Origin of the sequence: Pseudoxanthomonas sp. SL93, assembly GCF_026625825.1 — a bacterium.
Classification (GTDB): domain Bacteria; phylum Pseudomonadota; class Gammaproteobacteria; order Xanthomonadales; family Xanthomonadaceae; genus Pseudoxanthomonas_A.
Genome location: NZ_CP113065.1, coordinates 2,770,240 through 2,827,910 on the forward strand (window position 1 = coordinate 2,770,240; position 57,671 = coordinate 2,827,910).

Annotated in this window: 43 protein-coding genes and 1 tRNA gene (1 of these 44 running past the window's edge); 17 read left to right on the top strand and 27 right to left on the bottom strand. The window is 67.2% G+C overall.

Annotation, left to right across the window (positions count from 1 at the left end):
• Positions 1 to 10 precede the first annotated feature (10 nt).
• The 3 genes from tatA to tatC are packed head-to-tail and all read left to right on the top strand — an operon-like array spanning position 11 to position 1,544.
• The gene (gene tatA / locus OVA13_RS13110; RefSeq protein WP_062353690.1) at positions 11 to 232 is read left to right on the top strand and encodes a Sec-independent protein translocase subunit TatA; all 222 of its coding nucleotides are present in this window, start codon (positions 11 to 13) and stop codon (positions 230 to 232) included.
• Positions 233 to 256: 24 nt separating this feature from the next.
• Positions 257 to 805, top strand: coding sequence for a Sec-independent protein translocase protein TatB (gene tatB, locus OVA13_RS13115; protein WP_267790910.1), 549 nt, complete (start codon positions 257 to 259; stop codon positions 803 to 805).
• Positions 786 to 1,544, top strand: a complete 759-nt coding sequence (gene tatC, locus OVA13_RS13120; protein ID WP_267790911.1) for a twin-arginine translocase subunit TatC — start codon at positions 786 to 788, stop codon at positions 1,542 to 1,544. Before tatB ends, tatC begins: the two co-directional genes overlap by 20 nt.
• A gap of 88 nt (positions 1,545 to 1,632) precedes the next feature.
• On the opposite strand, the gene OVA13_RS13125 is transcribed toward tatC, so the two are convergent.
• Positions 1,633 to 2,520 (bottom strand): BPSS1780 family membrane protein, encoded by an 888-nt coding sequence (locus tag OVA13_RS13125; RefSeq protein ID WP_267790912.1) that lies wholly within the window; start codon positions 2,518 to 2,520, stop codon positions 1,633 to 1,635.
• Positions 2,521 to 2,551: 31 nt separating this feature from the next.
• Positions 2,552 to 3,277, bottom strand: a complete 726-nt coding sequence (locus OVA13_RS13130) for a glutamine amidotransferase (RefSeq protein WP_267790913.1) — start codon at positions 3,275 to 3,277, stop codon at positions 2,552 to 2,554.
• Positions 3,278 to 3,360: 83 nt separating this feature from the next.
• On the opposite strand from OVA13_RS13130, the gene glyQ reads away from it, so the two are divergent.
• The 7 genes from glyQ (at position 3,361) to OVA13_RS13165 (ending at position 15,858) form a co-directional block, all read left to right on the top strand.
• Entirely contained in the window at positions 3,361 to 4,290 is a 930-nt protein-coding gene (gene glyQ / locus OVA13_RS13135) for a glycine--tRNA ligase subunit alpha (protein WP_267790914.1), read from the top strand.
• Positions 4,291 to 4,435: 145 nt separating this feature from the next.
• Positions 4,436 to 6,532, top strand: coding sequence for a glycine--tRNA ligase subunit beta (glyS, locus tag OVA13_RS13140; protein ID WP_267790915.1), 2,097 nt, complete (start codon positions 4,436 to 4,438; stop codon positions 6,530 to 6,532).
• Positions 6,533 to 6,782: 250 nt separating this feature from the next.
• On the top strand, positions 6,783 to 8,567 hold the full coding sequence (locus tag OVA13_RS13145; RefSeq protein ID WP_267790916.1) for an autotransporter assembly complex protein TamA: 1,785 nt from the start codon (positions 6,783 to 6,785) through the stop codon (positions 8,565 to 8,567).
• The gene (locus tag OVA13_RS13150; RefSeq protein WP_267790917.1) at positions 8,564 to 12,391 is read left to right on the top strand and encodes a translocation/assembly module TamB domain-containing protein; all 3,828 of its coding nucleotides are present in this window, start codon (positions 8,564 to 8,566) and stop codon (positions 12,389 to 12,391) included. Before OVA13_RS13145 ends, OVA13_RS13150 begins: the two co-directional genes overlap by 4 nt.
• 2 nt (positions 12,392 to 12,393) lie before the next feature.
• Positions 12,394 to 13,464 carry a winged helix DNA-binding domain-containing protein gene (locus OVA13_RS13155; protein ID WP_267790918.1) on the top strand — a complete coding sequence of 357 codons (1,071 nt, stop codon included), beginning with the start codon at positions 12,394 to 12,396 and terminating at the stop codon, positions 13,462 to 13,464.
• 85 nt (positions 13,465 to 13,549) lie between these two features.
• Positions 13,550 to 15,691 carry a S46 family peptidase gene (locus tag OVA13_RS13160; RefSeq protein ID WP_267790919.1) on the top strand — a complete coding sequence of 714 codons (2,142 nt, stop codon included), beginning with the start codon at positions 13,550 to 13,552 and terminating at the stop codon, positions 15,689 to 15,691.
• Positions 15,688 to 15,858 (top strand): oxidoreductase-like domain-containing protein, encoded by a 171-nt coding sequence (locus OVA13_RS13165; RefSeq protein WP_267790920.1) that lies wholly within the window; start codon positions 15,688 to 15,690, stop codon positions 15,856 to 15,858. The genes OVA13_RS13160 and OVA13_RS13165 overlap by 4 nt, the downstream gene beginning before the upstream one ends.
• A gap of 127 nt (positions 15,859 to 15,985) precedes the next feature.
• On the opposite strand, the gene mnmG is transcribed toward OVA13_RS13165, so the two are convergent.
• Together mnmG and OVA13_RS13175 are read right to left on the bottom strand one after the other, a co-directional pair.
• Positions 15,986 to 17,875: a tRNA uridine-5-carboxymethylaminomethyl(34) synthesis enzyme MnmG gene (gene mnmG / locus OVA13_RS13170; protein ID WP_267790921.1), complete on the bottom strand. Its 1,890-nt coding sequence runs from the start codon at positions 17,873 to 17,875 to the stop codon at positions 15,986 to 15,988.
• A 465-nt stretch (positions 17,876 to 18,340) separates the two neighbouring features.
• Complete coding sequence (locus OVA13_RS13175) at positions 18,341 to 18,955, bottom strand: hypothetical protein (RefSeq protein WP_267790922.1); 615 nt, start codon at positions 18,953 to 18,955, stop codon at positions 18,341 to 18,343.
• 167 nt (positions 18,956 to 19,122) lie between these two features.
• On the opposite strand from OVA13_RS13175, the gene OVA13_RS13180 reads away from it, so the two are divergent.
• The 3 genes from OVA13_RS13180 to OVA13_RS13190 are packed head-to-tail and all read left to right on the top strand — an operon-like array spanning position 19,123 to position 21,160.
• Positions 19,123 to 20,082 (top strand): threonine ammonia-lyase, encoded by a 960-nt coding sequence (locus OVA13_RS13180; protein ID WP_267790923.1) that lies wholly within the window; start codon positions 19,123 to 19,125, stop codon positions 20,080 to 20,082.
• Positions 20,079 to 20,687 (top strand): YdcF family protein, encoded by a 609-nt coding sequence (locus OVA13_RS13185; RefSeq protein WP_267790924.1) that lies wholly within the window; start codon positions 20,079 to 20,081, stop codon positions 20,685 to 20,687. The genes OVA13_RS13180 and OVA13_RS13185 overlap by 4 nt, the downstream gene beginning before the upstream one ends.
• A 44-nt stretch (positions 20,688 to 20,731) precedes the next feature.
• Complete coding sequence (locus OVA13_RS13190; protein WP_267790925.1) at positions 20,732 to 21,160, top strand: ketosteroid isomerase-related protein; 429 nt, start codon at positions 20,732 to 20,734, stop codon at positions 21,158 to 21,160.
• An 88-nt stretch (positions 21,161 to 21,248) separates the two neighbouring features.
• Here OVA13_RS13190 and bioC read toward each other — a convergent pair whose 3' ends face one another.
• From bioC to bioB, 4 genes are all read right to left on the bottom strand, one after another.
• The gene (gene bioC / locus OVA13_RS13195; protein ID WP_267790926.1) at positions 21,249 to 22,148 is read right to left on the bottom strand and encodes a malonyl-ACP O-methyltransferase BioC; all 900 of its coding nucleotides are present in this window, start codon (positions 22,146 to 22,148) and stop codon (positions 21,249 to 21,251) included.
• A 126-nt stretch (positions 22,149 to 22,274) separates the two neighbouring features.
• Positions 22,275 to 23,048 (bottom strand): pimeloyl-ACP methyl ester esterase BioH, encoded by a 774-nt coding sequence (bioH, locus tag OVA13_RS13200; RefSeq protein ID WP_267790927.1) that lies wholly within the window; start codon positions 23,046 to 23,048, stop codon positions 22,275 to 22,277.
• A gap of 64 nt (positions 23,049 to 23,112) precedes the next feature.
• The gene (gene bioF, locus OVA13_RS13205) at positions 23,113 to 24,312 is read right to left on the bottom strand and encodes an 8-amino-7-oxononanoate synthase (protein WP_267790928.1); all 1,200 of its coding nucleotides are present in this window, start codon (positions 24,310 to 24,312) and stop codon (positions 23,113 to 23,115) included.
• 142 nt (positions 24,313 to 24,454) lie between these two features.
• Positions 24,455 to 25,531, bottom strand: coding sequence for a biotin synthase BioB (gene bioB / locus OVA13_RS13210; RefSeq protein WP_267790929.1), 1,077 nt, complete (start codon positions 25,529 to 25,531; stop codon positions 24,455 to 24,457).
• A gap of 61 nt (positions 25,532 to 25,592) precedes the next feature.
• Here bioB and OVA13_RS13215 point away from each other — a divergent pair, with 61 nt between their 5' ends.
• Complete coding sequence (locus OVA13_RS13215) at positions 25,593 to 26,297, top strand: ComF family protein (RefSeq protein WP_267790930.1); 705 nt, start codon at positions 25,593 to 25,595, stop codon at positions 26,295 to 26,297.
• Between the two features lie 15 nt (positions 26,298 to 26,312).
• On the opposite strand, the gene OVA13_RS13220 is transcribed toward OVA13_RS13215, so the two are convergent.
• Entirely contained in the window at positions 26,313 to 26,816 is a 504-nt protein-coding gene (locus OVA13_RS13220) for a Rid family hydrolase (protein ID WP_267790931.1), read from the bottom strand.
• Between the two features lie 76 nt (positions 26,817 to 26,892).
• Positions 26,893 to 27,792, bottom strand: a complete 900-nt coding sequence (ubiA, locus tag OVA13_RS13225; RefSeq protein ID WP_267790932.1) for a 4-hydroxybenzoate octaprenyltransferase — start codon at positions 27,790 to 27,792, stop codon at positions 26,893 to 26,895.
• A 100-nt stretch (positions 27,793 to 27,892) separates the two neighbouring features.
• Here ubiA and OVA13_RS13230 point away from each other — a divergent pair.
• Positions 27,893 to 27,969 (top strand) — tRNA-Arg (locus tag OVA13_RS13230).
• 156 nt (positions 27,970 to 28,125) lie between these two features.
• Here OVA13_RS13230 and OVA13_RS13235 read toward each other — a convergent pair.
• From OVA13_RS13235 to OVA13_RS13265, 7 genes are all read right to left on the bottom strand, one after another.
• Positions 28,126 to 28,908, bottom strand: a complete 783-nt coding sequence (locus OVA13_RS13235; RefSeq protein WP_267790933.1) for an aldose epimerase family protein — start codon at positions 28,906 to 28,908, stop codon at positions 28,126 to 28,128.
• A 58-nt stretch (positions 28,909 to 28,966) separates the two neighbouring features.
• The gene (locus OVA13_RS13240; protein WP_267790934.1) at positions 28,967 to 29,983 is read right to left on the bottom strand and encodes a glycoside hydrolase family 43 protein; all 1,017 of its coding nucleotides are present in this window, start codon (positions 29,981 to 29,983) and stop codon (positions 28,967 to 28,969) included.
• 34 nt (positions 29,984 to 30,017) lie between these two features.
• Positions 30,018 to 31,505, bottom strand: coding sequence for an MFS transporter (locus OVA13_RS13245; protein WP_267790935.1), 1,488 nt, complete (start codon positions 31,503 to 31,505; stop codon positions 30,018 to 30,020).
• Between the two features lie 66 nt (positions 31,506 to 31,571).
• Positions 31,572 to 34,277, bottom strand: a complete 2,706-nt coding sequence (locus OVA13_RS13250; protein WP_267790936.1) for a glycoside hydrolase family 3 protein — start codon at positions 34,275 to 34,277, stop codon at positions 31,572 to 31,574.
• Positions 34,274 to 36,040, bottom strand: a complete 1,767-nt coding sequence (locus tag OVA13_RS13255) for a glycoside hydrolase family 43 protein (protein WP_267790937.1) — start codon at positions 36,038 to 36,040, stop codon at positions 34,274 to 34,276. Before OVA13_RS13255 ends, OVA13_RS13250 begins: the two co-directional genes overlap by 4 nt.
• The gene (locus tag OVA13_RS13260; RefSeq protein WP_267793534.1) at positions 36,037 to 37,977 is read right to left on the bottom strand and encodes a sialate O-acetylesterase; all 1,941 of its coding nucleotides are present in this window, start codon (positions 37,975 to 37,977) and stop codon (positions 36,037 to 36,039) included. Before OVA13_RS13260 ends, OVA13_RS13255 begins: the two co-directional genes overlap by 4 nt.
• 38 nt (positions 37,978 to 38,015) lie before the next feature.
• Entirely contained in the window at positions 38,016 to 40,157 is a 2,142-nt protein-coding gene (locus OVA13_RS13265; protein ID WP_267793535.1) for an alpha-glucuronidase family glycosyl hydrolase, read from the bottom strand.
• A gap of 173 nt (positions 40,158 to 40,330) precedes the next feature.
• On the opposite strand from OVA13_RS13265, the gene OVA13_RS13270 reads away from it, so the two are divergent.
• Positions 40,331 to 41,398 carry a LacI family DNA-binding transcriptional regulator gene (locus OVA13_RS13270; protein ID WP_267790938.1) on the top strand — a complete coding sequence of 356 codons (1,068 nt, stop codon included), beginning with the start codon at positions 40,331 to 40,333 and terminating at the stop codon, positions 41,396 to 41,398.
• A gap of 75 nt (positions 41,399 to 41,473) precedes the next feature.
• Here the strand turns inward: OVA13_RS13270 and OVA13_RS13275 are convergent, their stop codons facing one another.
• The 8 genes from OVA13_RS13275 to OVA13_RS13310 all read right to left on the bottom strand — a co-directional run bounded on the left by OVA13_RS13275 (position 41,474) and on the right by OVA13_RS13310 (position 53,445).
• On the bottom strand, positions 41,474 to 42,904 hold the full coding sequence (locus OVA13_RS13275; protein WP_267790939.1) for a sugar porter family MFS transporter: 1,431 nt from the start codon (positions 42,902 to 42,904) through the stop codon (positions 41,474 to 41,476).
• Positions 42,905 to 42,987: 83 nt separating this feature from the next.
• A complete protein-coding gene (gene xylA / locus OVA13_RS13280) occupies positions 42,988 to 44,322 on the bottom strand; it encodes a xylose isomerase (RefSeq protein WP_267790940.1) in 1,335 nt (444 codons plus the stop codon).
• A gap of 39 nt (positions 44,323 to 44,361) precedes the next feature.
• On the bottom strand, positions 44,362 to 45,855 hold the full coding sequence (xylB, locus tag OVA13_RS13285) for a xylulokinase (protein WP_267790941.1): 1,494 nt from the start codon (positions 45,853 to 45,855) through the stop codon (positions 44,362 to 44,364).
• A gap of 217 nt (positions 45,856 to 46,072) precedes the next feature.
• On the bottom strand, positions 46,073 to 46,771 hold the full coding sequence (locus tag OVA13_RS13290) for a DUF6445 family protein (protein WP_267790942.1): 699 nt from the start codon (positions 46,769 to 46,771) through the stop codon (positions 46,073 to 46,075).
• Between the two features lie 24 nt (positions 46,772 to 46,795).
• Complete coding sequence (locus OVA13_RS13295; protein ID WP_267790943.1) at positions 46,796 to 48,325, bottom strand: tryptophan halogenase family protein; 1,530 nt, start codon at positions 48,323 to 48,325, stop codon at positions 46,796 to 46,798.
• Positions 48,326 to 48,346: 21 nt separating this feature from the next.
• Positions 48,347 to 49,348: a cupin-like domain-containing protein gene (locus OVA13_RS13300; protein WP_267790944.1), complete on the bottom strand. Its 1,002-nt coding sequence runs from the start codon at positions 49,346 to 49,348 to the stop codon at positions 48,347 to 48,349.
• 26 nt (positions 49,349 to 49,374) lie between these two features.
• Positions 49,375 to 50,133 carry a SapC family protein gene (locus OVA13_RS13305; RefSeq protein WP_267790945.1) on the bottom strand — a complete coding sequence of 253 codons (759 nt, stop codon included), beginning with the start codon at positions 50,131 to 50,133 and terminating at the stop codon, positions 49,375 to 49,377.
• 171 nt (positions 50,134 to 50,304) lie between these two features.
• Positions 50,305 to 53,445 (bottom strand): TonB-dependent receptor, encoded by a 3,141-nt coding sequence (locus tag OVA13_RS13310; protein WP_267790946.1) that lies wholly within the window; start codon positions 53,443 to 53,445, stop codon positions 50,305 to 50,307.
• Between the two features lie 637 nt (positions 53,446 to 54,082).
• Between OVA13_RS13310 and OVA13_RS13315 the strand changes: the two genes are divergently transcribed.
• Positions 54,083 to 55,156, top strand: a complete 1,074-nt coding sequence (locus OVA13_RS13315; protein ID WP_267790947.1) for a LacI family DNA-binding transcriptional regulator — start codon at positions 54,083 to 54,085, stop codon at positions 55,154 to 55,156.
• Between the two features lie 285 nt (positions 55,157 to 55,441).
• On the opposite strand, the gene OVA13_RS13320 is transcribed toward OVA13_RS13315, so the two are convergent.
• Together OVA13_RS13320 and OVA13_RS13325 are read right to left on the bottom strand one after the other, a co-directional pair.
• Positions 55,442 to 57,388: a prealbumin-like fold domain-containing protein gene (locus tag OVA13_RS13320; protein ID WP_267790948.1), complete on the bottom strand. Its 1,947-nt coding sequence runs from the start codon at positions 57,386 to 57,388 to the stop codon at positions 55,442 to 55,444.
• A gap of 1 nt (position 57,389) precedes the next feature.
• A protein-coding gene (locus OVA13_RS13325) for a TonB-dependent receptor (RefSeq protein ID WP_267790949.1) crosses the window boundary here: on the bottom strand, positions 57,390 to 57,671 show its 3' portion. 3,435 nt of this gene lie beyond the right edge of the window; only the last 282 of its 3,717 coding nucleotides appear in the window; the start codon falls outside the window, past its right edge — the gene reads right to left on this strand; it ends in the stop codon at positions 57,390 to 57,392.

Here is a 57,671-nt window from a genome sequence, read left to right on the forward strand (position 1 = left end):
CGAGTACACCATGGGCGGTTTGAGCATCTGGCATTGGATCATCGTACTGGTGGTGGTACTGCTGGTCTTTGGTACCAAGCGCCTGCGCAACGCCGGCCAGGACCTGGGCGAGGCGGTCAAGGGCTTCAAGAAAGGCATGAAGGACGACGACAAGCCGGCCGGCCAGTTGAACGACCAGTCCCGCACCGACGAATCCAGCGCCGCCAAAGAGCGCGACCGCGACGCCAACTGATTTCGCGGCAGCACGGCCGCCGCCATGTTCGACATCGGTTTCAGTGAACTGCTGGTCATCGCCATCGTGGCGCTGATCGTGCTGGGTCCCGAACGCCTGCCCAAGGCCACGCGCTTCGCCGGCCTGTGGGTACGCCGCGCGCGCGCGCAGTGGTACTCGGTGAAGGACGAACTGGAACGCGAGCTGGCCGCCGACGAGCTCAAGCGCAGCCTGAAGGATGCGCAGGACGCGCTGCGCGACACCGAACAACGCATCCGCGAAAGCGCCAGCGAGACCGAGCGCCAGTTCGACGAAATGCGCCAGGCCGTGCGCGACGATGCCAAGGCCCTGCGCGACGACGTGGCGTCGGCCGTGTCGCCCGAAGTGCCCGAAGTGCCCGAAGTGCCCGATGCGCCCGCGACCGAGCCTGCGCCCTCGCTGACGCAGCAGGATGCCGGCGATTCCCCGGCCGCCCACGCCGAAGCCGAGCCCGGATCCGAGCCTGACCCGCGTGCCGCCGCCCATCCGGCGATCGGCACGACGCCCGACCTGTTCAGTCCCAAGGAGGCCCGCGATGAATCGCGCAGCGCCTGAACAGGAAGCCGAAAGCAGCCTGATGGATCATCTGCTCGAGCTGCGCACGCGCCTTGTGCGTGGGCTGATGGGCGTGGGCGTGGTGCTGCTGGTCCTGCTGCCCTTCGTCAAGCAGCTCTACGACCGCCTGGCGATGCCGATGATTTCGCAGCTGCCGGCCGGGCAGGCCGCGCAGATGATCGCCAATGACCCGACGTCCGGTTTCTTCGCGCCGATCAAGCTGGCGTTCTTCACCGCGTTGTTCCTGTCCTCGCCCTGGCTGCTGTACCAGGCCTGGAGCTTTGTCGCGCCCGGCCTGTACAGGCACGAAAAGCGGCTGGCCGTGCCGCTGCTGGTGTCGTCCATCCTGCTGTTCTACGCCGGCTGCGCGTTTGCATACTTCCTGGTGCTGCCGGGCGTGTTCCATGCCTTGACCACGTTCACGCCCGACATCGTGACCATCGCCCCGGACCCGGCGAAGTACCTGGACTTCGTGATGGTCATCTTCCTGGCATTCGGTGTCAGCTTCGAACTGCCGGTGGCGCTGGTGATCATGGTGCTGCTGGGCTGGGTGACGCCGCAGCAGCTGCGCGAGGCGCGGGGTTACGCCGTGGTCGGCGTCTTCGTCGTCGCCGCGCTGATCACTCCGCCGGACGTGGTGTCGCAGCTGATGCTCGCCATCCCGATGTGCCTGCTGTACGAACTGGGCATCATCGCCGCCGGCTGGATGAAGCCGCGTCCGCGCCCCGAAAGCGGTTGAGCGAGCGCAGGGCCGAACGCTGCGCGCCGGAAGGGCGCACAACTTTTCTTGCAGGAATCGACGAGCGGCGCGATCCGGCCGCCGTCGCCTACACCTCGATCCGCGACGGCGACGACGCCGGCAGGCCCGGCGTGATCGCCGTTCCTTCACCGAGCATCTGCTGCCACGCGGTGTACGCGGCGCCGGCCAGCACCGGCATCACCACCGCCATCAGCGTGAACTGCCACAGCGCCATCGCGATGAGCGGGCCCAGCAGCAATTGCAGCAGCAGCGCCACCATGAACGAACCCATGCCGATGGCGAAGATCGCGATGCCGGCCAGCAGGTAGAACACCAGCATCGCCGGCCAGTTCTGGGCGCACGCCCGCAGGCTGTTGCGCATGGCATCCATCACCCGGGTGCCGGAGAACAGGATCTGCGGCGACGCGACGAACGTCATCCACTTGACCGCGACAAAGACGATCGTCACCAGCAGCAGCCACAGCAGCAGGCGTCCGGCCGGCAGGCCTTCCACCAGTGAAGGATCCGGTTGGCCGCCGGCTTCGGCGATGGCCTGCATCTTCTGGTAGACATCGGCCAAGTGCTGCAACTGTTCGGTGCCCACCAGCACGAACAGCAGCGCCCCCATCACCAGGGCGGCGGCGAACTGCGGCAGCAGGGTGATCACCAGCGCCAGCGCATGCCCGTCGCGCACCGGCTGCACCAGGTTCGACGGCACGGGCGTGCGACCTTGATCCACCTCGCGCACCGCCCACAGCATGCCGGCGAAGAACAGCGGCCCGGCAAGCACGAGCAGCAGCTGCATCGCGAGCATGGCGGCCGGCAGCATCACCGCCACCAGCATCACCGCCATCGAGACCAACCCCCACAGCACGGCAAGCGTGGCCAACGGCAACGGTGCGCGCTTCAACAGCGCGAATCCGCCCAGCAGCCATTCCGCGCCGGCACTGGCCGGCACCTTGTTGATCGTCGACATCGGGGTTCCTGGAGGTGGGTACTGCAAGGGATCAGCGCGCGTGCAACCCGCGCGCGTGGCGGACGAACCGCCGCAACAGTTTGCGGGCTTGCGGCGCCGCCGTCACGTTGCGCGCGATGGTGCTGGGGCATCGCCCCTCGGTGCGCAGGTGGTCGGCGCGGGCGTGCACGTAGCCGCGCATGTGGTGGGTGGCGAATTCGGGGTGGAACTGCACGCCCCAGGCCCGGTCGCGCCAGCGGAAGGCATGGCAGTCGTCCTGCTCGGATCGCGCCAGGACCGTGGCGCCTTCCGGCGGGCGGGCCACGGTCTGCACATGCGTCGCATGGGCGGTGAACTTCAGCGGCAGCGCCGAGAACAGCGGGTCTTCCTGCGCATGCGGGTGCAGATCGATGTGGACGGTGCCGGATTCGCGCCCGGCCGGGTTGTACGCCACCTCGCCGCCCAGCGCATGGGCGAGCAGCTGGTGCCCGTAGCAGATGCCCAGCAGCGGCAGGCCTTCGTGCGCCGCGTCGCGGAGCCATTCGGCGCTGCGTTCGCTCCAGTCGGCGCGGTCGGTGACCATGGCGGCGGAACCGCTGACGATGACCCCGGCAAAGCCGTCGCGGCGGGGCAGTGCGTCGCCGCGTTCGACGTTGGTCACCACGGTTTCGCGGGCTTCCAGCCCGGCCGCCACGCGGATCCAGTGCGGGAAACCGCCGTAACGCCGCATCGACGCCACCGGCTGGCCGGTTTCAACGATGAGGAACGGGGCTTTCACGGTGGCATCCACAGCGGCAAACGTCAGCAGGAAAAGGGCTTGCCCGTATACTAGCCCGCTTTTCCGCAGTGCACGATAAACCGATGACCGGACAGACAATTTCACCGGTAACTTTCCAGGGCCTGACGTTCCAGAGCCTGATCCAGACGCTGAACCAGTACTGGGCCGACCAGGGCTGCGTGCTGATCCAGCCGCTGGACCTGGAAGTGGGTGCGGGCACCTTCCACCCCGCCACTTTCCTGCGTGCGCTGGGGCCGGAGCCGTGGAATGCAGCCTACGTGCAGCCCAGCCGCCGTCCCACCGACGGCCGCTACGGCGAAAACCCCAACCGCCTGCAGCGCTACTACCAGTACCAGGTGGTGATGAAGCCCAACCCCGACAACATCCAGGAGTTGTACCTGGGGTCGCTGAAGGCCCTGGGCATCGATCCGCGCGTGCACGACCTGCGCTTCGTCGAGGACAACTGGGAGTCGCCCACGCTCGGCGCCTGGGGCCTGGGCTGGGAAGTCTGGTTGAACGGCATGGAAGTCACCCAGTTCACCTACTTCCAGCAGGCCGGCGGGCTGGAATGCCGTCCGGTGCTCGGCGAGATCACCTACGGGCTGGAACGCCTGTGCATGTACCTGCAGAACTGCGACAACGTCTATGACCTGGTCTGGACAGTCGGCCCGCAGGGCGTGGTGACCTACGGCGATGTCTACCACCAGAACGAAGTCGAGCAGAGCACCTACAACTTCGAGCACGCCAACGTGGAGGAACTCTTCCACCGCTTCGACGCCTGCGAAGCCGAAGCGCTGGCGCTGGTCGAAGCCGGCCTGCCCCTGCCCGCCTACGAGCAGGTCACCAAGGCCAGCCACAGCTTCAACCTGCTGGACGCACGCCGTGCCATCTCCGTCACCGAACGCCAGCGCTACATCCTGCGCGTGCGCAAGCTGGCGCAGGCGGTGGCCGAGGCGTACCACGCACAGCGCGAGAAACTGGGTTTTCCGGGTTTGAAGAAAGACACGGCTTAGAGCCCCTCTCCCGCCGGGAGAGGGGTTGGGGAGCGGGTACGGCGGAATCCGGATCGTTCATCCCCCTCGACTCCGCCGCACCCTCATCCGCCCTTCGGGCACCTTCTCCCGAGGGGAGAAGGGAACAACTCAAGGCTGCATGCACATGAGCGAACAAAAATCCCTGCTGATCGAACTCGGCACCGAAGAACTGCCGGTCAAGGCATTGCCCGGCCTGGCGCAGGCCTTCTTCGAAGGGGTGGTCGCGGCGCTGGAGAAGCGCGGCGTCGGCTTCGAGCGCGGCGATGCCAAGCCGCTGTATACGCCGCGCCGCCTGGCGGTGCTGCTGCCGGCCGTGGAGGTGGAGCAGCCGGAGCAGAAGTCCGAAGTACTGGGCCCGTACGTCAACATCGCGCTGGACGCGAACGGTGCGCCGACCAAGGCGCTGGAAGGCTTCGCCGCCAAGGCCGGCATCGACTGGACGGAGCTCGAGCGCACCACCGACGGCAAGGGCGAGCGCTTCGTCCACCGTGCGGTGAAGCCGGGCGCGAAGACCGCCGCGCTGCTGCCCGACATCGTGCGCGAGGCCATCGCCGGCATGCCGATTCCCAAGCCGATGCGCTGGGGCGATCACGACTATGCGTTCGCACGCCCGGTGCACTGGCTGGTGCTGCTGCTCGGCCAGGACGTGGTGGACGCCGACGTGCTGGGCGTGACGTCGGACCGCATGAGCCGTGGCCATCGCTTCGAACACGACAAGGCCGTGTGGATCGGCCAGCCGGACGACTACGTGGACGCCCTGCGGGGCGCGCGCGTGCTCGTCGACAGCGACGAACGCCGTGCGCGCATCCTGTCGGAAGTGCAGAAGGCGGCAGCCCGGGCCGGCGGCAGCGCGCGCGTCACCGACGACAACCTGGAACAGGTGGTCTGCCTGACCGAGTGGCCGGCCGCGGTGCTGTGCAGTTTCGAATCCGCGTTCCTCGCGGTGCCGCAGGAAGCGTTGATCGAAACGATGGAGATCAACCAGAAGTTCTTCCCGGTGCTCAGCGATGGCGGCAAGCTGACCGAGCATTTCATCGGCATCGCCAACATCGAATCGCAGAACGTCGAGGAAGTGCGCAAGGGCTACGAGCGCGTGATCCGTCCGCGTTTCAGCGATGCGAAGTTCTTCTTCGACGAGGACCTCAAGCAGGGCCTGGCCTCGATGGGCGATGGCCTGAAGACCGTCACCTACCAGGCCAAGCTGGGCACCGTCGCCGACAAGGTCGCGCGCGTGGCGGCACTGGCGGAAACCATCGCCTCGCAGGTGAGTGCTGATCCGTCGCAGGCGCGCCGCGCCGCGGAACTGGCGAAGAATGACCTGCAGTCGCGCATGGTCAACGAGTTCCCCGAGCTGCAGGGCATCGCCGGCCGCCACTACGCCATCGCGGCGGGTGAGCCGAAGGAGATCGCGCTGGCCATCGACGAGGCCTACCAGCCGCGCTTCGCCGGCGACGACATCGCGCTGTCGCCGCTGGGCAAGGTGCTGGCGATTGCCGAACGCCTGGACACGCTGGCGGGCGGGTTCGCCGCCGGGCTGAAGCCGACCGGCAACAAGGATCCGTTTGCGCTGCGGCGGAATGCGTTGGGGCTGGCGCGCACGGTGATCGAGAGCGGGTTCAATGTTTCGATCAAGGAACTGATCGCGAAGGCGGTGGACGCCATCGGCCCGCTGCCGACCGGCAAGGACGGCGCAACTGCCACGGCGGACGCGGGCGAACTCTACGACTTCATCCTCGACCGCCTGCGCGGCTACTACGCCGACAAGGGCGTGCCCGCCGCGCACTTCAACGCCGTCGCGGAACTGAAGCCGGCATCGCTGTACGACTTCGACACGCGCCTGGATGCCATCGGCACGTTCGCCACGCTGCCGGAAGCCGAGGCGCTGGCCGCGGCCAACAAGCGCATCGGCAACATCCTGAAGAAGGCCGACATCGCCATCCCGCATGCGATCGATCGCACGCTGCTGACCGATCCGGCGGAAAGCGCGCTGGCCGAGGCGGTGGAAGCGGTGCTCGGCGAAACCGACGAGGCGTTGCACCACCACGACTACGTCACCGTGCTGAACCACCTCGCCCGCCTGCGTCCGCAGGTGGATGCGTTCTTCGACGGTGTGATGGTGAATGCCGATGACCCGGCCATCCGTGCCAACCGCCTGGCCCTGCTCAAGCGCCTGTCGGACCGCTTCCGAGCGGTCGCAGCCATCGAGCACCTGTCGAACTGAGTCAGACCCGGGCGCGTTGCTGAACGTCATCCCGGCGCAAGCCGGGACCCGGTGACGTTCGCCAGGCGCACCCGGATGCGGACCGGAAGCATTGCTCGCCGCTTTCGCAGCGATGGTGCGTCGCGCATTGTCGACGTCGTGTTCGTCCCGCGCCTGGCGTGCCGTGACACGCCGACCGGAAGCCTGCGATGCCCATCTCGCACTAGCGCCCCATTCACTCCGCTTAACCCGCACCGGTTATCCTGCCCGCATGCGACGAATCCCCCGGCTCGCCACCGCCCTGCTCCTGCTTGCCGCTGCCGGCCCGGCCTGGGCGGCGGCCACCGTGGACAAGGTGCAGATCGTGGGTCTGAGTGACGTGTTGATGGTGGAAAACGTCAACGTGGCGCTGTCGCTCAACGATTCGCTGGGCAGGCGCCTGGGGGAATCGCGACTGGAGTACCTGCTCAATGAAGCCGTCGCCGAAACGCGCGAGGCACTGGAGCCCTTCGGCTACTACTCGCCCACCGTCACCGTCGAGGCGCCCCGCAGCGAGGATGCCGAGGACGAACGCCTGACCGTCACCTTGCGCATCGAGCTGGGCGAACCCGTGCGCGTGCGGAATGCCGACCTGTCCATCGAAGGCGAAGGCGGTGAAGACCGCTACCTGAAGGAAGACCTGGCCGCCTTCACGCCGAAGGTGGGCGAGGTGTTCGACCACACCACCTACGAAGCCAGCAAACTGAAGATCGTGCGGCGCCTGGCCGATCGTGGCTACTTCGACGCCGACTTCACCCATCGCCGCGTCGAGGTCACGCGCGCCGACCGCGCCGCGGACATCGCGCTGGGATGGGTCAGCGGCATCCGTTACGACATGGGGCCGACCACCTTCCACCAGGACAAGTTCGACCCGGGCCTGCTGGAGAAACTCGTCTACTGGGAAGAAGGCAGCTATTTCCACCAGGGCAAGCTGGACCGCCTGCGCGAGTCACTGGTGGGACTGGACTACTTCAGCAACATCGACATCCAGGCCAATCCGGACAAGGCGGTGGATGGCCGCGTGCCGGTGGACGTGAACCTGGCGCTGGCCAAGCGCGACATCTACACCGCCGGCGTCAGCTACGGCACCGAAAGCGGCCCCGGTATCCGCATGGGACTGGACCGGCGCTACGTCAACTCGCGTGGGCACAAGCTGTCCACCCAGCTGGACTACGCCACCAAGCGCAAGATCCTGTCGGCGCAGTACCGCATCCCGGCGTTCAAGTGGCTGGACGGCTGGTACACCATCGGCGTGCAGGCCAGCGACGAACAGACCGACTACATCGACCTGCGACACGTGGAATTCATCGGCAGTCGCAGCGGCCAGGTCAGCGACGACTGGACCGCCGTGGCCTCGCTGCATGCGTTGCGCGAGCGCTGGCGCTATTTCGAGACCGAGGAAGACGCCGAAGCCGGCATCGGCGCCTACCGCTATGCCACGTTCACCTATCCCTCGTTCAAGGTCGACTATCTGAATGCGCCCGTGGCATCCAACCGGCCGGACCGGCTGGCTGGTTCGCTGCTGCTGCGCGGCGGCGTGCAGGGCGTGGGCTCGGATGCCAACTTCGCGCAGTTCCACCTGCGTGCACGCTGGTCGCAGCAGTACAAGACCAACAGCGCACTGATCGTGCGCGGCGAATACGGCCACACGTTCACCGATGCGCTGGTGGACATGCCGCCTTCGCTGCGCTTCTTCGCCGGTGGCGACAACAGCATCCGCGGCTATGCATGGCGTGAAGTGGGCCCGCGCAACGGCGACTACGCCTTGGGCGCCAAGAACGTGCTGACGGCCAGCGTGGAGTACGAGTACTACCTCGGTGGCGGGCCGTGGGGCGGCGCGGTGTTCGTGGACACCGGCAGCGCGTTCGACGGCACGCGACCGGACCTGAGCACCGGCGTGGGCATCGGCCTGCGCTGGCGCTCCCCGGTGGGCCCCGTGCGGCTGGACATCGGCCATGGCCTGAACGATCCCGACTCGCAGTTCCAGATCTACCTCAACATCGGGACCAGCCTGTGAGCCGGCCACAAGACACGCTGTCGCCGGAAGAGCGCGAAGCCCGCATCGCCGAACTGCGCGCGCGCCGCAAGGCACGCCTGCGCACGCTCGCCATCCGCAGCACGATCGGCGCCGCGGCACTCACGGTACTGCTGTGCTTCGCGCTGTACTGGCTGCTGCAGACCGTCGCCGGCCGCGACGTGCTGCTGGCACAGGTGGTGGCCAGGCTGCCGGCTAACGCATCACTGACGTGGAAGGAAGTGGACGGTCCCGTAGCCGGGCCGCTGACATTGCGCGGCGTGGACTTCCGCTGGGAAAAGATCCACTTCACCGCACGCGAGGTGTACCTGGATCCGGACCTGCGGCCCCTGCTTGGCAAGCGCCTGCGCCTGGATGCACTGAAGATCACCGACGCCATGCTGGACATGCCGGAGAGCGACGAGCCCTTCGAGTTGCCCGAATGGCCGGGCTCGCTGCCGCAGATCGAGATGCCCCTGGCGATCCAGGCCGATCATCTGGAGATCGATGGCTTCACCATCCACCAGAGTGGCGAGCGGCTGATCGACATCACGCGCGCGCGCGGCGGGCTGGACATCGGCAACGGATACTTCCACGCCGAGCGGCTGGCCATCGACAGCGATCGCGGGCGGTTCCACGCGCATGGTGGTTATGCGCCGCGCAACGACTATCTCACCGACCTGGTCATCACCGGCGTCTTCCCCGCATCCCCCGGTCGCACGCCGGCACGCCTGGGACTGGTGGCCCGCGGCAACATCGCGCGCATGGACATCGCGGTGGCCGGTGCGGCGCCCGCGCCCATCCGCGCGACGCTCACGGTGCGGGGCGAAGAGAACCCGACCTGGAACCTGCTCGCCAACACCGAAGCCCTCGACCTCTCGCTGCTCGGCGTGGGCGAAGCCGGCACGCCGCTGTCGTTCGACCTGCGCGCAAAAGGCGCGGGCGGTGCCGCCGACCTGCAGGGCCGCGTGCAGCAGGGTGAGCTGGCGCTGGTGATCGATCCTTCGCGCGCGCGCATCGACGGGCGCGTGCTGACCGTGGAACCGCTGGCCGTGCGTTTCTTCGATGGCTACGCCACGCTGCGTGGCCGCGCGGATTTCACCGTGCCGGAGAATCCCGACTTCCGCTTCGCCGTGAACGCACGCAACCTGCGCTGGGGTGATGAAGCGGAGACGGCGATCGGTGCGCAGGGCGACTTCGGTTTCGCCGGCAAGCTCGAAGCCTGGGCGGCGATCGGCAAGGCCACGCTGACGCGCGATGGCGAAAGCGCGGTGGTGGAGTTCGATGGCCGTGGCAATGCCGAGCGCGTGCTGCTGGAGAAACTGCACGCCCGCATGCCCACCGGCACGCTGGAAGCCACCGGCCAGGTCGGCTGGGAGCCCGCGTTGCAATGGGATGTCACGACCACGCTCGCCGGCTTCGACCCCGGCTATTTCTTCGCCGGCTGGAAGGGCAACCTGTCAGGCCGGCTGGCGTCCAAAGGCATGCAGCGCGAGGACGGGCAATTCCAGGGCACGCTGGACGTACCGAAGCTCGCGGGCCGGCTGCGCGACCGCGCGCTGGATGCACGCGGACGTTTCTCGCTGGACGGAAAGCAGGGCGAAGGCGAGCTTGCGTTGGCCTTGGGCGAAAGCCGCGTGGACGCCCGGGGCAAGGTGGGCGACACGCTGGATATCGATGCCCGCCTGCAACCGTTGCGACTGAACGACCTGCTGCCCGATGCCAGTGGCACGCTGGCCGGCACGCTGAAACTCACCGGTGCGCGCACCGCGCCGAACGTGGATGCCGACCTCGGCGGCAGCAACCTCGCCTGGCAGGACTGGAGCGCGGAAAGCCTGAGCCTGCGCGGCCGCCTGCCCTGGCGCAACGGCAGTGGCGAGATCGCGTTGCGCGGTACCGCGGTCAATGTCGGCGTGGTGCTGGACAGCGTGCGCGTGGATGCACGGGGTGCGGTGGAAAACCTGCAGCTGGACGGCGACGCCCGCAACGCCATGGGTGCCATCGCCCTGTCCGGCAACGCGCAGAAGCGCGGCGCGCAGTGGCAGGGCACGATGGCGACGCTGCGCGTGGCGCCGTCCAAGGGCGAAGCGTGGACGCTGCAGCAACCGGCCCGATTCATGCAGAGCGGCAATGCGCTGACGCTGTCTTCGGCCTGCCTGGCCTCGCCGGTCGGCGGCTCGTTGTGCGCCACCGCCAACTGGCCGCGACAGGGACTGACGGTGCGGGGCGAAGCACTGACGCTGGCGCTGGTCCAGCCCTGGCTGCCGCCCAGCAACGGTCGCCCGCTGACGCTGCGCGGCGAGTTCACCCTGGATGCGACGCTGCGCCCCGCCGGCAACGCGTGGCAGGGTAGCGTGCACGTGGCATCGCTCGACGGTGGGCTGAAGATGGGCACCACCGCGCGCGGCGAGATCATCCGCTACGACAACTTCACCTTCGACGCGGAATTCAATCCGCAGCGCATCCAGGGCCGCCTGGGTACGGGGTTCAAGGGCGACGGTTATGTCGACGCCACCTTCAACACCGGCTGGGACGACTTCGCGCCGCTGAAGGGCGACCTGTACTTCCACAACTCGCGGCTGTTCTGGCTGGAGCTGTTCTCTCCCGACCTCGTGCGTCCGCGTGGCCAGCTGGCCGGCCACATCGGCCTGGCCGGCACGCGTGGGCGGCCACTGTTGAGCGGCGAAGCCACGCTCACCGAATTCACCGGCGAGCTGCCATCGCTGGGCATTTCGCTGGCGGAGGGCAGCGCGGACCTGGTGGCCCTGTCGGACGGCAGCGCGCGGATCGACGGCAGCATGAAGACCGTTTCCTCCACCGGCGGCACCGGCACCGGTGGCGTGCTGAACGTATCGGGCACGCTGGGCTGGAACAACGACACCACGCCGCTGCGGTTCCAGGTGCGCGGCAACAACGTGCTGGTCGCGGACACCACCGACCTGCGCGCCGTGGCGTCGCCGGACATCCAGGTGGGTTTCGCCGACAACACCATCCAGGTGCGCGGCGAAGTCGGCATTCCGTCGGCGACGATCGACGTGGAAAAGCTCGACGACGGCGTCTCCGCTTCCGAGGACGTGGTGGTGCTGGACCCCGCCGATCCCGAGCGCGCGCCCAGCTCGCGGCTGGACCTGGACCTGGCGCTCAAGGTTGGCGACCAGGTCAACCTGAAGGGCTACGGGCTGGAAGGCACGCTGGCCGGCACGCTGCACGTCCGCTCGCAGCCCGGCCGTGAAATGCTGGGAACCGGCCGGCTGGACGTGGACGGCCGCTACGAAGCCTACGGACAGAAGCTGCGCATCACCCGCGGCGAACTGACGTGGAGCAACAACGCGGTCTCCGATCCACGCATCAACATCCGCGCCGAACGCGAAGTCGTCAGCGCCAGCGTCACCGCCGGCATCGACGTCACCGGCCGCGCCAGCCAGCCGCGTGCACGCGTGTGGTCCAACCCGGCGATGTCCGAATCCGAGGCGCTGGCCTACCTGGTGCTTGGCCGTTCGCTGAACACCGCCAGCAGCGACGAGAGCCAGCAGATCAACGCGGCATCGTCCGCGTTGGGCGCCGGCGCCGGCCTGCTCGCCTCGCAGCTCGGTGCCAGGATCGGCCTGGACGATGCCGGTGTGCTGGAATCGCGCACGCTGGGCGGCTCGGTGTTCGGTGTTGGCAAGTACCTGTCGCCCAAGCTGTACGTCAGCTACGGTGTTTCGATGATCGGCTCCGGCTCCGTCGTCACGCTGAAATACCTGCTGCGCAAGGGCTTCGACATCGAAATCGAATCCAGCACGACCGAGACGCGCGGCTCGGTGAACTGGCGCAAGGAGAAATAGCGATGGCGCCGTCGCTGACGGCCCGGCGCCTGCAGGGGCACGGCATCACCAGGCCGGTGGCGGAAACACCGGCCGACGCGGTGCGACACATGGGTGCGATGCAGGCGCAGGACTATGCCGCCTCACTCTGGGCGATCGGCCTGCGCACCGCCGGCGCAACGCTGGCCACGGTGGAAGCCGCGATCGCACGGGGAGAAATCGTCCGCACCTGGCCGATGCGCGGGACCCTGCACTGGCTCGCGCGTGAGGACGTGCGATGGATGGTGGCGCTGATGGCGCCACGCGTGCAGGCCGCCAATGCGGCGCGCATCGCCCGCGACTACGGGCTGGATGACGACACCCTGGCGCGTTGCCGGCGCACGCTCGAAGCCACGCTCTCGCATGGCCGCCCCGTCACGCGCAGCGATTTGTACGCGCAGCTGGATGCGATCGGCGTGGACAGCGGCGGACAGCGCGGCCTGCACGTACTGGGCTGGATGGCGCAGGAAGGCCTGATCTGCCAGGGCCCGCGCGAAGGCCGGCAACCGACGTTCGTCTGGCTCGACGCATGGATTCCCGCGGCCGCCGCGCCAAGCCGCGATGAAGCCCTGCACCGTCTCGCCCTGCGTTACCTGCAGGGCCATGCACCGGCCACCGCGGCGGACCTGGCCTGGTGGTCCGGCCTGACCCAGAAGGACGCGAAGCAGGCGCTGGAGAGCGCATCGTCGTCACTGCAGCGCGAGACGCGCGACGGCGACGTGCTGTGGCATTCGTCCGCGCTGCCGGCGGCACGTGCGGTCCGCAGTGTCCATCTCCTGCCTGCGTTCGACGAATACCTCATCGGCTATCGCGACCGCAGCCCGGTGGTGGCGGACCAGCACCTGCGACGCGTGATCGGCATCAACGGACTGGTCAGTCCCACCGTGATCGTGGACGGACGCGTGGTGGGCACGTGGAAGCGCGATGCCACTGCCGGGGGCCACGTCCGCATCGCGCCGTTGCGGCCGCTGGCAGACAAGGAACAGGCCGGCATCGGCAAGGCCGCTGCGCGACTGGAACGCTTCCTGGGCGCGCCTGCACCGGTCGTGTTCTGACGGAAGCCACATCCTGCCTGCGCGGCATTTGCCGCATGCCGCATGGCCGGCTATCGTCGTCCGTCCTGTCACCGCGATACCTCCGATGCGCCGCCGAATCTCCGCCACCACGCTCGCCCTGGGCGTCGCCCTCGCCCTGCCCGCCCACGCCGACGAAGGCATGTGGATGCCGTCGCAACTGCCGCAGCTCGCCAAGCCGTTGCGCGAGGCCGGCTTCAAAGGCAAGCCACAGGCGCTGGCCGACGTCACCGCCGCACCGCTGAGCGCAGTGGTCCGTGCGGGCGGCGGCACCGGCGCGTTCGTGTCACCGGACGGGCTGATCCTGACCAACCACCACGTTGCCTATGGCGTGATCCAGTACAACAGCAAGCCGGAGCGGAACCTGATCGACGAAGGCTTCACGGCCGGCGATCGCAGCGCCGAACTGCCCGCCAACCCGGACTTCCGCGTGCTGGTGACGGTCGGCTACGACAAGGTCACCGACCGCGTGCTGAAGGACACCACCGGCAAGACCGGGCGCGCGTACTTCGACGCGGTCGACCGCGCCAGCAAGGCCATCGTCGCCGAATGCGAGCAGGAAGCGGGGGTTCGCTGCAGCGTGGCGAACATGTACTACGGCACCGACTTCTACCGCATCCGCCAGCTGGAGCTGCGCGACATCCGCCTGGTGTACGCACCGCCGCGCGCGATCGGCAACTACGGCGACGAGATCGACAATTTCATGTGGCCGCGCCACACCGGCGACTTCACCCTGCTGCGTGCCTACGTGGGCAAGGACGGCAAACCCGCCGCCTACAGCACCGACAACGTGCCCTATCGCGCGCCCGCGCATCTGTCGCTGGCGAAGGACGGGCCCAATGCCGGCGACTACGCGATGCTGGCCGGGTATCCGGGCACGACCTACCGGCATCGCACCGCCGCCGAGTTCGACGAGCAGATCAACTGGACGCTGCCTGCGCGCGTGGCCGTGTTCGACCAGCTGATCGACGTGATCGAAGCGGCAGGCAAGCAGGACGCCGATGCGAAGACCCGCTACGCCGCGCAACTGCAATCGCTGAAGAACAACCGCAAGCGCGCGGCCGGCGAGCTGGAAGGCCTGCGCCGCAGCGACGCCGTGCGCGTCCGCGCCGAGGACGAGCGCGGCATGCTGGCCTCGCCAGCAGCCGCAAAGGAAAGGGCGGACATCGATGCGCTCGCCGCGTCGATCGCCGGCGGTTCGGCCGTGCGTGAGCGCGAACTGCTGCTGAACCTGTTCGGTGCGCAGTCGCAGCTGATGCGCGCGGCGATCATGCTGGAACGCCTGCGGGTGGAGTCGGCCAAGCCGGATGCCGAGCGCGAGAGCGGCTACCAGGCGCGCGACCATGCGTTGATCGAAGGTTTCCTGAAACAGGTCCAGCGACGCTACGCGCCCGACGTGGAAAAGGCCCTGCTGACGGTCCTGCTGACGCGCTACCAGCAACTGCCGGATGCCCAGCGCCTGCCGGGCTTCGACGCCGCGTTCGGCCGCACGCCCACCGCGCTGACGCAGGCGCTGGACACGCTGTACGCGGGTACGAAACTGGGCGATGAAACCGAGCGCCTGTCACGGTTCGCCGCCGCCCGCGAAGGCAAGCCGGTGGCCGCCGATCCGTTGATCGACTTCGCCGCCACGCTGGTGCCCGTGCAGCTGGCCCTGGAGCAGGAGCGCAAGACCCGCGAAGGCGAGCAGCTTCGCCTGCGTCCGGCGTACATGCGTGCGCTGTTCGCCTGGCGCGAGCAGCAGGGGCGCGCACTGTATCCGGACGCCAACGGCACGCTGCGCGTCAGCTTCGGCCGGGTGGATGGCTTCTCGCCGCGCGACGGCGTGCAGTACACCCCGGTGACGACAGTGGCCGGCATCGTCCAGAAGAACACCGGCGAGGTGCCTTTCGACGCGCCGAAGCCGCTGCTTGATGCCATCGCCAAGGGCGACTTCACCGGTACGGAAGATCCCGCGCTGAAGACGCAGACGGTCAACTTCCTGACCAACCTGGACACCACCGGCGGCAATTCCGGCTCACCGGTGCTCAATGCGCGCGGCGAACTGATCGGCCTGAACTTCGACAGCAACTGGGAATCCGTCAGCGCCAGCTGGATGTTCGACCCGCGCTACAAGCGCGCGGTGCACGTGGACATGCGCTACCTGCGCTGGCTGATGGGCAAGGTCTATCCGGCGCCGCACCTGCTGGATGAGATGGGCGCGAAGTGACGCCGGACGACGACCCGCGCCCGGTCGAACCCGACCCGCCGCTGCCCAGTGACTGCTGCAACAGTGGCTGCCCGATCTGCGTGCACGACCTGTATGCGGAGCAGCTGCAGCACTACCGCGAGCTGCTGGCGGCATGGAAGGCGCGCCATCCCGAGAATCCACTGTAGGAGCGACGTCAGTCGCGACCGCAGACTCTCGGCGACAGTGCGCCATCGATCACCGATGGGCTCAGCTCGGGATCTCGGAACACGTGCGGTCGCGACTGACGTCGCTCCTGCACGGGCAACCCGATGCTTACGCCACCCGCGTACGCCGCGCCCGCTCCAGGTGCACTAGCAGCAGCGAGATGGCGGCAGGCGTCATGCCGGGAATGCGCTGCGCCTGCCCGATGGTTTCGGGCTGCACGCGCTCCAGCTTCTGCTGCACTTCGGCCGACAGGCCGCGCACGCCGGCGAAATCGAAGCCGGCCGGGATCAGCGTGGATTCGTTGCGCTGCTGGCGCTCGATCTCGTCGCGCTGCCGGTCGAGGTAGCCGGCGTACTTCACGCCGATCTCCACCTGCTCGGCCACCTGCGCATCGTCCACGCCGGGGCCGATCGACGGCACCGCCATCAGCGTCGCGTAGTCCAGTTCCGGGCGCTTGATCAGGTCGAGCACGTTGGTCTCGCGACTGACCTGCACGCCAAGCGTGTCGGCGACGTCGCGCCCCATGGCGTTGGCGGGCGTGGCCCACAGCGCGCGCAGGCGGTCGCTCTCGCGCGCGATGGCCTCGCGCTTGGCCTCGAAGCGCTGCCAGCGCGCGTCATCGACCAGACCCAGATTGCGACCGGTTTCGGTCAGGCGCAGGTCGGCATTGTCCTCGCGCAGCTGCAGCCGGTACTCGGCGCGACTGGTGAACATGCGGTACGGCTCCTTCGTGCCGTGCGTGATCAGGTCGTCGACCAGCACGCCCAGGTAGGCTTCATCGCGGCGCGGCGTCCAGGCCTCCTTCTGCTGCACGAAGCGCGCCGCATTGAGGCCAGCGAGCAGGCCTTGCGCGGCGGCTTCCTCGTACCCGGTGGTGCCGTTGATCTGGCCGGCGAAGAACAGGCCGGCGACCGCCTTCGTCTCCAGCGAGGCCTTCAGGCCGCGCGGATCGAAGAAGTCGTATTCGATGGCATAGCCCGGGCGCGTGATGTGCGCATGCTCCATGCCGCGGATGCTGCGCACCAGCGCCAGCTGCACATCGAACGGCAGCGAGGTGGAAATGCCGTTGGGGTAGATCTCGGTGACGTCCAGGCCTTCGGGCTCGACGAAGATCTGGTGGCTGGCCTTCTCGGCGAAGCGCACCACTTTGTCCTCGATGGACGGGCAGTAGCGCGGGCCGATGCCCTCGATCTGGCCGGAGTACATCGGCGAACGATGCAACGCGCCGCGGATGATCTCGTGGGTCTGCTCACTGGTGTGGGTGATCCAGCACGACACCTGGCGCGGGTGGTCGGCCACGTCACCCATGAACGACATCACCGGCAGCGGATCGTCGCCGGGTTGCTCTTCCATCACCGAATAATCAAGCGAGCGTCCGTCGATGCGCGGCGGCGTGCCGGTCTTCAACCGATCCACGACGAACGCGCCCTCGCGCAGGCGCTGGGCCAGCGCAGTCGCCGGCGGGTCGCCCGCCCGACCGGCGGCGTACTGGGTCTCGCCGACATGGATCTTGCCGGCCAGGAAAGTGCCCGCGGTCAGGACCACAGCCGCGGCATCGAACCGCAGGCCGGTCTGCGTGATCGCGCCACGCACGACGTTGTTCTCGATGACCAGGTCGTCGACGGCTTCCTGGAACAGGGTGAGGTTGGGCTGCGCTTCCACCGCGCGCCGGATCGCGCTGCGGTACAGCGCGCGGTCGGCCTGGCAGCGCGTCGCACGCACGGCAGGGCCCTTGCTCGCGTTGAGCGTGCGCCACTGGATGCCGGCGCGGTCGGCGGCCCACGCCATCACGCCGCCCAGCGCATCGATCTCCTTGACCAGATGGCCCTTGCCGATGCCGCCGATGGCCGGATTGCAGCTCATCGCGCCCACCGTTTCCACGTTGTGCGTCAGCAGCAGCGTGCGTGCGCCGGCGCGCGCGGAGGCGAGCGCAGCCTCGGTACCGGCATGGCCGCCGCCGATGATGATGACGTCGTAGTGATGGAAGCTGGAGTTCATGGGCCTGGGTGTGGTGACGGGCCTGGCGCCGGGGCGCTGGCCTGCAGGGTGGAGCGGACGCGCATGCGGCCGGGCAGGCCGGGCAACGCGGAAGCGCAAAGTTGGCACGCTTCCTGCTGTACTCCCGTGCACCCGTCGTGGCAAGCGACCAGGGGCGCCGGGCTGGAATTGGAACAGGGGCCAGCCATGCGCACGCCGGGGATGCCGGGGGCCGGTAGTCGGGGGACTGCCGGCCCCTTTTTTATTGCGCGCAGGATACCAGAGACAAGAAAAAGCCCGGCATTGCCGGGCTTTTTGCAGAGGCGCCGACGTCCGGCAGGGCCGGAACAGGGGGGATCCAGATTTCCCCACCGAACGTCGACATTGAACCTTTATAGCCAATCACGTCAGAAAGCGACGCAACCGGTCAAGTCGTGGTCCAAGCCTGCGACGACGGGGGCCGGAACGCAATAGCCCGCAGGTTGATCAGGGTTCCTGCTGACGGGCGGGCGAGCTCTCGCGGATGCTCGAGCGGGGTGCAGGGCGCTCTGCCCGCGGCGCGGGCCGTTCCATCGCCCGGGGGCGATCCACGTTGCGCGGCATGTCCGGTGCCCGGTTAACGCGCGGCATGTCGCCCTGTACCCGCGGCTGGCTGGGCGACGAGATCACCCGGCCCGGACGCTGCGGCACCATCGGCTGCGAGCCCGACTCGCGCCAGCGACCGGTCGGGTCGCGCCACGGCGGCGGACGGTCACCGCCACCGCTGGAAGGAGGCCGCGGATGATGGTTGCCATCGCCCGGGCGGGGCGGACGGGGATTGTGGTGATGCGGGCGGTAATACGGGTAATAGGAACCGTAATACCCGTAGTACGGGTAGCCATAGGGCCCGCGGTAGCTGTACGGGCCACCATACCGGTAGCTGCCATAAACCCCGACGCCGCCACCGTAGTAACCGCCATATCCGTAGGGGTCGTTGTACTCGACCGAAGGCCGGCCGGAGTAATACCCGCCGGGCGCCGTACTGCCGACGTAGTCGTAGCTGGCGCAGCCGCCCAGCAGGGCGCTGGCGACGACGACGGCGAATATGGATGTGCGCTTCATGGCTGGACCCCCGTTGCTTTGCCATTGCAGCATCGGCCCGGGGCATTGAATCCGTGCTTAACCCCACCGGCCATCGCAACGGCAAGTCAGCTGGGCGAAGGCTTCCGCCCACGCGTTCGACGCGCGAGGAGCGGCGGAAGGCGGAGTCGATGCGTTAACCTTTCGCCATGCCGACGCCCCTGCCTACCTTCCACGACGTCCTGGCCGCCGCCGCCCGCATCGCCCCCCACGCCCACGCGACCCCCGTGCTGCGCTCCCGGGTCCTGGACGAACTGGCGGGTTGCCACCTGCATTTCAAGGCCGAACCGCTGCAGCGTGCGGGCGCCTTCAAGTTCCGCGGTGCCTGCAACGCCGTCTGGGCGCTGGAGGCCGAGCAGGCTGGACGCGGCGTGGTGACCCATTCCTCCGGCAACCATGGCGCAGCGCTCGCGCTGGCCGCGAAGACGCGCGGGATTCCCTGCCATGTGGTCGTGCCGGAAGGCGCCAATGCCGCCAAGCTGGCCAACATCGCGCGCTACGGCGCCACCCTGCACCCCTGTGCGCCGACCATTGCCGCCCGCGAATCCCTGGCCGCCGAGGTACAGCAGCGTACCGGCGCCACCCTGATCCATCCCTACACCCACCATGACGTGATCGCCGGCCAGGGCACGGCAGCGCTGGAACTGTTGAACGCCAACGGGCCATTGAGCGCGCTGTTCACGCCGGTCGGCGGTGGCGGACTGATCTCCGGCACCGCCATCACCGCGGCCGCGGTCGCCCCCGGTTGTCGGGTCTTCGGTGCGGAGCCGGAAGGTGCCGCCGATACCGCACGCTCGCTGGCGGCCGGCGAGCGCCAGGTGGATTTCATCCCCGACACGATCTGCGACGGCCTGCGCGGCACGCTGGGCGAGCGGAATTTCCAGATCCTGCGTGCGCATCGCGTCGACGTCTTCACGGTCAGCGACGCCGACACGCTCAGCGCCATGCGCTGGCTGTGGCAGTGCCTGAAGCTGCTGGTGGAACCCTCCTCCGCCATCGCGCTGGCCGCGTTGCTGCAACAGCGCGCGCGTTTCGCGGGGCAGCATGTCGGCATCGTGCTGTCGGGTGGCAACGTGGACGTGGACGCACTGCCCTGGGGGAACGCATGAACGCGCGCCGCAACAGGAAGAAGCGCGGCGTGCTGGGCTGGACCTGGCGCCTGCTGGTGCTGCTGGTGATCTGGCTGGTGGGCGTGGCGGGCTACATCGCATGGACCGGCCAGCGCGACGACGCGCGGCCTTCCGACGCCATCATCGTGCTGGGCGCGGCCGCCTACGATGCGAAGCCCTCGCCCGTGTTCGAAGAACGCATCCGCCACGGCATCGATCTCTACAAGCGGGGGCTGGCACCGAAGATCATCTTCACCGGTGGCTATGGCGGGGTGGGTGCGCGGTTCTCCGAATCGCAGGTGGCGCGGCGTTATGCCCTGCGCAATGGCGTGCCCGACAAGGCGATCCTGATCGAATCGGTATCGCGCAACACGCATGACAACCTGCGGCAGGCGTCGCGGCTGATGCAGCAGCACGACCTGCACCGCGTGGTCATCGTCAGCGATCCGCTGCACATGGCGCGTGCGTTGCGCATCAGCCGCGAGCTGGGCATCCAGGCGGTAGGCTCTCCCACGCCCACCAGCCGCTTCCGCACGTTCGCCACGCGCTGGCGGTTCCTCGCGGCCGAGGTCTACTTCTTCCACCGCGACCGCCTGCCCCGCTGAGTGCGGGCGTATCATGGCCGTGGACGGCACCCAGGGGATCGACCATGAAGATTGACGGCTCACGCAGGCAGGACCGCGCCACCGAGCTGATCCTCACCTACTACGCCGCCTTCAACCGGGGCGACTGGCACGGCATGCTGGCCCTGCTGGCCGACGAGGTCGTGCACGACCTCAACCAGGGCGCGCGCGAAACCGGGCGCGATGCCTTCGCTGCGTTCCTCGCGCGCATGAACGCCAGTTACCGCGAGCAGCTGCGCGACATCGTGGTACTGGCATCGCCGGACGGCGCACGCGCCGCGGCGGAGTACGTCGTGCACGGCGAATACCATTCCACCGACGAAGGCCTGCCTGCCGCGAGCGGACAGAAATATGTGCTGCCCGGCGGTGCCTTCTTCGACCTCCGCGACGACCGCATCGCGCGCGTGACCAACTACTACAACCTGCAGGACTGGATACGCCAGGTCGGCGGCTGATCAGCGCCGGTAATGCGCGCTGACCTCATCCGGCTGCATGCGGTCCGGAAGCGTCACCCATGCGCCACGGGTCGCTTCACTCCCACGGTCATTCCTTGCGACGGATCGGGATGGCCGACAGCGGCACGGCCGCGATGTCCTCGCCCTGCCCGCGGATGGGTGCCCCGGGTGGCGGCGCCCAGGCGTGGGCATAGATGACCTCCCAGGTGCTGGGCAGCTTGCCGTCGGGACGACGCATGGGTTCGTAGGCGGCCGCCGCCGCGGCGAACCGCGAGCGGCCTGTCAGCGTGTGCCGCCTTCCCTGCAACGCATTGGTCGCGCCCATCGCGCGCAGTTCGCGCATCAGCGCCGGCAGGTCATCGTAGGTGAGCGTGAAGCGGTCGCGGTCCAGCACCGGATCGCGGAAGCCGGCCATCATCAGCGCATCGCCGAACTGCGCGATGGGCGGGAAAGGGCTGACATGCGGTGCCGCATCGGCGTGCGAGAAGGCCTCGCGCAATTCCTGCAAGGTCTCCGGACCGAACGTCGAACACAGCAGCAGCCCGCCCGGCTTCAACACGCGACGGAAGCCCGCGAACGCCGCAGGCAGGTCGTCCACCCACTGCAGGCTCAGGTTGCAGAACAGCACATCAGCGCTGGCCTCGGCCAGCGGCAGCGCGCGCAGGTCGGCGCAGACGCGGGAAAACGGACGCCACCAGCCCGCCTGCTTCTTCGCCTCGCGCAGCATCGGCAATGCCAGGTCCAGCGCCACCACCTGCGCCTTCGGCCAGCGCTTGTGCATGGCGGCGGCGGCATGCGCGGGGCCGCAGCCCACGTCCAGCACCAGCTTGGGATCATTGCGCGCGGTTTCACCCTGGCGCAGCGCCAGGTAGTCCAGCGATTCCATCAACCGCTTTTCCACTTCGTGCTGCAGCGCTGCGGCAGCGTCGTAGCCGGCGGCGGAGCGCGAGAATGCGCGGCGGATGTGGCGTTGATCGAACAGGGTCATGGCGGTGTGCGTTGTAGGAGCGACGTCAGTCGCGACGGCGGAGGTTCAGTGCGTAGCAGCGCGTGGGGAAGGACGCGGAACGATGCAAGACGGATTGACACAGGGTGACGTAAAGCAGCATCGCATCTAGCGTGAAGCCACACGCGGCAACTGCATGAACCGCTCCACTTCCGCCGCCACGATGTCGGCATGGCCCAGGAACGGTGCGTGGCCGCCGCCGGCGATCTCGATGAACCTGCCTTCCGGTGCGAGCGATGCGGCCTCGCGCATCGCAGCGGCGGGCACGAGCCGGTCGCGACGGCCGGCCAGCCAGAGGCTGGGAATCGACAACGACGGCAATGCCGCGCGCTGGTCCGATTCCTCCAGCAGGCGCAGCCCGTCCTGCAGCGCATGCGGCGCAGGTTCTCCGCGGGCGTACAGCGTGTCCTTCAACGTGCGCAGTTCGCTGCGCGCATGCTCGGACCCGATCGTGTCCAGCGCCAGGAAGCGCTCCAGCGTGCCGGCGTAGTCGTCGCGCAGGTCATCGCCGAACTGCAGGAACACCGCCGGATCCACCGCATGCGACCAGTCGTCCGCCCGCACGAAGCGTGGCGTCGCCGCCACCATCACCAGGCCGCGCACCTGCGGCGACATCCGCGCCGCCTGCAGCGCGAACAACCCGCCCAGCGACCATGCCAGCCAGGGCGCTGGCGGCGTGCGCGACAGGATGTCAGCGGCGGTGGCATCCAATGTCAGCGGCGTCGAGGCATCGCGGCTGTAGCCATGGCCCGGCAGGTCGACGAGGTGCAGCGTATAGCGGTCGGAGAGACGCGCCACCAGCGGAGCGAACACGCCACCGTGCAGCGCCCAGCCATGCAGCAGCACCAGCGGCGGACCACTGCCCGTGGATTCGATATGCATGCGCGTATTGTCGCCGATCGCACGCGGACCGGTGCATCGGGCGACGCGGAAAGCGCTGTTCCGGCTAGGCCACCGCGCCGTGGATGCGCTGCACGGCATCCCACGACCGCGCCAGCGTGCTGACCAGTCCGTCCACGTCCTGGGGCGAATGCAGCGCGGACAGGGTCACTCGCAGGCGCGCCTTTCCGTCCGGCACCGTCGGCGGGCGGATCGCGGGCACCAGGTAACCCGCGCTGTCCAGCGCGGCCGACAGCGCCAGGGCCGTGTTGTCGCCGCCACACAGCACCGGCTGGATCGGGGATTCGGAGGCCATCAGATGCAGGCCGGCACGCTGGGCTCCCAGTCGGAAGCGGTCGATGAGCATCTGCAGTTTCTCGCGACGCCAGTGGTCGCGGCGCGCATGCTTCACCGCCACGCGCGTGGCGCTCGCCAGCGCCGGCGGCATCGCGGTGGTGTAGATGTAGGGGCGTGCGGTTTCGGCCAGGTGCTGGATCAGGGTCTCTTCGCCCACCACCACCGCACCATAACCACCCAGCGCCTTGCCCAGGGTCACCAGTTGCAACGGCACGTCCGCCACGCCCATGCGCGCCTCGGCCACGCTGCCGCGACCTTCCGGGCCGCGCACGCCGATGCCATGTGCGTCGTCCACGTAGAACAGCGCCTGCTGCATGCGCGCGACCAGGCTCAGGGCGCGCAACGGTGCGGTGTCGCCATCCATGCTGAAGACGCCATCGGTGACCAGCATGGCCGCGCCATCGGTGGACTGCTTCAACTGGCGCAGCGCGCCTTCCGGATCCAGGTGCGGATAGCGGCGAAGCTTGGCGCCGGCCAGCCGCGTGGCATCCAGCAGGCTGGCGTGGTTCAGCCGGTCCTGCACGCAGACGTCGCCATCCTCCAGCAGGGCCTGTTGCACGGCCAGGTTGGCCAGGAAGCCGCTGCCGAACAGCAGCGCGCGCGGATAGCCGAGCCATTCGGCGATGTCGCGCTCCAGCGCGTCGTGCGCGGCGTGATGACCGGTGACCAGGTGCGAGGCACCGGCACCGGTGCCTTCGCGCGCCGCGGCGTCCTGCAGTGCGCTGACCACCTCGAACTGCTGGGCGAGGCCGAGATAGTCATTGCTGCTGAATTCCGTCAGCCAGCGGCCGTTGACCTCCACCTTGACCCCGTCGCGGCGGGCAACCGTGCGGCGTACACGCTGACGCCCCAGCGCGATGCGCTGCTGGCGCTGGGCGAGGATGCGGTCGTGCAGGTCGGGGCGGGTCATGTCGGCGAGGCCTGGCTGGAAAGGAGAGGTCGGAGCACCGCGGGCACGAGGACCGGGCGGCAACGGCGACGACAAGACGCCGGCCCGCGTTATCCGCGCCAGCGTCCCGTGTTTCCGTCCAACCCCCTGACTTCGACCCCGACTACGCCGCCTGCCCGCAGAACGGCGCGGGTGCGGTGATGTCGGCATGCACCGTACCGCTGCCCGGGGCGTCGGTTCTGTGATGGCCGTGGCTCTTTTCGACCTGTACGGCCATCGGGCGCAGGCCCAAGCGGGCGAACAGGGCCTGGTCGCGCTCGGTATCCGGGTTGCCGGTGGTCAGCAGCTTCTCGCCATGGAAGATGGAGTTGGCCCCGGCCAGGAAGCACAGCGCCTGCAGCTCGTCGCTCATGCCTTCGCGTCCCGCGGACAACCGCACCATCGATCGCGGCATGGTGATGCGCGCGACCGCGATGGTGCGGACGAATTCGAACGGATCCAGTTCGGCCGTGCCGTGCAGCGGCGTGCCCGCCACCTGCACCAGGCGGTTGATCGGCACCGAGTCCGGGTGCGCCGGCAGGTTGGCCAGCGCCTGCAGCAACCCGGCACGCTGTCCGCGCGACTCGCCCATGCCGACGATGCCGCCGCAGCAGGTCTTCATGCCGGCATCGCGCACATGGCCAAGCGTGTCCAGCCGATCCTGGTATTCGCGGGTGTGGATGATGTCGCCGTAGAACTCCGGCGCGGTATCCAGGTTGTGGTTGTAGTAGTCCAGGCCGGCGTCCTTCAGCGCCTGGGCGTGTTCCGACGACAGCATGCCCAGCGTGGCGCAGGTCTCCAGCCCCAGCGCCTTCACTTCGCGGATCATCTCGGCGACCTTGGGGATGTCGCGATCCTTCGGCGAACGCCACGCCGCGCCCATGCAGAAGCGCGATGCGCCGGCCGCCTTGGCCTGCTGTGCCTTGGCCAGCACGTCTCCGGTGCTCATCAGCTTCTGCGCCTGTACGCCGGTGTCGTAGCGCTGCGCCTGCGGGCAGTAGGCACAGTCTTCCGGGCAACCGCCGGTCTTCACCGACAGCAGCGTCGAGACCTGCACCTCGGCCGGATCGAAATGCTGGCGATGCACCGCGGCGGCGCGGTGCAGGAGCTCCGGGAACGGCAGGTCGAACAGGGCCAGCAGCTCGTCGCGCTGCCAGTCATGGCGCAGCGGCGAGGTGTCATTGGAAAAGTGAGCGGACATGGTGGCCTCGCCGGAATAGAGTCGCGGAAGTCTGGAAACCACGGGCACGACTGTCAACCACATGGACGTTCCTCAAGTTGACAAGATCTGGCGGGGGCTGGGACGCCTGCTGCTGGCTCCACGCTGCCTCATTTGTCGCGAACGTGGCAGCAATGGCAGCGATCTGTGCTCAAGCTGCCGGCAACGCCTGCCCTGGAACACCTCAGCCTGCTTCCGTTGCGGGCTACCCCTGCCCCACCCTGCCGAGTGTGGCGAGTGCCTCGTGCGCCCGCCGCCCGTGGCCAGCACGACCGCCGTGTTCGTGTATGGATTTCCACTGGATCGCCTGGTGCCGCGCTTCAAGTTCCACCATGACCTGGCTGCGGGCCGGCTGATGGCGGAACTGATGGCCGGCCCGCTGGCGTCGGCGCCCCGTCCGGACGCGGTGGTGCCGGTGCCGCTGCATGCGCACCGCCTGCGCCGGCGCGGCTACGACCAGGCGCTCGAACTCGCGCGCCCGCTGGCCCGCTCGCTCGGCCTGCCGCTGCGCGCGGACCTGCTGGAGCGGATCCGCGCCACCGCGCCGCAGTCGGAACTGGACGCGGATGCCCGTCACCGCAACCTGGCGCGGGCGTTCGCGGTAACCGCAAGCGCCCCGCTTCCGGCGCACGTCGCCCTGGTGGACGACGTGATGACCACGGGCGCCACCCTGCATGCCGCCGCGAAGGCACTGCGCAAGGCGGGGGTGGCGCGAGTGGACGCCTGGGTCTGCGCGCGCGTGCCCTGAGCGGAACCCCGCCGCTTACTTGCGCGGCTTGGGCAGCGGGATGGACAGCCTGGGCGCCTTGCCGGATCCGATCACCGCCACCGCACGGAGTTCGACCACCGCACCGGGCGCCAGCAAGGCCGTCGTGCCCACGGCCGTCCACGCGGGGTAGTGCGCGGGAAAGAATTCGTGGTGGATGGGGGCGAAGCGGGCGAATTCGGCCTGGAAACTGGTCGGGTCGGTCGGCCCCACATGGAAACTGGTCAGTTCCACCACATCCGCATAGGAGGCACCCGCCTGCTCCAGTTCCTTGCCCAGCGCCACGAACATGCGGCGCACTTTCTCTTCGTAGGTACCGGGGCCGGCAGCGGGTATTCCCGAGACGGTGACGGTGTCGCCGACCTTAACCACCGGGGAGTAGTGCCATTGGTGGTACGCGGCCTCATGGCCGGGCGCGGCCAGGTGCTCGCGGGTCGGCGAAGGGGTCTGGGCTGCCGCGGGGGCGGCGATCAACAGCAACAGGAAAACCAGGCGTGGCATGTGGGCGGGCTCCAGGGTAGACCCCGCCATGGTCGCGGCAATGCGATGCCGCGCCATGCGCCATCCGTCATGCGCCTCAACGGCCCAGCGCGAGATCCGCCACGATCGCCGCGAATACCACCGCGCCCACCCAGTTGTTGTGCAGGAACGCACGAAAGCACGCCTGGCGTTCGCGGTGGCGCGCCATGACGAATTCCCAGGCGATCAGCGCGGCGGCGACGCCCAGGCCAGCCAGGTAGTAGAGCCCCAGGCCGGCGTGCCGACCGACCAGGTACAACGCGACCAGCACCAGGACGTACAGCACGCCCTGGATGACCAGGTCCAGGTCGCCGAAGAGGATGGCGGTGGACTTCGAGCCTGCACGGATGTCGTCCTCACGGTCGACCATCGCATACCAGGTGTCGTAGGCCGTGGCCCAGAGGATGTTGGCGCCGTACAGCACCCACGCCACGGTGGGCACTTCGCCCTGTATCGCCGCGAACGCCATCGGGATGCCCCAGCCAAAGGCCAGGCCCAGATACACCTGCGGCAGGTACGTATACCGCTTGAGATAGGGATAGCTGGCCGCCAGGAAGAGACCGACCACGCTCAATCCCACCGTCAGCCGGTTCAGCGTCAGCACCAGGCAGAAGGCGACGATCATCAGCACCGCGAACACCAGCAACGCTTCGCGTCCGCCCACCGCGCCCGTCGCCAGCGGGCGGTCCCGGGTACGCTCGACCTGCGGATCCAGCCAGCGGTCGGCGTAGTCGTTGATCACGCACCCTGCCGACCGCGTAAGCCACACGCCTGCCGTAAAGACGAACAGCTTCCATCCGGGCGGCCTGCCGTCGGCCGCCAGCCACAAGGCCCACCACGTGGGCCACAACAACAGCAGCACGCCGATGGGGCGATCCCCGCGCACCAGTTTCCAGTACTGCCGCAGGCGCTCGCGCCAGGGCGGTAACGGGGAGGATTCAAAGCGTTCCTGACTCATGTGGAAAGGGTAGCAGGCCCATCCGGCAACGCCTGCGATCATCCTCGCATTGCAGGGAATGGGCTTGGCCCTGCATTTGCGGCTAGAATGCCCGCTCTGCGCGCCCGTAGCTCAGCCGGATAGAGTAGTGGCTTCCGAAGCCATTGGTCGGGGGTTCGAATCCCTCCGGGCGCGCCACTCCCTGTGACGAATAACGCCGGCACGGTGGGGCGGGATGGCTGTCCGCCCGCCGACGTTCCCGCGACGCCACCGTCCTTCAGGAAAGGGCATCGCCTCGTTCCCGCACCCGCGTCGATTTCCCGTCAATGCCGCGCTCGCGGATCGGTCGTGCCGTCATGCCCCGTCCTGTTGCCAATGGAGCACGAAGCTGCGCTCCAGCACGTCGCCGGCAGGCAGCACGTCGTCGTACAGATTGAAGGCATCGGGTGGCCCGCTCTGGGGTTCCACGCAGGTGGCGTGGGCCATGCCGTCGAAGACCACCCAGTGCGTGCAGTCCGAAGCCAACTGCAGGCGTTGCCCGCCCCGGTGCAGGGTGACGTCCCCTTCCTTGTGGAAGCAATCATCCCAGGGACCCGGAAGCGCCGGCCCCGTGGGCAGCGTCGCGACGCCTTCGGCATCGCGGGGATACATGGAGACCGGCGTGAACTCCAGTCGCTCCGGCTTGCGGAACCACGGGTGCCAGCCGATGACCACGGGCATCGGCTGGTCTCCCGCTTCGACGGACAGCGTCATCCGCAGGCGGTCAGGTTCAACCTGGATCGACTGCCTGGCGGTTCCGCCATACGGCCAGCGGCTGTCGCGCGGCAGCGCCAGCGTCATCAGCGCACCGGTGGGCGTGTGTTCGACCACGCCCCACGGAAGTGCGAATCCGACGCCATGGATGGCATGCGCGCCCATGTTCGCTTCCAGCATCTGCGCGACGCCGCCGGAATGGAAACGTGCGTGCCGGACGCGACCCGCCCACGGCACCATCGGATAGCAACCCCACGCGATCATCGCCGGCCAACCGTCATCCGGCCCGATCAGCTGCTCGATGCCGCGGTAACGGATCTGCGCGATGCGACCGCCTGCCTCCGGCGCGAGATCAACGGAAAGGTCGCCGGTCCCGAGGTGCAACAGGCGACCTGGTGGAAACGGCGTATCCGCCGTCGCGAGCGACACTTTCGCGAGGCCTTCAGCCGCCATAGGGATCGATCGTCTGTATACGACCCTGCGCGTCGTGGTGCAGTTCGACCATCTTCACCGAGCGCAGGTGGGTGACGCCGCCCGACAGCACGGCATCGTGGTAGAACAGGTACCACCTGTCGCCAAAGGCGCAGATGGAGTGGTGCGTGGTCCAACCCACCACCGGCTTCAGAATGACGCCCTGGTAGACGAACGGGCCATAGGGACTGTCGCCCGTGGCATAGCAGAGAAGATGGGTGTTGCCGGTTGACCACGACAGGTAATAGCGTCCCTCGTACTTGTGCACCCATGGCCCTTCGAAGTAGCGGCGCGCATGATCGCCGGCGAGCAGCGACTGACCGTGCTCGTCGAGGATGCGGACCTCGGCGCTGGGTTCGGCAAGCGCTTTCATGTCGTCGCTGAGGCGCGCCACGCGTGGCCCCAGTGCTGGCTGGTTGGGCGCCGGCTCTTCATTCCGCGGGTCGTGGATGTTGTCGCGGTAGCGCTGCAGTTGTCCGCCCCAGATGCCGCCGAAATAGAGGTAATGCTGACCGTCGTCATCGGCGAAGGCGGCCGGGTCGATCGAGTAGCACCCCGGGATGGGTTCCGGTTCGGCGATGAAAGGACCGGCGGGATGGTCACTGGTCGCCACGCCGATCCGGAAGAGGCCGTCGGCACGCTTGGCGGGGAAATACAGGTAATAGCGTCCATCCTTGCTGGCCGCGTCCGGTGCCCACATCTGCCGCTCCGCCCACGGCACATCGCGCACATGCAAGGCCACGCCGCAATCGATGGCCTCGGACTCGGGCGAGTCCATGCAGAGCACGTGGTAGTCCTCCATGCCGAAGTGGCCGCCTTCGTCATCGAAGGGGGCGCCTGCGTCGATGTCATGGGAGGGATAGATGTAGATCTTGCCGTCGAACACATGGGCGGACGGGTCCGCCGTGTAGATATGCGTCACCAGCGGCGCGGACACCGCCCGGTTGGCGAGTTCGTCAAGATCGACGGTGGTCGGTTCGTGGGTCATGGTTATGTCTGTCATCGGGAATGGAATGCCGGCATCAGGGCGTGACGCCCACCTGGCCCGCCCTGCGCTCGGCCAGTTCGCGCTCGATGCGCGCTTCAAGCTGCTTGTTGATTTCGTAAGCCAGCAGCAGCGCGACGGCCACCAGGAACGGCAGTGAGGCGAACACGCTGACGGTCAGGCGGATGCCGTCCACCGTCTGCGGCGATTGCAGCGCCGCGCCCGGCTGGTAGCCGTAATGCGCGAGCAGCCCGGCGACCAGCGCGCCGCCGATGCTCAACCCGATCTTCAGGCCGCACAGCATGGCGGAGAAGATGATGGCGGTGGCGCGCCGGTTGTTCTTCCACTCCGAGTAATCGGCCACGTCGGCGATCATCGCCCACAGCAGCGGAATGGTGATGCCGTAGCAGAACCCGTGCAGCATGAAGGACACGAACACGGCAGGAATCGCCGTCGGCGGGTAGACGTAGAACACCAGCAGGAACAGCGTGGACACGAACAGCGCACCGCCGAACACATCGCGCTTGCCGAAGCGGTCGGCCAGCGGCCGCGACAGCCCGATGCCCAGGATCATGCAGATGATGCCGCTGGCGTTGAACAGGCTGAACGCCGAGGTGGCCGCATCCTTGGGCCACTGGAATTCGGTCAGGCCCGCACGGGTCAGCGTGGCGTTGAGCCCGCCGATGAAGCCGTTGAACCCGATGTCCTGCAGGAACGCCGCCAGCGCCGGACCGCTGAGGTAATACTGGAAGTAATAGACATACGTACCCCCCTTCAGCGCCAGGTTGATGAACACCAGGATGGTGAGCGCCAGCATGACCTGCCACGGCCGGTTGCGCACCAGGTCCGCCAGGTCCTGCATCACGCCGGACGATTGCGCGGCGATGGGAACGACGCGCTCGCGCGTGGTGAAGAAGGTGATCAGGAAGAACACGGTGCCGACGACCGCGAACAGGGTCATCACGCTCTCGAACCCCTTCACCTTGTCACCGTCGCCCAGGATCAGCACCAGCGGCAGCAGCAGTACCTGGATGACGAACTGAGCCACCATCACCGCCACGAAACGATACGCCGACAGGCTGTTGCGCTGGGCCATGTTGCCGGTCAGCACGCCACTCAGCGCGGAATACGGCAGGTTGTTGGCCGCGTACACCAGTACCAGCAGGCTGTAGGTCGTCAGCGCATAGATGATCTTCCCGCGCTCGCCGAGATCCGGCGTGCTGAAGGCGAGCAGTGCCAGGATGCCGAACGGGACCGCCGTCCACAGGATCCACGGACGGAACTTGCCCCAGCGGGTGCGGGTGCGGTCGGCCGCGATGCCGATGATCGGCGTGAACACGAACGCCCCCAGCAGGCCCACCACGAAGATGATGGTGGCCGCGGTGGCCGGGGGCAGCTGGTAGACGTCGGTGTAGAAGAACGCCAGGTAGGTGATGAGCGTCTGGAAGATCAGGTTCGCCGCCAGATCACCCAGGCTGTACCCGAGTTTCTCCCGGACCGACAACGGTTGTTCAAGCGTGGACATGCAGTTCTTCCAGGAATGCGCGATGGCGTGCGCGTGCGGCTGCGCGGGCACGATGGGAAAGGAATGTCATCGGCCGGCCGCCTGCACGTCGAACTGATCGCTGACGCGCAGGTCGGCGCTGGACGCGCCCACCCGCACCTCGTAACGCCCCGGTGCCACGGCGTAGGCCTTGCGGGCTTCGTCATAGCGCCGCAGAGCGGCATCGGCCGCGAGCACGAACGACACCGTGCGCCGCTCGCCCGGCTTCAGGTGGATGCGCTGGAAACCGCGCAGTTCCTGCTGCGCCCCGCCCGGCGTGTTCTGCAATGGACGCACGTACAGCTGCACGACCTCCTCGCCGGCACGGGTGCCGGTGTTGGCCACCTGTACCTGCACGGTCATGCTCCCATCGGGCGCCACGACACGCTTGTCCAGCTGCAGGTCGCTGTAGTCGAACCGCGTGTAGGACAGGCCATGGCCGAACGGGTACAGCGGCGTGCCGCGGAAGTAGCGGTACGTCCGGCCCTCCATCGCATAGTCGTCGAACGCCGGCATGGTTTCGTCCGCCTTGTAGAACGTAACCGGCAGGCGGCCAGCGGGGTTCGTGTCGCCGAACAGCGCGTCCGCCACGGCGGTTCCGCCACGCTGCCCGGGATACCAGCTCATCAGGATCGCGGGCAGGTTCGCCTGCGGCCAGTCCACGGCGAGCGCGGAGCCGCCGGTCAGCACCAGCACCACCGGCTTGCCGGTGGCATGCAGCGCTTCCAGCAATGCGCGCTGCGGCGACGGCAGGCGCATGTCGGTACGGTCGCCCCCGGCGAACCCGGGATAGTTGACCGTCATTTCCTCGCCTTCCACGTCGCCGGTCAGACCACCGACGAACACCACCACGTCCGCCTTGCGTGCCACGTCCAGCGCTTCCTCGAACGGCGGCTTCGCACCTGGCATGCGCCAGGCCAGGCGCACGCCCGCATCGCGCTCGGCGTCGTAATACTCCAGGCGCAGGTCGTAGGCTCGGCCCGCCTGCAGGTCCAGTTCCACGCCGTCGCTGCGCAGGCGGTCGCTGTTCGTCCAGCGGTCGAGCACGCGCTTGCCGTCCACGTACAGGCGGTAGCCGTCGTCCGCGGCCGCTTCGATCCGGTAGCGGCCGGATACCGGCGGCAACAGCTGGCCACTCCAGCGGATGCTGAACCCATCGTTCGGAATGCCCTGCCCCGGCGCCGCCTCGCCGCGCGCCAGCAGGTTGTCGGTCGGCGAACCGCGATCCCAACGGAAGCCGATCTGCGCATCGGTGCGCACCAGAGCCGGCGTGCCGGAGAGATCCGGCGTGCGGAAGTATTCGCCGCGCAGGCCGCGCTCCGGGGAGCCGGCCGACGGCCGCAGGAAGGCGGCTTCGATCAGCGGGGTGGCCGCCGGATCGTCGCGCCCTTCCACCAGGTCCACGCCGCGCGCGTACGTCACCTCGATGCCCTTCGCGGCGTCACGGATGCCCTGCAGCACGGTCACGGGTGCGGCCGGCGTACCGTAGTAGTTGCCGAGCAGCGCCATGGTGTCGTCGGCGGTCGGGCCGATCACCGCGATGCGCTTGAGGGTGCGTGGCAACGGCAGGGTGCCGTCGTTCTTCAGCAGCACCAGTGACGCCTGTGCCGCTTTCAGCGCCAGCGCATCATTCGCCGGGGCCTGGTTGGTCGAGTAAGGAATGCGCGCCCAGCGCACGCGTTCCGGCGGGTCGAACATGCCCAGCCGCATCCGCGCCGCGAACAGCCGCGTTACCGCATCGTCGATCTCGGCTTCGCTGATCAGTCCCTGGCGCACCGCGGCGGGCAGCGTGGCGTATTCCTCGCCGCACTCCAGTTCGGTGCCGTTCTTGACCGCCAGCGCCGCGGCCTCCTCGCGGGTGGCGACGATCTTGTGGTTCTTCCAGATGTCCACGATCGCCCAGCAGTCGGATACCACGTATCCCTTGAATCCCCAGTCGCGACGCAGGATGTCGCGCAGCAGGAAGCGGCTGGCGCTGGCCGATTCGCCGTAGACGCGGTTGTAGGCGCCCATCACCGCGTCCACGTCGCCTTCCTTCACCAGTGTCTCGAAGGCAGGCAGGTAGGTGTCGTACAGATCGCGCTGGCTCGGGCGCGCATCGAAGTGATGGCGGTCGGCCTCGGGACCACTGTGCACGGCGAAGTGCTTGGCGGTGGCATCCAGCTTGCGATAGGTCGGGTCGTCGCCCTGCAGGCCGCGTACGAACGCCACCCCCATGCGCGCGGTCAGGTACGGATCCTCGCCGTAGGTTTCCTGGCCGCGACCCCAGCGCGGGTCGCGGAAGATGTTGATGTTCGGCGACCAGAAGGTGAGTCCCTGATAGCGGCCATGCGAGCCGTCGCGCACGAACTGGTGATGCTTGGCGCGTGCCTCGTCGCTGATGGTGGTGGCGACTTCGCCCATCAGCGGCACGTCGAACGTCGCGGCCAGGCCGATGGCCTGCGGGAACACCGTCGCCTGGCCCGCGCGCGCCACGCCGTGCAGCGCTTCGTTCCACCAGTCGTAGGCAGGCACGCCCAGGCGATCGATGGCAGGCGCGGCGTTCTGCATCTGCGCCGCTTTTTCTTCCAGCGTCATCTGCCCGACCAGCGCGGCCGCGCGTGCCTCGAAGCTCTTCGACGTATCGAGCCAGGGCTTTGCATCCGCTGCCCATCCGGGCCGCGCCACCAGCGCGAAGACACACAGCGCCAGCGCACGCAGGCCGGGGCGGGCACGCCGGTAGGCAGGAAGGGGACGGCTCACGGTCTTCATCATTCGCTCCTCAAGGGACGTTCATCGCGTGCATAAGGGCCCAGCAGCGTGCCGACGAAACCGCCGGCGCGATCGGTGCTCAACACGGTGCCATCGACATCGCGCGCCAGCGATTGCCAGCCCCGGCCATCGCCGGTGTCGAACGCGAAGCCGTAGGCACCTTCATCGCCTTCGATCTTCAGCCGCAGCGTGTCGCTGCCCTCGACCTCGCGCGTGGCGAGTGCGCGCGTGGTGCCGCCACCGTCGCGGCCTTCAAGGAAGATGGCCACGCGCCCATCGGCCGCGGGCCGCACGCCGAGGAAATACCAGTACGCCTCGCTCTGGAAGGCGGCCAGGCCCGCGGCGATACCGTGCGCGGGCCGCGTCATCGCCGTGCTGGCCTCGAAGCGCAGGTGCTGCTGGCGGCGGCCGAGGAACGCCGGGTTGCGCAGCGTCTCCAGGCCTTCCGGCAGCGGATGCACGGCGAGCGCACCAGGGCGCGCGGCCAGGTCGGCCCATGCCTGCTTGGGCACGCGCACGCGCAGCCACTCGGGCCGCAGCGTGGTGCCGTCGAATTCGTCGCGATGCACGAAGTTGCCGGTGAAGGGCGCCTGCGTGGCCTCCCCGCGCATCCATGCAGGCGCGGCGGCGGTGTAGGGGATGGTCTGCCCCGCCGGCAGGATCACCGGCCAGCCATCGCGCCACTGCACCGGCAGCAGATAGGTTTCGCGCCCGGTGTTGTAGTGGCGCTGCTGGTAGTTGCGGCTGGCCAGGAACACCGCCCACCACGTCCCGTCGGGGCCTTCGACCAGATCGGCGTGGCCGGCATTGGTGATCGGCAGGCGCCGATCCGGCGGCAGGTCGCGCTGGGTCAGGATCGGATTGCCTTCATACGGCGCATACGGTCCCCAGACATCGCGGCTGCGCAGTACCACCTGCGAATGCTGCGGCCCCGTGCCGCCTTCGGCATCGGACAGGTAGTACCAGCCGTCGCGCTTGTAGATGTGCGGCCCTTCGATCCAGATCGGATTCTTCTCGGGTTCCACGCCACCATCGATCAGCACCTTGCGCGGGCCGATCGGCTGGAAGCGGGCGATGTCGATCTGTTGCATCCAGATGGCGCGGTGGCCGTCATAACGCGCCGGTCCGGGCGGCTCGTCGTTGTTGAGCAGATAGACCTTGCCATCGGTGTCGAAGAACAGCGACGGGTCGATGCCCCCGATGGTCGGCAGCCAGTGCGGGTCGGACCACGGGCCCGCCGGATCACGGGCGGTGGCGATGAAGTTGCCACCGCTGTCCGTGGCCGTGGTCACCAGGTAGAACATGCCGTCGTGGAATTCGATGGCGGGCGCGAAGATGCCCCGCGACACGCTCAGGCCGTCGAAGTCCAGCTGCGAGGGGCGGTCGATGACATTGCCGATCTGCTTCCAGTGCACCAGGTCCGTGCTCTCGAACACCGGGATGCCCGGGAAGAAGGTGAAGCTGGAATTGACCAGGTAGAACTTGCCGTTCGCGCTGACGATGCTGGGGTCGGCATGGAAACCGGCCAGGATGGGATTGCGGTAGTGGCCGGACGGCAGCGGCGGTTCGAATGCCACGTCGCGACCGGTGTATTCGAACCAGTCGAAGTAGACCGGCGGCGCCTGCTCCTTCGACTGGGCGTTGCCGGTGGCCGTCAGCAGCAGCAGCGCGGCGGCCAGCACACCACGTGCGGCGTTGCGGGTTGCACCCCGCCCATCGGCGTGTCGGCGGTCGTCCTGGTGGCGACGCAGGGAGAACAGCTTCATCGGGGCACCTCGACGGCAGGGAGGGAAAGTTCGAAGGGACCGGCCGGCAACCCGGCGGTGTCGCGAAGCGTGCAGACCGGGCCATCCGCCCAGCAGTAGCGCACGTACATGGCGTTGGCGGCGCGCGGGCCGCGCAGCACGACGTATCGCCCGTCAAGGGCCGCATCCGCGTAGTCGCAGCGCTTCGCTGCATCGCAAAGCTCGAAGCCGATGGGGCCGTTCGCGCCCGTCGTCAGCAGGGCGCCGGTGACATCGTCGAACGCCACCCTCACGCCATCCGGCGTGCGCGCGGCGTCGCGTGCGGTCGGGCCGGTCGGTGGCAGCGCACGCTCGCCGAAGATGGTGTGGCGCGCCACGCGTGCGAGGCGGCGACCGAGTTCCTGCTTGTTCGGCGGATGGATGTCGTAGGCGTCACCGATGTCGATGGCGACCACCAGCCCGGAGTGCGGATCTTCCGCGACGACACGCCGCTGCGCCTCGCGCACCTGCGCCCAGCCACTTTCCACCGGCGCCGACGGCGGCATGCCATAGCCGGCCAGCTGCACCACCAGCCACGGCACCTGCGCGCCGAAACGCTGCCGCCAGTCCTCGCGCAGCACACGCAGCCGCGCGGCATAGGCAGCGCCGTCGCCGGTGTTGGATTCGCCCTGGTACCAGAGCATGCCGCGCAGGCCGGCATGCCCGAGTGGCGCGATCATCCCGTTGTACAACGTCGACAGGCCGGCCGCCGCCTGCCAGGGCGCACGCGGCGGCTCGTCGGCGCCGGGCTCGGGCCGGTAGCGCCAGGGGTTGTCCAGCACGACGCGTGAGCCATCGTCGAAGGTCAGCGCGTGTGCACTGGCCGGACCGGCCAGCCCGCCGTCGCGATAGGTGTCCAGCACATTGACCACGACCGTGTTGATGCCCGCCTTCAACAGTCCGGACGGCAGCGGATAACGACGCGGCTCACCGGCGCCGTAGCGGCTGCCCACGGCGGTACCGTTCACCCAGGTCATGTCGGTCTCGTCCGCGGGCCCGAGCTCCAGCGTTGCGCCACGGGCCACCTGCGCCGCCGTCAACGTCACCTGCGTGCGATACCACACCATGCCGTTGTAGTCCTCGAGCGCCGGTACGCCCCAGCGCTCCCATGCGCCCAGCGTTGTGGGCGCCGTGCGCCAGCCGGTGTCGCGCACATCCGCACGCCAGGGGGCGTCGCCCCTGGCACCTTCGCGCGTGGTCCACCAGCGCTCCCAGTGACCTCCCCATCGCGCGAGCGCGGCAGGTGTATCCGTGGCGTAGAGCGCCAGCACGTCGAGCGCTTCATCGCTTTCCCCACCGGCACGCAGTGCGGTGGCGCTGGTCCAGGCTTCGATCCGCGAGCCGCCCCAGGCCGCCTGGATCAGGCCCATCGGCACATCGAGCGTCTTCTGCAGTTCCCGTGCGAAGTAGAAACAGGCGGCGGAGAAATCCCGCGCCGAATCCGGCGACGCCACCTGCCAGCGGGCATCGCCCTGGAAGCGGGACTGCGGCGTGACGGCACCTGCCTGCGGCACCGTGAACAGCCGGATCCGTGGATGTGCCGCGGATGCGATCTCCGAGCTGGCATCCAGCGCCCGCCAGACCGGCAACTCCATGTTCGACTGCCCGGCGCAAAGCCAGACGTCGCCCACGTACACGTCGCGCACCGTCTGCACGCCCGTGCCGGCTTCCACCACCAGATCGTAGGGTCCGCCGGCGGCGCGTGCCGGCAGTGTCGCTTCCCAGGTGCCATCGGCCGCCGCACGCGCACGCGCTTTCGTGCCGTCCAGCATCACGCTGACGTCTTCAGCCGGCCGGGCGTGGCCCCAGACGCGGATGGCGGCGTCGCGCTGCAGCACCATGTGGTCCTGGAACAACGCATGCAGCAGCTCGTCTTCGGATTCCCCGGCATGGGCGACGGGTGCACCCATCACCAGCATGGCGACTGCCAGCACGAACCCGGTGATGCAGGGTGCCTTCATCGGCCGTCCCCCGGGGCATGCGGGAACTGCAGCGCTTCGTAATACGCCAACGGGTGCGGCGGCGGCGCCTGGCCCTCCGGCAGCGGGCGGCGCGCGAACGTCTGGAAGTACGCGATGCTGGCGTCACGCCACCACTGCGCTTCCTTTTCCTGGATGCCCAGGAAGGCCGCCACCTGCGCGTGCCGCGGCGCATCGACATGCGACGACACCCCGCCCCACGTGGACCGCATGCCGCGCACGTAGTCCACGCCGCGGGCGTAGCGCATCACCAGTTCGTCCCACAACGGCCGGCCCGATGCCATCGGATGATCCCAGGGCACGTGGTGGAACCACAGGAGGAATTCCTCCGGCACGCGTGCGACATCGCCGAACTGGCGCGCCACCGGCGGGAAATACTGCGCCAGCGCGTTGCTCCCCGTGGCGGAACGGTCGAAGCCGATGCCGTCCTGGTCGGCCCGGTGGTAGTACACCGATGTCCAGTCGGCGCGCGGACCGCCCTGCACCCACGGGCCCGGACCGTAGTGATGACCGCGTCCCATCAGGTGGTGCAGGCCCAGCGGCGTCATGTAGTCCACGGCGGCCTGGCGCGAGCCCATCATCATCTCCACGACGGGTGCCACCAGGCGATCGTCGTTGGCGAAGGTCATGCGTACCCACTCATCGGCGATGCCCCGCGCGGTCAGAGACGGATTCCAGGCAAGCCGGCCGTACACGTACCAGTTGGCCTGGTCGAAGTGCGACCCGCTCCAGTTGCGGTCCGCGCCGATGTTCGCCACGCCGGCCATGCCGCTGAGCGCGTGCCCCTCGAGCGTGCCGTCGATGACCTTCCTGACCGTGGAGCCCGTGCCACGCGCATGCGTATCCGCGGCGAGTACCTCTTCGTACATCGGACCCAGGTAGACCAGATGGGTGGCGAAGCCGAGGTATTCCTTGGTGATCTGCAGTTCCAGCATGAGCGGCGTACGCGGCATGGCGCCGAACAGCGGATGGAACGGCTCGCGCGGCTGGAAATCGACGGGGCCGTTCTTCACCTGGACCAGGACGTTGTCGCGGAACTTGCCGTCGTGGGGCACGAATTCCGTATACGCCTGCTTGGCGCGATCGTCGGGTTCCTCATGCGAGTAGACGAACGCACGCCACATCACCGTGCCACCGTGCGGTGCCAGCGCCTCCGCCAGCATGTTCGCCCCATCGACGTGGGTTCTTCCGTAGTCCTGTGGACCCGGCTGGCCTTCGGAATTCGCCTTCACCAGGAAGCCGCCGAAATCCGGAATCGCGCGGTAGATCTCGTCGGCCTTGTCCTTCCACCAGCGCCGCACGGCCGGGTCCAGCGGGTCGGCCGTCTGCAGTCCCCCGATCTCCATCGGCGCGCTGAAGCGGGCGCTCAGGTAGACGCGGATGCCGTACGGACGCAACACGGATGCCAGCGCCCGGGTCTTGTCCAGGTACATGGGCGTCAGGCTCAGTGCATGCGAGTTGACGTTGTTGAGCACCGTGCCGTTGATGCCGAGTGATGCATTGGCACGGGCGTAGTCGGTGTAACGCGGATCCAGGTAGTCCGGCAACGCATGCCAGTCCCAGATCGAAGCACCGGCGTAGCCGCGTTCGACGTACCCGTCGAGATTGTCCCAATGGTTCAGTACGCGCAGTTTCACCCGCGGCGATTCGCGCACGTCCAGCGCATCGATCGCCTGCCCCGTCTGCAGCAGGCGAAGGAAATGGAAGCTTCCGTAGAGCACGCCGACATCCGTGTTGGCCGTGATCACCGTGGCTGCCTGGCCATCCACGCGTACGCTGCGGATCAGGTAGCCCTCGTTTCCCAGCGGGCGGGTGTCCAGCCGCAGGCGGGCCACGACCGGAGAAGAAGCGGCGGTGCCCGCCACCACCGCCCCCTCGCGCGTGATCGCCGCCACGGCCTCCGGTGCACGCCCGGTCAGGCCCGCCAGGCCACGCAGCAGCTCCGCATGCGCGGCGGCCAGCGTGGCGGACGGCGCCGGCATCACCAGCTGCGTGGTGCGTGAGCGGTAGTGCTCCACCGATGCGGGTGCGGCGGGGGCGTAGCGCAACCAGAGGTCGTAGCCGTCCTCTGCCCGCGCGCCGGCTGCCTGCATGCACAGCAGACCACCCAGCACCAGCATGTGGAGGCCGCGCACGAAGGCGCGCCCCTCGTCGCCCCGCCGGGTTGGCGATACCATGAGGCGTGACAGGAAAGCGGGCCAGCGCGCGGATTTCATGAGCGCCCCTGCGCGGGCCGCTGCCCGGCGGCGCGGTCATGGGCCGACCGCCTTCCGTCCCCTGAAAGGAAAGCGTTTTGGAAAAACCGACAAGAGCCGTGCGACGCAAGAGCCGCGGCATCACCATCGACGAAGTGGCCGCACTCGCGGGCGTTTCCCCGATGACCGTGTCGCGCGTGATCAACGGCAAGGCCAAGGTCAAGGATGCGACCCGCGAACGGGTCATGCGGGCCGTCCGCAAGCTTGGCTACACGCCCAACCTGGCCGCCAGTTCGCTGGCGGCCGCGCAGCACACCCGCATCGCGCTGATCTATACCAATCCCACCGGCGCCTATCTTCGCGAGTTGCTGCTCGGCCTGCTGCGCGTGGCTTCGCGCACGACCATCCAGCTGGTGAGCGAATACTGGGACGAACTGGATGCCGAGTCCGAGCGCAGGGCGGCGCGCGAACTGGCCAAGCGTGTCGATGGCGTCATCCTGCCACCACCCCTGTGCGAATCCCGTGCGGCGGTGAGCGAACTGGTACGGGCCGGCGTCCCGGTGGTCGCCATCGCGTCGGGACGATTCAGCGACGAGATTTCCTGCGTTCGCATCGACGACTTCCGCGCGGGCAAGGAGATGGCCGAGCACCTCATCGAGCACGGCCATACCCACATCGGATTCATCAAGGGACGGTCCGACCTCAGCGCCAGCGCGCGCCGCTTCGAAGGCTTCCAGGCCGCCCTGCACGAAGCGGGACTGGCGCTGGAACCCGGCCTGGTGCAGCCCGGCGACTACACGTATCGCGCGGGGCTGAAGGCCGCGGAAAAGCTGCTTTCGCTGCGCAGGATGCCCAGCGCCATCATCGCCAGCAACGACGACATGGCGGCCGCCGTCATCTCGGTGGCGCACCGGCGTGGACTGGATGTGCCGCGTGATCTGTCGGTGGTGGGATTCGATGACACTTCCGCCGCCACGACGGTATGGCCGGAACTCACCACCATCCACCAGCCGATCGCGTCGATGGCCAACGACGCCATCGATGTCCTGCTGCGCAGCATCCGCCGTCACGACGGCACGACCCGCGTGCTCGCCGACCATGTGGCGGCGCACCGCCTGGTCGTGCGCGATTCGGTCTCGGTTCCGCCCAGGGCCAGGCGCCGCTGAAACGCCACGGGCCCGCCCTGCGGATAGCGCGACAAGACGATCGGGGTAGCGCGCCACGGAAGGCATGCTCCAGTCCTAGCCTTCCATCTGCTCGAGTTCCTTGCCCTTCGTCTCGTAGACGAACCGCAACACGAAGAAGACGGAGATGACGGCCGCCACCGTATAGATGCCATAGGCACCGGCCAGGCCGATGCTCGCCAGCAGGATGGGAAAGGTCACGGTGATGGCGAAGTTCGACGTCCACTGGGCGGCGCCCGCCACCGCCAGGCCCGAGCCGCGGATCTGGTTGGGGAACATCTCGCCCAGCATCACCCACATCACCGGGCCCCACGACATGTTGAAGAAGATCACGTAGACGTTGGCCGCCACCAGCGCCAGCAGCCCCATGGTGTCGGACAGCGCCAGCTTGCCGCCGGCATCAAGCGAGGCGCTGGCGAACGCAGCGCTGACCAGCCCCAGCGAAACGGCCATGCCTACCGAACCGATCCACAGCAGCGGCTTGCGGCCGATGCGGTCGATCAACACCAGCGCGATCAGGCAGGCCCCGATGCTCAACGCCCCTGACAACACGTTGATCAGTAGTGCGTCGTTCTCGGAGAAGCCTACGGCCTGCCACAACACGGCGCCGTAGTAGAACACCACGTTGATGCCGACCAGCTGCTGGAAGGTCGCCAGGCCGATGCCGATCCAGACGATCGGGCGGATCTTGCCGGTGGCCTTGTTGATGAGGTCCGACAACTTCGGACGATGCTGGTCCGCCGACAGCGAGGCTTCGATCTCACCCAGCTTGGTGGCCGCTTCGGTCGCGCCGTACAGCCGGGTCAGCACTTCCCGGGCGGCGGCGGTGCGTCCCTTCACCACCAGGTAGCGCGGGCTTTCCGGGATGAACAGCAACAGCAGCAGGAACACCGCCGACGGAACGGCCTGCATCCAGAACATCCACCGCCACGCTGCATGGCCCAGCCATAGCGCCTCGGTCGACGCACCGGCCGCCTTGGCAAGCAGGTAGTTGGAGAGGAATGCGCAGAACAATCCGCTGATGATGGCGATCTGCTGCACCGTCGCCAGCCGGCCGCGATAGCGCGCCGATGCCACTTCGGCGATATAGGCCGGCGACATGACGCTGGCCGCACCGACCGCGAAGCCGCCCAGCACGCGCGCAGCGATGAACACCAGCGAGCTGTGCGCCGCACCGGCACCGATGGCCGACAGCAGGAACAGCACCGCCGAAATGATCAGCACCGCACGACGGCCCCAGCGGTCCGCCAGCCGGCCCGCGAAGAACGCACCCACCGCGCAGCCCAGCAGCATCGAAGCAACCTCGAAACCGATGCCGGCCGAACTGGACTGGAAGGTCTGTTTCAGACCGTCCACGGTGCCATTGATCACACCACTGTCGAAGCCGAACAGGAAGCCACCGATGGTGGCCACGCAGCTGATCAGGATGATGAAGCGGGTGTTTTCGCCACTGGCGATCTTGCCACCCTCAAGCGTGGTGCTGTTCATTCGTTGCGCCCCTCCAGGCTTCGAATCGATCTGCTGCCCATGCCTCCGCCCGAACCACGCGGGCGGAAGCCGTCATCACGCGCTCAGCGCAGCAGGTACTGGTTGAGCAGGTTCTCGTAGCGTTCCTGCTTGCCGCTGATCTGCTTCGGTTCGCCCTGGCCGGCCGCCAGCGCGGCCAGATCGGCCAGGCCCAGCGTGCCGTTCTCGAAATCCTTGCCCTTGCCGCTGTCGAAGCTGGCGTAGCGTTCCTTGCGCCACTGTTCCCACGGCGACTCGGTCAGCAGCGCATGGGCGACTTCAAGGCCGCGCGCGAACGCGTCCATGCCGCCGATGTGGGCGATGAACAGGTCTTCCAGGTCGGTCGATTCGCGGCGCACCTTGGCATCGAAGTTCAGGCCACCCTCCAGCCCGCCCTGGCGCAGCACGACAAGCATGGCGCCCGCGGTGTCGTACAAGTCAGTGGGGAACTGGTCGGTGTCCCAGCCGTTCTGCGCATTGCCGCGGTTGGCGTCGATGCTGCCCAGCAGGCCATGGTCGCTGGCCACCTGCAGGTCGTGTTCGAACGTGTGTCCGGACAGCGTGGCGTGGTTGGCTTCGATGTTGAGCTTGAAATCCTTCTCCAGCCCGTGCTCTTTCAGGAAGCCGGCCACGGTGGCGCTGTCGAAGTCGTACTGGTGCTTCATCGGCTCCATCGGCTTGGGCTCGATCAGGAAGTTGCCCTTCAGGCCGATGCTGCGGCCGTAGTCGCGCGCCATGGTCAGGAAGCGTGCGAAGTGCGCGACCTCGCGCTTCATGTCGGTGTTGACCAGCGAGGCATAGCCCTCACGACCACCCCAGAACACGTAGTGCTCGCCGCCCAGTTCGACCGTGGCCTCCAGCGCGGCCTTTACCTGCACCGCGGCGCGGGCGACCACGGCGAAGTCCGGATTGGTCGATGCACCGTTCATGTAGCGCGGATGCGAGAACAGGTTGGCCGTGCCCCACAGCAGCTTGATGCCGGTGGCGTCCTGGCGGGCTTTGGCCAGGGCGGTCATGTGCTTGAGGTTCTTCTGGTACTGGCCGATGTCCTCGGCATCCGGGGCCAGGTCGATGTCGTGGAAGCACCAGTAGGGCACGCCCAGCTTGGTGAAGAACTCGAACGCGGCATCGACCTTGGCTTCGGCCGTGGCCATCGGCGAACCGGCTTCCCACGGGAAGTGGCGCGTGCCCGGGCCGAAGGGATCGTGGCCGGCGTTGCAGAAGGTGTGCCAGTAGCAGACCGCGAAGCGCAGGTGCTCCTGCATGGTCTTGCCGCCGATCTTCTTCTGCGCGTCGTAGACCTTGAATGCCAGCGGATTGTCCGAGCCGCGGCCTTCGAACGGGATGCGGCCGATGCCGGGGAAGTATTCTTTGTTGCCGACGAAATGCTGGGCGCTCATGGCAGTCTCTTCAGTGGTATTGGGTTGCTGGAACGGTCGTCACGAGGCGTAGATCTGCTTCACGGCGACGAGATGTTCGGTGAATCGCTGGTACGGCTCCTGGTATGCCTGGACTTGCGCGGGACGCGGCACGCAGGCAAGCGCCTCGTCGAACGCGACATGCGCATCGACCAGTTCCGCGAAACCGGTGTCCTCGCCCTTCGACTTCGACAGCGCCCACAGCGCCTGCAGCGCGGCGCCGAATGCCGCACCTTCCGCATCACGCAGCACGTGCACGGGCATGCCGAAGACATCGGCCACCATCTGGCGCCACGCGGCGCTGCCGGCGCCGCCTCCCGTGAGCACGATGTGGTCGAACGCCATGCCGGCCGAGGCGAATGCCTCGAAGCCGTACTTCAGGCTGTAGGTCGCGCCTTCCATGGCGGCGCGATAGAAGTTGCCCGGGCTGGCATTCTGTGGTGTCAGGCCGGTCAGCACGCCCTTGCCCAGCGGCAGGTCGGGCGTGCGCTCGCCATTGAGGAAGGGCAGCAGCGTGATGCCACCGGCACCGGGCTCGGTGGACGCCACGTGGCCGTCTCCGTCCCGCACGCTGAAGCCGAACAGCTGGGCGATGGTGGTCGTCGCCACCGTGCAGTTCATCGTGCAGATCAGCGGCAGCCAGCCACCGGTGGACGAACAGAACGCCGCCCATCGACCTGCCGGATCCACCACGGGCACATCGGAATAGGCGAACAGCGTGCCCGATGTGCCCAGGCTCATGACCAGCCTTCCCGGCACCACGCAGCCGGTGCCGATGGCGGCCATCATGTTGTCGCCGCCGCCGGTGGCCACGACCACATCGCGCGCAAGACCCAGTTGCGCCGCCCGGTCGGCACGCAGCGGGAACGTGGTCGCCGTCTCCACCACGGGCGGCAGGCACTGCGAGAGATCGCGCTCCGGATCGGTGGCGCGCAGCAGGTCCTTCGACCACGTCCGCGTACGTACGTCGAGCCAGCCCGTGCCCGACGCATCGCCGTACTCGCAGAAGGCCTCGCCGGTCAGCCAGAAATTCAGGTAGTCGTGGGGAAGCAGGATCTTCGCCAGGCGACGGTAGGCCTCCGGCCGATGCTTGCGCGTCCAGGGCAGTTTGGAGGCGGTATAGCCCACGAGGATCGGATTGCCCGTCAGTTCGATGCAGCGCTCCACGCCGCCGACGGCGTCGGTGATTTCCTCGCACTCCTCGGTACTGCTGGTATCGCACCAGAGTTTCGCCGGTGCGAGCACCTGGCCGTCGGCATCCACCGGCACGAAGCCGTGCTGCTGGCCGGAAATCGCGATGGCGTCGATCCGGCCGCGCACGTCGAGGTCGATGTCGGCGAAGCACTGCGTGACGGCCTGGATCCACGCATCGGGGTGCTGCTCGCGCGTTCCGTCATCGCCGCTGGTGAGTTCCAGCGGCGCGTGCGCCGAGGCCACGACGCGGCGAGCCTGGTCGTCGTAGACCACGACTTTCACGCTCTGCGTACCTGCATCGATTCCCGCGGTCAAAGCCATCGATCACTGCCTCCGACAACAAAAAGTTAGCGCTACCATTTCGTCCGGAAAAAAAAGGCCAACCCCCGGATTGCCCTTCATCCGACGCGACCCTGCCGCACGGCGCGCTGATGGCGACACTGTAACCAGCACCCGTGGAAAAAGCGTGCTGCAGCGCAGAATGTCTTTGCAAACAGACACTTGAAGGTCGTTTGCGCCGGCCGGCCATCGCAGTCCGTCAGGGGGCCAGGTCGATGAAGGCATTGATGGACAGGCGGCCATGGAGGGGATCGGCGGGGAGCACCCGGTCATTGCCGATCCGCCCCGAATGCAGCGAGTTGCGCCGGTACACGATGAGCCGGTTGAACACGCCTTCCACGCCGGCGACGCGCTCGAACATCGAGGTGTCCCCATCGATGTAACCCGCGCTGGAAGCCGCTTCTTTCCGGCTCTCCTGCGCCAGGCAATCGAAGTACGCCGCATGACGGCTTTCATCGATGTACTCGAATCCGCTCTGGCGATGCCGGTAGAAGTCGGTGCCGCCCCACTGGCCGCGGAACAGGTAATGCACCGTGGCGAGCCCCTGGCTGCTGACGGAATCGATGTGCGGCACTCGCTGCAGGAACTGCAGGGTCGCAGGCGGTTGCGTGACCAGGGAGAAGTGGCACATCGGAAACACGAAGCGGCCCGGCGCCAGACCGAAGCATTCGTGCAGCAGCGGATTCAACGTCGCTTCCAGGAACTGCTGGTAGGACAGGGGTGCGGGTGCGCGGATGCCGGGGAACATCGATGCCATCTTTACGAACGGCCGGCTGGCCGCCTTGCGCACCATGCGTTCCGGGTCCGACAGCAGGTTGTCGATGACCAGCAGCGGCGCGCCTTCCTGCCCGATCCGCTGCCGGGTGATCCGGATGTCCGCATGAGGGGTGATCAGCATGGGCTGGCTTGCCTGTGCTGGCCGTTACGCAGGCACGGGCCGGGCTCCCCATACTTCCGGCCCCGCCTTGCAGTAGCGCTCGATGAAAGCCTGCTGGGAAGGCATCTGCGCGACGGCCTGATCGATGGGCTGGCGGATGGACGCCAGCAGGCTCCGCAGGTCGTCGTCCTTCAATGCACGCGCCAGGGGATGCGGCTGCCCGGGGGCGATGCCCTGGCCCAGCAGCACATGGGTCCAGGAGTCGACCCGGAAGAGTTCGTCCGGATCCTGCCAGGCATGCGCGCGCTCGCGCCAGGCGCGCAGGCGGATGGCCAGCGATTCGGGCAACGCCATCTCGCGGCACGCTTTCCACATCGGCTCATCGCGCTGCGTGGCATGGTAGTGAAGGATGATGAAGTCCCGCACGTGCTCCATCTCCGCGCGGCTGACATCGTTGTAGAGGTCGACGAGCGACGGGGCGATGCCGTCGAAGGGGAACAGCTGGACCAGGCGCACGACGGCACTGATGGCCAGGTGGATGCTGGTCGATTCCAGCGGCTCGATGAAGCCGCTGGCCAGGCCCAGCGAGACCACGTTCTTGTTCCACGCCTTCAACCGGCGTCCGGTCCGGAACGGCACCAGCCACGGATCACGGAGCGCAGGCGCACCGACGTCGCGCAGGAGCTTGGCGCGCGCCTCGTCGTCGGACATGTGCCGGCTGGAGAACACCAGGCCGCATCCCACGCGATGCTGCAGCGGGATATGCCAGCGCCAGCCGGCCTCGTGCGCGATCGCGCGCGTGTAGGGCACCGGCGGACCCACGGACTCGGTCTGCACCGCGACCGCACGGTCGCTGGGCAACCACTCGTTCCAGTCCTCGTAACCGGTGTGCAGCGTCTGTTCGATCAGCAGGCCGCGGAAGCCGGTGCAGTCGATGAACAGATCGCCGTCGAGGACCTGTCCGTCTTCGAGTACCAGGGACTGTACCGCTCCGGAATCCGGGTGCTGCCTGACCTCGCGGATCTTCCCTTCCACGCGCCGCAGCCCATAGCCTTCCGCGATGCGGCGGAGGAACTTCGCGTAGAGACCGGCATCGAAGTGATACGCATAGTTGACCTGCGGTTGCGTCTGCAGCGAGAACTGGTCTCCCCGCGAAGCGACCGTCTCCAGGCAGAAATCCCCCAGCTCCGACGGCATCCCGCGGCGCAGGCTGTCCAGCCAGAAATGATGGAAGGCCGCCGCCCACGTTCCCTGCCCGGTGATGCCGAAGGGATGGATGTAGCGTTCTCCCGGACGGCGCCAGTTTTCGAAGGAGATCGAAAGCTTGAACGTGCCCGCCACGGCGCGCAGGAATTCCTGTTCGTCGATCTGCAGGAAACGGTGGAACGTACGGATGGGCGGCACGGTGGATTCGCCCACGCCCACGGTACCGATCTGTTCCGACTCCACCAGGGTGATGTCCAGGCGATCGCGGAACTGATGCGACAGCGCACATGCGGCCAGCCAGCCCGCGGTACCCCCGCCGGCGATCACCACCTTGCGGACCTGTGCTGGCGCTGCTGCTGGATTGTCCACTGCGGTTACTCCCTGCTTCGGTTAGCGATTCAGACGCCCAATCAACATGGCGCGGATACGCCGCGCCTGCGTTTCATCCACCGGCCCCAGCAGGTCACGTGCCTGCGCGGGAAGGTGCTCCCCTGCCTGTTCGCGTGGACCGAAGACGTAGTAGTCGAACACCTTCGCCCACGCCTGCTTCTCGCGTTCCGGCAGGTCCCGCAGCGTCCACAGGGCATGGTGGAGCGCCGGCAAGGGCGATGAGAGGAAGGCGGGTGAACCGCGCCACCAGTAGTTCACTAGCACGTTGAACGGCTCGAGGCTGCGCACGTGGTGCCACCACATGCTGGGGATGAAGATGGCATCACCCGGCTCGAGCAGCGCGGTCTGCGCGGTGGCCAGCGCCTCGCGGAACCGGGGATGGCGAGCATGGTCGGGGTCATCGAAGTCGACCACGCTCACGACTTGGCCGCCTGGCGTGGGATCGAACGGACCCGGGTAGAGATTCGCGATCTGGTCGGGCGGGAACAAGGTGAAGCGTCGCCGGCCCACCGCGCAGCACGCGATGTTGTTGGGCTCATCGAAATGGCAGGACGCGACCACGCGGTTGCCTATCCAGATGCTCGGGGGCGCATCGATATCGTGCTCGGCCAGGGGCAGTCCATTGGCCTGGCTGAAGCCAGGCAATGCACCATCGACCAGCAGCGACGCCACGTAATAGGTCGGTGGACGCGGATCGTGCAGATGGTCCGCAATCTCGCCGAGCACTTGCGCCAGCGATCCACGCCGGACATCGAAATTCAGTCGGGTGAAGTCTTCGTTGTAGAACGGACGACCGGCGATTTCGGGCCCGCCGAAGGAATACTGGATGGGTCTGCCGGCGTCGAAACCCAGCAGGTAGGACATCGCGTCCTGCGTGGAACGCAAGCCGGCCTGCACCAGTCCCCAGTCGCGCGCGACGCCCTTGAGCAGCACGGGTTGGCCGTCCGACACCAGATCGTGCAGTGGCAGCGCGTCCGCATGCACATCTTGCAGAACACGCATCGATGTCGCGTCCACCGACACGGCGGTCAGCTCCCACCCGGGGAAGTCGCCGCATCCTGTGCACGCAGGCGACGCTGCTTCTCGGCCATCAGGCGACGCATGTTGTGCAGCGACGCCAGGATCAGGTAAGCGCCCTCCAGGTATCCGGCGCGGTTGAGTTCGACCAGCGCATTACCGTCCAGCGCGGCCAGCCTTTCGCGATCGATGCCATGCAGCCCGTTGACGCCCACGCGGTGCCGGTCGTCCAGCTGCACGTCCAGGTTGACGGGCTGTATCAGGCCCTTCGCATCCAGCGCCGAGAACATGGCGGCACCGAACTCGCTGCCGTCCCTGATGCCGCGCAGGACGGCCGCGACGTGCTCCAGATAGGGCGTGTTGCCGCCCTGCGGCAGGAACACCGGCTCCCCTGTCGTGAAGTTGACGCGCGGATGATCCAGGTCCACGTGCATCACCGGCTCCTGCCTGAGCTCACCGTTGACGCGCTGCTCCTGGAAGCCGATCAGGAAAGGCCCCTTTGCCGCCGCACCCGGCAGGTAGGCGGCATTCCATCGGCCGTCCTGAAGGAAAAGATTCTCGCGCTGCTCGAACCCCAGCAGCGCCACGGACTGCCATTCGCCCGTACCCGGATCCTTCCTCAGGAAGATCGGGTACTCCCTCTGCAACTCGGCGAACTCGCTGGGAAACGCCGGCACCATGCCCACGTCATCGCCGAACTCGGGGCCGAACCCCGTCGCCACGCGCAGATCCTTGTGCGACACATTGTTGAGAAGCTCGTAACGGGCCATCTTCTCTCCATGCAAGTCAGGGATGGGCGAAGCGCCTCCCCTGCAGAATATCACCGCCGGCGAATGGTCTTCGCGCGGACATCCACCAGCCCAACCGACCTCAACAAAAGGGACCGCTGCTTGCGCAGCGGTCCCGCATGGCGACATCCGGAGAGGGGGCTATCGCCAATCTCAGAACTTGTAGCGGGCACCCACCATGTAGCGCGGGCTCTGGTCGGCCAGCTTGACGATCTGCTGGTCGGTGCGCGCGTGCCAGCGCACGTCCTCACCGGTCAGGTTGATCGCCTCCAGGCCGAACGACCAGTGGTCGTTGAGCGTGTAGTTCACGCTCAGGTCCCACTGCTCGTACTCTTCGACGTAGTAGGGATTGCGGCTGGCGCCCTGGTTGGCGAGGATCAGGTACTCATCGCGCCAGTTCCACGCCAGACGCACCGACCAGCCATACTTTTCGTACATGAACATGGCGTTGGCCGTATCGCTGAGACCGGTCAGCGCGAACTGATCGATGCCCGGATCGCCTGCATTGTTGTAGCCCACATCGCCGTTCACCACGGTGTAGTTGGCCAGGATGCCGAAGCCCGTGTCACCGAAGAAGTACTGGCCACCCATTTCCCAGCCATTCAACTTGGCCTCATTCTGGTTGACCGGCCGGTTGACGTTGAACTGGTACAGCGGGTCGTCGGCTTCTCCGTAGATGTTGTAAGCGGCTTCGGTGGCAAGCGCCTGCGCACCGGTGCCGTTGAACGCACCCAGGCCGGCCGGATCATTGCGCAGCAGGGCCAAGGCCGTGAACAGCGACGTATCGTTGCCCGAACACGCGGCGGCGTTCGCCGCGCCCACCTGGGTCACACACGCGGCGCTGGTGAGGAAGGCCAGCGCGGCCTGCGCATCCGGGCCCGAGGTGGGATCCCGCAGGCCGTACAGGGACTCCTGGCCGACCGTATTGCCGATGAAGTTGTTGACCGACTTGTTCCAGTACGTCAACGACAGGTAACTCGCATCGGCGAAGTACCACTCCACCGCAAGGTCGAGGTTGTCGGATTCCAGCGGCTTCAGGCTGGGGTTCTGCGCGTTTCCGCTGGCACGCACGGAGGGATCGAGCAGGACCGAGCCGAAGGGCTGCTGTGCGCCTGGGCCTGCATAGAGGTTGCCATAAGGTGCGCGTGCGATGCTCCTGCCGAACGAAGCACGACCCTTCAGTTCATCGGTGAAATCGATGCTGAAGTCCAGGTTGGGCAGGATGTAGCTGTAGCTGGCTTTCTCGCTGAAGGGCTGCTGCTCGTCCGACAGCACGATGCGGAAGTCGTTGTTGGCCTGCCATTCGATGGCCTCGGGAATGGCGATCACCGACGTCGACACGACATCCGTCGTTTCGTACCTCACGCCCAGGCGGGTGTTGGTGCGCATGCCACCCAGCTCGCCTTCCAGTTCGACCTGGAAGTACGCCGAATGAGTCTTCTCTTCCACCCGGTTGTCGGCCGCCCGTTGCGGACTCACGCCCAGCCCCACGCCGTACTGGCCCGCTGCCCACTGGGCGAGCTCACCCGCATCACCTCGCCAGACCGGCCAGCTGGTGACGTTGTAGTCGTCGAACAGGCCACCGATGTTGACCGGGCGCAGAAGATCCATCAGCCCCGCCGCGGTGTCCGAATCCACGTTGGCCACGCCCCAGTCGCCCAGGGTCGAATAGGCTTCCGCCGCCTGGATGCGGTGTGTCGTGGACTTGTTGGTGTCCACGCCGAACTGGAAACGACCCTGGTCGAAGTTCCATTCGCCGTCGATGCGGGCCTGCTTGATCTCGCTGACCTGGGTCTGCGCATTGATGCGCAGCACCTGCGAACCGACCTCGCCTTCCACGAATCCGGGATTCACCACGCCGTTGGTACCGGCGACCGCGTCCGCCGTGGACGGATACCAGGTCTGCGTTCCGTACGGCAGGCCGTTGTTGAAAACCAGCTCCTGCACCCACGAGCCGCCGCAGTGGGGCCCGGTCGTGCAGTTGTTGGTACCCGCGATGCTCATGAAGATCGAGCCGCCGCCGGTGAGCGGATCGTTGGGCCGGCTCTCGTTCTTCGAGTTGTGCGCGTCGAAGGTGAGGCGGAAGTTGTCGCTGACATCCCAAGCTGCATTGAGGCCCAGCGAACCCAGCTTGTACTTCTGCATGCTGCGCTGCTGTTCGATACCGAAGTCCTTGGTCCCCGCGATTTCGCGGATGTACACCGGCGTGGCGATGGCACCGCTGGTGTCGAACTCAACGTCGGTGTAGTTGCTGTTCTGCAGCCACATCGCCTGTTCGCCACGGTTCTCCTCGATCTCGTTGGTCGAGTAGGTGTAGTCCAGGGTCAGGGTCAGGCTGTCGGTCGGTGCGAACTGCACGACCGCCTGGCCATTGACGCGTTCGCGCTCGAAGTCCGAGAAGGCGTAGCGCAGGTCATTCGGGCGTGCATACAGATCGCCGATGCCGGGCGCATTGACCACCGTGGGGTTGCCGGGCATCGTCCCGGTCCACGGCTGCACATTCCAGTAGTTCTCGGTTGCCTGCACCGAACCGCCCTTGCGCTTCTGGTGGCTGGCGCTCAGGCTCACGCCGAAGGTCTTGTCCGGATTCGTATAGCTGAAGATGCCCGACAGTTCTGGCGTCAGGTCGTTGTCGAAAGGCTGGCTCCGATCGGAGACGATCTTGGCACCGGCACTCGCGACGATACCCTCGTTGTTGAACGGCTTGGCGGTCAGGATGTTGATGGTGGCACCGATGCCGCCACTGGGCACCTGCGCCTGGCTGGTCTTGTAGACCTCGATCCCGTTGATCGCTTCAGCGGCGAGCTGCGCGAAGTTGAACGCGCGCGTGCCGCCATCCACGCCACCGATGGCGACCTGGCCCGACGCACCAAACGCATCCGCACCCGGCATCTGGCGACCATTGAGCGTCACCATGTTGAACTGCGGGCCGAAGCCGCGTGCCGTGACCTGCGCACCTTCACCATCGCGGCGCTCGATCGAGATGCCGGTGATGCGCTGCAGGGATTCGGCGAGGTTGGTATCCGGGAACTTGCCGATGTCTTCGGCGCTGATCGCATCGACGACGCCCGCGGAATCGCGCTTGATGTTCATCGCCTGATTCAGGCTGCTGCGCAGGCCCGTGACGACGACTGTGTCCAGCGTGGTGGCATCCGGTGTCGCCTGCTGCTGTGCCTGCTGCGCGACCGGCGCCTGTGTTTGTGCTTCCTGCCCGAAGGCGGGATTGATGACCAGTACGCCACCCACGAAGGTGAACATGGCCGTCGATTTGAACTTCGCCAACTTGCGACTCATCAGCATGTCCTCAGGTCTGGAATTGAAGGGCCAACAGCGCCGCGGCAGGCTTGGTATCCGGCTTCCGCGTTCATCTGGGCCCTGGTCTGTGCGTGGCATCGGAACCTGCACTCTTTCATGGTCTCCCCTCTCACTTCGATCAATGGATGTATCGCCCTCCCCAAGGGCACCCGCAGGCACAGGCCCGCACTTCCAGACCGGGCATGGTGATAGCGCCCGTTACCGCGCTGCCCTTGGGAATACCTTCCAGGCAGGTTCCAGCGTCGCAACGCAACACAGCGTTCAATCAACTTCCATGGACACGATCAACGGATGAATCGACCAGAAGTGGTAGCGCTACCATCACGTTCGGCGCAGACTAATCACGCAGCCCTGCCTTTGTCACCGTGCACCGCAGCAATCCCGGAGAGAAAGCCTCCATCGCCGCCGACGTCTGGCAAGCTGGTGCAGCGATGGAAGCGGTTCCACGGCGAGGCCGGCGGCGCAGCCACGTAATTTTCATTCCGTTGCAGGGTGTGGGGATGGAGATCGGTAGGCTCGTCTGGCCTGGTCGCGGTATGCGAGGCTGGCCACGACTGCGCTCTTTCCAACTGACGACACCTGGAACCAAGCGAGACATCGGAGCAAGCAAGACAGCATGGAGAAACCGATCAAATCCGTCCGGCGAAAAGGCAGCGCGATCACGATCGACGAGGTCGCCGCCCACGCAGGCGTTTCGCCGATGACGGTATCGCGCGTGGTGAACGGCCACGGGGGTGTCCGCGACGCCACGCGTGAGCGTGTCATGAGCACTGTGCGCGAGCTGGGATACCGGCCCAACCTGGCGGCGAGTTCGCTTGCCGCGGCCCAACACACCTGCATCGCACTGATCTACACCAATCCCAGTTCGAGCTATCTGCGCGAGCTGCTGGTCGGCGCCTTGCGCGGTTCGGCACGCGCGGCGGCCCAGCTGGTCATCGCGACCTGGGACACGCTGGACGTGGAAGGCCAGCGCGCCGCGGCGCGCGAGCTTAGCAAGAGCGTGGCGGGCGTAATCCTGCCGCCACCCTTGTGCGAGTCCAAGGCGATCGTCATGGAATTCGCCCAGGCCGGCATTCCCGTCGTGTCGATCGCGTCGGGCCGTTTCAGCGAGACGATTTCCTGCGTGCGCATCGACGACCATCGCGCCAGCCACGACATGACGGCCCATCTGATCGTCCACGGGCACACGCGTATCGGCTACATCAAGGGCGACCCGAACCAGACGGCCAGCGCGCATCGCCTGCAGGGATACCGGGACGCATTGGCCGAGGCGGGCATCGCATTCGATGAGAAGCTCGTCAGGCCCGGTTACTTCACCTACCGGTCGGGTCTGGAGGCGGCCGAAAGCCTGCTGGCGCTTGCCGACCCACCCACCGCGATCTTCGCCAGCAACGACGACATGGCCTCAGCCGTGGTCTCCGTTGCGCATCGCCGCGGCCTGGACGTCCCGCGCGACCTGTCCGTCGTCGGCTTCGACGATACATCGGCCTCCACCATGGTCTGGCCGGAGCTGACGACCGTCCACCAGCCTGTCGCCTCGATGGCCGATGCCGCCATCGACATCCTGCTGCGTGAGATCCGGCGCGCCACCAACTCCGCGCGCGTCATCGTCAATCACGTCGTCCCGCACAAGCTGGTGAAGCGTGCCTCAGTAGCAGCCAGGAAAAAATCGAAACTCGTACGGCAGTAGCGCGCACACCCAGCAGGGCATCACCCGTGGGACACCGTCACAACCATGCAACGGAAATTCAGCGTTGGCAGGCTGCGCACCCTGCTTTGGACGGCCAGATATCGGAACGCAGCCATTTGCCTGATCTGGTGCCCAGTCAGCGGGTCCTGCCTGGAGCAGCGCAACCCATGGGATCCATGCAGGGCGTTCTGTGTTGGTCCGATTTCCTTGCCTATGGCCTGACCCAATCACGTCAGGTTTATGCCCTCTCCTGCCAAGCCAGGAGAGGGCTGCCCAGCTAGGTGACTACAGACCGCTGGCCGTGACCGTGCATTGCAGCGTAACGGTCACTTGACCGCCAACCGGGAGCGTGGGAATGGTGATACCACTGCTCAGCAACGTGCTGACGGGCACGGTTGGCGACGGGCAGCTCGCGCCCCCGCTGGCCGTACACGTTGCCGTCGTGCTCGGTACGCTGCAATTCTGGCCTGCCGTAGGCGTGTCGCTCAGTAATACATTGGTCGCTGCATTCGGCCCATTATTGCTGACAACCAGAGAGTAGGTGATCACGTTCCCACTCAGCACTGGATCCGGCGACGCCGTCTTCAATACCTGAATATCCGTCTGCTGCAATGTATTGGTGAACGTGCAGACAATATTGCTGCCCGCGGCTGTCGCGGCGGCATTCAGCGAGATCGTCCGATTGGCCAGATCCGGGGTGGCGGCACCTCCGGTACCCAGCCCTGTGCACGTGATGTCGGTGACCCTGTAGGTTAGGGGTGAAGTGCTTTCGGTAATCGCGGTGACAGTGGAAGCAGCGGTGAGAATCTGCACGGCACCGCTGACTGGCGTTCCCGCGGTAGCAGTGGTCAACGTTTGGGTCTGCACCCCATTGGTACCGCTGAACCCGAAGCTGTCCACGCCACCAACACTGATCTTGCGCAGCGTCAGACGGGGATTACGTATCACCAACGTCGCGTCTGGCGGAGGAACCAAGCCGGTAGTGGCTACATTGCTGGCGCCGTTGGTGTAACTGCCTTCGACGGCGGCAACGACGTTGACGGAAATCGTACAGGACGTCTGGCCCGCCGCAAGGTCCCCGCCGCTGACTGTAATGGTGTTGCCTCCCGCTGTTGCAGTGATCACAGCGTTTCCACACCCGCTGTTCACGGGGCTGGGGGGGCTGGCCACCAGAACACCGGTTGGCAAGGTATCCACAAAGCCCCAGTTCTGCTTGGCAGACAGCTCCGTGGTGTTGACGATGGTGAAGGTCAGCGTGGTCGGTTGGTTGGTGCCCGCAGGGTTGGGGCTGAATGTCTTGTAGAGCGAGGGCGTGACGTCAAGCACCTGGATGTTGTCGAACGCCGCGTCGTTGCCCGTGCCGGAACCGTTGAGATTGGTCATCCGGATGCCCAGCGTAGCGCCGTTGAACAGGATGGGCGTGGGCGATTGCAGTCTTTTTGCCAGGTAATCATTGCCTGCGCCGCCGAGCCCGTTGGCCGGGCAGCCATTGACACCCGGCGTGCACTGTACGCCGGGCACGTCAATGATGTTGTTGGTATAAACGTTTGTACACAATGCACCCGTCGTGCCCGCGGAAATGGCCGTGCCGGTGGAAGTTATAAGATTGAAATCGTAATTGGGGGCACTGTTCGACCAGCATGACGCAGATGCCGCATCCACGCCGAAGGTGACGAACCGGCTGTTGGTCGTGGGCGGCAAGACGATCTGGTTGACCGTTGCAAATTCAATGGCGATGCCGGGATTTGCACCGTCCGTATAAGCGGTCACCGCGCGGTTGCTGGTCTGGTTCCACGTCATGCTGTTGGTGTCGGTGCCGTTGAAAATGCCCAGAGCCCACGCCAGCTGCCGCACGGTATTGAATGCGTCCTGGTCCTCCAGCGCGGTCTTCAGCGTGCAGTTGCTGACGGGCTGCTGTGACTGCAGCGTGGCGCCGGACAGAATCTGTCCATTGCAGGCCGTCAACCACGACGCCGCCGCTGTGTAGGTGACGCCTGTAGTGGAGGTGTAAGCCGTAAGCAACTGGATAGTGGAATCCGGACCGTTCTCGAAATCCTCGGCATACAAGACAGTCGGGGCCTGGGGCGTCTGTGCCAGTGCCGATCCGGACGGAAACGACCAACCAGCGGCAATGGCCAAGGCGGCCATCATGGTCAATGACAAACAACCCCAGCGCGAAGGAGAGCGATACATCTTTTCTGTGCCTTGATGGAAGAACGATGGGTTATGCATGTCAGTACGTGCCCACGAGATTGAGGAACCAGCCCTTGTGGTCGTAGTCGAAGTCCGTCAGGTCGTCGCTGAAGTCCGTGAAGTTGTAGCCTACGCCGATGCGGAAGTTCTTGTTGAGGTCTCGGTCGACGCCTACCAGGAAGCCCTGTCGGGTGCCGCCGTTGTCGACATCGAGCCAGCGATACTCGGCCAGGGCATGCCATTGCGTACGCAGGTCGTAACGCACCTGGGCCGCAGCGAACGTGGTTGCGGAATCAAGCCATGGACCCGTGCCGCGGCCCAT

Excerpts from the sequence above, each read along its gene's own strand:
- tatA (WP_062353690.1), top strand. The coding sequence starts at position 11 with ATGGGCGGTTTGAGCATCTGGCATTGGATCATCGTACTGGTGGTGGTA.
- tatB (WP_267790910.1), top strand. The coding sequence starts at position 257 with ATGTTCGACATCGGTTTCAGTGAACTGCTGGTCATCGCCATCGTGGCG.
- tatC (WP_267790911.1), top strand. The coding sequence starts at position 786 with ATGAATCGCGCAGCGCCTGAACAGGAAGCCGAAAGCAGCCTGATGGAT.
- OVA13_RS13125 (WP_267790912.1), bottom strand. The coding sequence starts at position 2,520 with ATGTCGACGATCAACAAGGTGCCGGCCAGTGCCGGCGCGGAATGGCTG.
- glyQ (WP_267790914.1), top strand. The coding sequence starts at position 3,361 with ATGACCGGACAGACAATTTCACCGGTAACTTTCCAGGGCCTGACGTTC.
- glyS (WP_267790915.1), top strand. The coding sequence starts at position 4,436 with ATGAGCGAACAAAAATCCCTGCTGATCGAACTCGGCACCGAAGAACTG.
- OVA13_RS13145 (WP_267790916.1), top strand. The coding sequence starts at position 6,783 with ATGCGACGAATCCCCCGGCTCGCCACCGCCCTGCTCCTGCTTGCCGCT.
- OVA13_RS13155 (WP_267790918.1), top strand. The coding sequence starts at position 12,394 with ATGGCGCCGTCGCTGACGGCCCGGCGCCTGCAGGGGCACGGCATCACC.
- OVA13_RS13160 (WP_267790919.1), top strand. The coding sequence starts at position 13,550 with ATGCGCCGCCGAATCTCCGCCACCACGCTCGCCCTGGGCGTCGCCCTC.
- mnmG (WP_267790921.1), bottom strand. The coding sequence starts at position 17,875 with ATGAACTCCAGCTTCCATCACTACGACGTCATCATCATCGGCGGCGGC.
- OVA13_RS13175 (WP_267790922.1), bottom strand. The coding sequence starts at position 18,955 with ATGAAGCGCACATCCATATTCGCCGTCGTCGTCGCCAGCGCCCTGCTG.
- OVA13_RS13180 (WP_267790923.1), top strand. The coding sequence starts at position 19,123 with ATGCCGACGCCCCTGCCTACCTTCCACGACGTCCTGGCCGCCGCCGCC.
- OVA13_RS13185 (WP_267790924.1), top strand. The coding sequence starts at position 20,079 with ATGAACGCGCGCCGCAACAGGAAGAAGCGCGGCGTGCTGGGCTGGACC.
- OVA13_RS13190 (WP_267790925.1), top strand. The coding sequence starts at position 20,732 with ATGAAGATTGACGGCTCACGCAGGCAGGACCGCGCCACCGAGCTGATC.
- bioC (WP_267790926.1), bottom strand. The coding sequence starts at position 22,148 with ATGACCCTGTTCGATCAACGCCACATCCGCCGCGCATTCTCGCGCTCC.
- bioH (WP_267790927.1), bottom strand. The coding sequence starts at position 23,048 with ATGCATATCGAATCCACGGGCAGTGGTCCGCCGCTGGTGCTGCTGCAT.
- bioF (WP_267790928.1), bottom strand. The coding sequence starts at position 24,312 with ATGACCCGCCCCGACCTGCACGACCGCATCCTCGCCCAGCGCCAGCAG.
- bioB (WP_267790929.1), bottom strand. The coding sequence starts at position 25,531 with ATGTCCGCTCACTTTTCCAATGACACCTCGCCGCTGCGCCATGACTGG.
- OVA13_RS13215 (WP_267790930.1), top strand. The coding sequence starts at position 25,593 with ATGGACGTTCCTCAAGTTGACAAGATCTGGCGGGGGCTGGGACGCCTG.
- OVA13_RS13220 (WP_267790931.1), bottom strand. The coding sequence starts at position 26,816 with ATGCCACGCCTGGTTTTCCTGTTGCTGTTGATCGCCGCCCCCGCGGCA.
- ubiA (WP_267790932.1), bottom strand. The coding sequence starts at position 27,792 with ATGAGTCAGGAACGCTTTGAATCCTCCCCGTTACCGCCCTGGCGCGAG.
- OVA13_RS13240 (WP_267790934.1), bottom strand. The coding sequence starts at position 29,983 with ATGACCCACGAACCGACCACCGTCGATCTTGACGAACTCGCCAACCGG.
- OVA13_RS13245 (WP_267790935.1), bottom strand. The coding sequence starts at position 31,505 with ATGTCCACGCTTGAACAACCGTTGTCGGTCCGGGAGAAACTCGGGTAC.
- OVA13_RS13250 (WP_267790936.1), bottom strand. The coding sequence starts at position 34,277 with ATGATGAAGACCGTGAGCCGTCCCCTTCCTGCCTACCGGCGTGCCCGC.
- OVA13_RS13255 (WP_267790937.1), bottom strand. The coding sequence starts at position 36,040 with ATGAAGCTGTTCTCCCTGCGTCGCCACCAGGACGACCGCCGACACGCC.
- OVA13_RS13260 (WP_267793534.1), bottom strand. The coding sequence starts at position 37,977 with ATGCTGGTGATGGGTGCACCCGTCGCCCATGCCGGGGAATCCGAAGAC.
- OVA13_RS13265 (WP_267793535.1), bottom strand. The coding sequence starts at position 40,157 with ATGCTGGTGCTGGGTGGTCTGCTGTGCATGCAGGCAGCCGGCGCGCGG.
- OVA13_RS13275 (WP_267790939.1), bottom strand. The coding sequence starts at position 42,904 with ATGAACAGCACCACGCTTGAGGGTGGCAAGATCGCCAGTGGCGAAAAC.
- xylA (WP_267790940.1), bottom strand. The coding sequence starts at position 44,322 with ATGAGCGCCCAGCATTTCGTCGGCAACAAAGAATACTTCCCCGGCATC.
- xylB (WP_267790941.1), bottom strand. The coding sequence starts at position 45,855 with ATGGCTTTGACCGCGGGAATCGATGCAGGTACGCAGAGCGTGAAAGTC.
- OVA13_RS13290 (WP_267790942.1), bottom strand. The coding sequence starts at position 46,771 with ATGCTGATCACCCCTCATGCGGACATCCGGATCACCCGGCAGCGGATC.
- OVA13_RS13300 (WP_267790944.1), bottom strand. The coding sequence starts at position 49,348 with ATGCGTGTTCTGCAAGATGTGCATGCGGACGCGCTGCCACTGCACGAT.
- OVA13_RS13305 (WP_267790945.1), bottom strand. The coding sequence starts at position 50,133 with ATGGCCCGTTACGAGCTTCTCAACAATGTGTCGCACAAGGATCTGCGC.
- OVA13_RS13310 (WP_267790946.1), bottom strand. The coding sequence starts at position 53,445 with ATGAGTCGCAAGTTGGCGAAGTTCAAATCGACGGCCATGTTCACCTTC.
- OVA13_RS13315 (WP_267790947.1), top strand. The coding sequence starts at position 54,083 with ATGGAGAAACCGATCAAATCCGTCCGGCGAAAAGGCAGCGCGATCACG.
- OVA13_RS13320 (WP_267790948.1), bottom strand. The coding sequence starts at position 57,388 with ATGCATAACCCATCGTTCTTCCATCAAGGCACAGAAAAGATGTATCGC.